Genomic DNA, 55,314 nt, shown 5'->3' on the forward strand with positions numbered 1-55,314 from the left:
GCGTACTGTTAAATCGCTCGTATCGTATGCATCACGATGTATTGGGTTTTATTAGTAGCATGGTGTATCAAGGCCGTCTGGAAGCCGATGATGCCAATAAAAACCAACGTATTGACGTTACTTCTAATGACACTATCAAAAAGAAATCTGGCATCGAATTCCATCCGGTTGAGCACGATGGTAATACCGTGGCCAGCGACGAAGAAGCGGACTACATACAGCAGCTCTATCAGCAGCTGTTGCAGGCGCATTACACCGACAAAAATGACAAACAACAACTTATAACGAGCGACGCTATTTTAATTGTGACACCTTATAATTTACAGGTGCAGCGGCTCAAACAACGCTTGCCGAAAGGCGCACGGGTAGGAACGGTTGACAAGTTTCAGGGGCAGGAAGCGCCGGTGGTTATTTTTAGTTTTTGCTCAAGCTCGCCGGATGAGAGTCCGCGCGGACTCGATTTCTTATTTGATATTCGTCGCATCAATGTCGCGGTTTCTCGCGCGCAGGCGTTGGCGATAGTAGTGGGTTCACCCCGTTTGTTAGATGTCTGTGCGACATCCATCCCGCTGATGAAAAAGGCTTCGTTGGTAGCCGAGTTAGGGCGGGTAGGGCGCTGACCTATCAGTCGTGCGCCTTCGTTAAGCTACCGTGGCTAAAAAACCGATGGCGTTATTATGGCGATGATCAAGGAGCGTTGGCAGTCGTGCCATATCGCCATGCAAGCGGCATTGGCGTAGTGCTTGTATCAGCTGCTGCGGCGTTGCACTGCAATGGCTTGGTAATGCAATAGGGGTTAAGTTGTTGGCTTTAGCAAAGCGGTTGGCGAATGGCTGCAATTGGTGGTGATTCCAGGGCTTAAGCTCGAGCGTGACGTCACAGGCATCGCTCAGCAAACGATAGTTCTGCAAACATTGGCTACTGCTGACGGTCATCACCAGCGGTGGAGCGAAGTTGCGCACGCGCTCTGCGAACCACCGATAAAAGATTTCTGGATTAGTGAGCATGCGCTCTGTCGCTATGAGCACTTGGTCGATTTCATCAAAAACTATCATTTCGTTACGGCGCGCAGCATGTTCGAACATGCTTTCGATCGCTGCGGTAAATTCCATGCCAGGGATACTCATTAAATCAGTCGCATGAAAGAAGCGTGTGCTTTGGTTCCGTTCGAAACAGAGGTAACGAGCCAGTGCGGATTTACCGGTGCCGCTAACACCTTGCAAAAGAACACGGATGTTGCGAGCGTGCTGACACTCGTTAGCAATGTATTCAAGTTTCAACTGACCGCTCGCGTGACAAGAACTCAGGTCAAAGCTACCGAGCTCATTACTATACCAATTCGGTGTAGACGGAAAATATAAATCGAGCATCTTTTCAGTGGTGAGCCCGCTACTTTTGGTACGCTCCGCTAATTTTTTGATTCGCTCAACTTCGGCGGGTGTACTGATGCGTTGCGAAGCGATAGCATGAATTCGTTCGCTACTGACAGCGTGCTCAGCTAGGGCGCTGTTCATCATTTTCACGCGATTACGATAGTCAAGAGAGGGCATTTTCAACACGTAATCGAAACGGCGCAAAAAGGACATATCAAACTCGTGAACTGTATTACATACCCAAAACGTGGTTGTTTTACGCTGCTCTAATGTTTGATTGATCCAGCCTTTACGCTTGTTCTCGTTTTTGCGTTCGTTAAGAACGTCCTCGACCTCATCGAAGAGAATATGACTTGTAGGCAAGCAGGCAAGCATATTGGCTAAGCGCACGTATTCGCCGAGTCGGTAGCTTTGATTATTTTCTTTCTTGGAATCTGGGCAAATTACCGGCACATCGTAAAGTTTTCCACCTACCGATGCCGATAACGCTTTGGCTAACTCGGTTTTACCCGAGCCTGGTGCGCCGACAAATAGTACCGAAAGCGGGTTGCCATCATTCGTGGCACTCTCGATACATGCTTGCAATAACTGCAACTCATCACCGAGGTGCTGATAGTCGGCAATACTCAGTTTTGCTGGCGTACTCTGCACCAGTACTCCCGCCAGCATATCATCGTCAATAGAGCGACACGTCATGATGCAATGTGAAATAGCCTCGTGCATTCGGAAGCGGTCGCAGGGGGAAGTCGCAATTGAGAATACTGACGGTCCGGTTAGGTGCATTTGCACTATTGTCGAATCATCGCCACTAAGTTTATCGAACAGTGAGTGATCGATTCCGATAATCTGCGAGATAATGTCTGCCTGTGACTCGTCGCAAAAGGTACGATCAATGAACTCAAGCATCGCGCTTATCAAGCGTGAGTTTGAACAGAAAAATGCCATCACTATGAGGCGATATTCGTTTTCATCTAAGTCGAGTTGCTTCTGTAATGCCCGCGCACCCAATACTTCAGGGATTCGAGGCGCCCAATTGACCGTACTGTCGTTGCCAAACTCCACGAGCTTGTCAAGTAGGTCCTTCTGAAAACCGTAGAGGCGGACTAAATGCTGCACGCGCATACGCAAAGCCTCTTTAGTTTCGTCGTTACCACTGAGATGAAAGCATCGGGCCAACCAGAAAAAGCTCAGCGGCAACCATTCATGCTCAAAACCGTGACGACGTGCTATTGAAGTATCAATAGGCAGTTCAGGCAGAGCTACAGACAGAGCGAAGCGAGGATAAGTAGACATAGCGTTCCCTTTCATATTGCGATTGGTGCATCCTATACAGCCTGTGTGACACAATACGTCAGGCAAGCTCGTTTCAAGCTGGCTGGGTTTGAAAAAGCTAACGACTTCTGTAAACTTAAACATTGAATCGCATCACAAGAATAATTTTTAAATCAAGACCTTGTGAAGCTCAAACGGAATTTAATAACCACAAAATGGAGTGATTTATGAAGTACTACATGCCTGCTTTTGCGCTTGCCAGTGCACTATTGATGACCGGTTGTGCAACAACCAGTCCTTGGGACGGTGTTCCATACCAAGAGCGCCAAGAATGGAGAACCATTGGTATGGAGCCATACGCAGCAAAGCAATTACGATCGAGCGGGTTCGCTCCTGAGGATGTTCGAGCTTGGGTTCAGTACGGGATCAATTCACCTCAAGTAATTATTAGCTGGTACCGGGCGGGCTTTTCTGCCGAACAAACATCTAAATGGTTGGCGAAAGGTCTTACTCTTCGCGAAGCTATTGAGCTAACTTCTTAAACAAAAATCTAGATTCCGAAAAGATATTCGGATCGCACAAACCGTTAATGCTCCTGACTCAAGAGACGAGCTGGAAGCGTTCAAGCATGTTTTCTCGAAAGTTAATGGCAGGGGTAAACTCTCACCGGCTGCAAAGGAAAGTTTCCCAACCCTATGCGTCACGCTCTGTCGCGTCTATAGTTTATGAATGAGTAAGAGCTTTAACCAGCAACTTCGAAATTCATTGCACTTTTAGCGAAATAAAGCGACGTGAGGGACCTATGAGCGATATTAAGTACACCGACGAGCAACTCGATAATATGTTTGAGCGTTTTAACCGCGCGATGTTTGACGTTGACCCGATGAATACCTGTTGTGGTGAAAACGAGTGCTATGAAGAGTACGCGCGCATCGCCGATGCAGCGGTGAACTATGTGCTTGAGGGCCACACCAGACGTGAGGCGATTGCACAGGCGTTAAAAGACAGCTTTGAGGAGCTGGTTGAGCCGCAGCAGGTCGATGCGGTCATGATGGCGTTAGAAGCAAGATAGCGTACCTCAAGCACGTTGGCTTGAGGTACGTCTGAGACTTACTCGGGTTGTACTTCTTTAGCGGCGTCTTGCGCCACTTTTTGGTAGTAAGCCTGATAGGTCGGGCTGTAAGGGCCTGGCGGTAAAGCAGTGCCGATGCCGTTAAAAACCTGGCCATTGGCGGTGCGCGTCAGCGGCAGGTAATTAGGTGCCAAGCGTTCGACCGCTGCAGTAATTGCCATGGCGATTAGATCAGCAAGCGGGTGGCCGGTGCTGTTTTGCTGTTGCGGTGAGTAGGCCAGTTGTTTACGGGCTTGCCACAGCTGTTGGCCCTGAGCGTTGACAATACGATACTCAAAGTCAACCCGCGTGGTGGTAGCCAGTAAAATATACTCCGACGTCCACTCGTGAATGGTCACGTACAAAATACTGTCGGCACCGAAAAGTGCTGCCAGATTCTCGGCGGGCGCGGCATGAACTTCTGCCGGCTCGTAATAGCCTTCGCTTTCAAGCAGGGTTTTTACGGTGTTCACCGGAAAGGTGTAATAGCCTTTTTCTGCCAGCGCGAAGGGCAGGGTGGCCAACACTGAAGTAGGTGCCTGTACGTCAATCACTTCATTTTTTACCGGCACGATCAGCATCGATTTTAACCGGGCCTGATGCAGCGGCTCCAGATAGCTGGTGTCCGGTTTGCTGGCACACGCACTGACGATAAGGCTGATGAAGAAAACAAAACATAGCTTTTTCATTATTCAGCACCTCCAACGACCTGTGTCTGGCGTGCTTTAATGTTGGTGATTAAAGTTCCCATCAGAATACGACTCTCGGGCCAGGTGGCATATTCCAGTTCATAAAAACGGAGTGCTGCGGTCACATCGCCGCGCTCCAACATGAAGGTGCCGGCCTCAGCAAACAAACCGGGTGCCAGAGGTTTTTTCTTACCTTGAGCTTCATTGACAAACTCAAAGTAATAGCCCAGCATCTCTTCTTTTACTTCAGGCTCATGAAAATACGTAAACAACGTTTCTTCGTAGTTGCCCCACTGGTAAAGGTGATTGTTAGTGGCGCAGCCTGACAGCACCAGCAAGCTGAGCGCGACGGTTAACTTTCTAAATTCCATTTTAAATCTCCAGCGTACGGTGTGTGGCTTCGCTAAAATAGATGCGTTGCGAGTAGATGACCTGGCCATTGCGGCGTACTTCAATTAAATGCTCGCCTGGCACCAGTTCAACAGCCCGCTCCGGGTAGCTGTATTGCTCAAGCGCACCGAAAGAAACTCCGTCGACCCAGAGTTCCAGTCCAGCGCTATTTGCAACTTTAAAGTTTGCGGTAGGTGCGTCATTGACCACTTCGGTCATGCGGGTTGGCTGTTTCGCGCAGGCAATCAGCGTCAGCGCCATTACTGCCGAAATAATTAGCTTGTTCATTCAGTTACCTCAACAACTTCCAAAGCGGCCAATTCGTAGCCAGTTAATGAGCCAGAGGTGACGGTTGCGGCGGCACCTTGATCGGTCTCGGTGGTGCCAAACAAACTTTGCACGCGTATCTCTGCAACTTTTTCACCGGGTAGGGTAATGGTCGCGCCGGTGGTAGATGACTTCACACGCTGGCCCTTGGTCATCACGTTAAAACGCATGCCCGGTTTTACTCCCTGAGCTTCGCCGCCACTTATGTAGACCAGGTTATTTTCAAAGGCCAGAACGTCAGCACTCCACGGACGCTCAAGCAATGCCTGCGTCATCTTTTCGACGGCAGCGTTCACGGCGGCACCAATGGCACGATCATTCAAACTGCCGTCATAGCCTGCGACTGAACCAAAGCCCATGGTGCGAGACTGTTCTAACGACGAGCTGCCAGTGCCGGAAAACGAAGCGATAACTTGCCCGGTGCGCGTATCGACCAGACGCAAATCAACGGTGGCTGTCGCTTCTTGTTTGGCGCTACTCGAGAGAAATCCTCGCTCACCCGTGGTCGCGCGTCCAAATTCAGTCAGTGAACCGATAACCAGGGTATCGACGCCGACCAAATCATTGGTTTGTTGAGTCAGCTGTTGCTCGGCAAGAATGGCGTTCATATCTGGCCGCTCAAAAATCATAAAGTGCTGGGTATTGGCCACCGCCTGGGTAAACATGTCAGAGATTTTCTGATCGTGAATGCCTTGTACGGCTTCGCGTAGCAGGCTACGACCGTAGTTGGTTTCGTTACTGAGACGGCCGACGGCGAGCTTGCGTTTTAACCCGAGTGTGACCGGCTGGCTTTCCAGCATGGTTTGCTGTGCCTGTAGCTGCTCGGCTTTGTTAACCGGAGCGGTTTGCGTTTGCGGTTGTGGCGACTGACTGGCACAACCAGCAAGAACAAGCGCCGCTGCTGTGGCGCTTAACTTCATTATTAGTTTCATTGCAGTTCCTTGTAGTTTGAACTGCGTAAGTTTATCTAAATGTTGATAAAGAATTAATATTTATTTTTCTTTTATTTTCAATGGCCTATTTTGCGTCGCATCAACCGCAGATAAGTGCGCGGAGCAACCCGGTAAAGCAAGCTGGCAAGGTAGGTGAAGCGGTCGGGAAACAGGCGCTGCTGGTCGCGCTTAATGGCACGCAGTATCCGCTGGGTCATCCATTGCGCGGTGTGCACGTTGCCAATGGTGCTGCGTGGGTGCTGGGCCAAGCCACCCTTACCGTTCAGGGCGTTTTGTTCGATAGTGGTGGCAAGAAAGCTCGGATAAACCATGAGCAGGCTGACGTCCTCTAACATTTCCGCGCGCAGTGTTTCAAAGTACTGATGCAGGGCGGCTTTGGCGGCACAGTAACCGGCGCGCTCGGCAACGGGCATCCAGCCCGCCATGGAGCCAATGGTGATGATTTTGCCGTTGCTGCGTTGGAGCAGGGGCAGCAAGGCTTGCGTCAGTTGCACTGGCGCAAGGTAGTCGACCTCCATAACTTTACGTAGCACATCGGGATGGGTCTCGGCGGCGGCAGAGCGGTGCGTAATGCCGGCATTATTAAATAGCAGGTGAAGCGCTGGCAGCTGATTCAGCTCTTCTATGCAGGCCATCAACGCTGCTGTATCGGTCACATCCAGGCAATAAATTTGCACATCAGCGAAGCCACTGCTGCACTCTTTCAGCGCCGCGCCGTCACGATCAAGAAGTATCAGCTGATGCGTTTCACTAAGCGCCCGGGCAAGCTCCAGACCCAGCCCTGACGCAGCGCCGGTAATAAGGGCGGTGGGCTTCATGTCGAGGCCTCTTTGGCTTGTTTTGCCGCGCGCACCACCTCGGGATGATGCTGCAGGTAAAACTCGAACACCTCGCGACTGGTTTTTGCGGGCAGGTAACCGAATTCAAGCTTAAGGGCGGTATTATCAAGTACCGGGCGATAGCGCAAAAAGTCGAGCTGCTCGGCGCTGTACTGGGTGAGACCTAAGCGGTGGCCGACCCGTAGTGCCCAGCGTAGCAACCATGCCGATAGCACCAGCAACGGCTTATTCAGGCGTTGCGCGATGTCAGCAATTGGCATGGCGCCGTCACCCGCCAGATTAAACATACCGATCTTACTGTGGGTAACGCCACGATAAATAATATCAATTACATCCTGGTCCCAAATAAAGACAAAGGGCGAGGGCGCGCCTTTAATTGCCAGCAGGCGTTTGCGCTTAAAAAGGTCGGTGATTTGGTTGTCGGTATGGGCGCCTAAGATGGTACCGGGGCGCAGAACTAATTGCTGCAGTTGAGGATGATACGCGCGGTACTCTGCCAACAACTCCTCGACCTTGCGTTTATGGTAGCTATACGCAAACGCCTTGTTGCCTCGTAAGGTGTCGGTTTCGCGCAGCCACTCAGGGTTGTCGGCATGATACCCGTAGGCGGCGCCGCTACTGGTCACGGTCAGGTGTTGCACACCGGCGTGCAGACAGGCCTGCAATACGTTGCGGGTACCATTCACGTCAATGTCGAAATCGCGCTCACGGTCGCTGCTGGCTTGCAAGACACTGGCAAGGTGCACGACATGGCTCACCCGGTGTTGCTGCAATAACGCAGCGAGGGCAGGGTCGCGGATATCCATTTCATAAAACTTATAGCCCTGCTGCTGCGTGGCAGCGCGGCGGATATCAATGCCAATCACGTCGTGCTCTACGGTTAGCTTACGAACCAGCGCCTGGCCCAGATAGCCTTCACTGCCAGTAATTAAAATGGTCACGACAGGTCTCCTAAGGCTGAGGTGATTGCTGCGCGCCGGTCACGCCACTGCCAGTAGAGCGCCAGGCCAAGACCGGAGATTAAGTGCCAGATCCCCCAGGCAGCGGCAATGACTGCCATGGCCATCTGCTCAGAGAAATAGGTAAAGATAATTCCCAGTCCCAGCCCTGAGTTTTGCAGTCCGACTTCCAGCGTAATGGCACGGCGCTCAGGTCGGGCGACGCCCAGCAATCGCGCCGCGCCCCAGCCCAAACCTAATGCCAGGGTGTTGTGCACAATAACGGCCAGTAAAAAGACGCTAGCGCCGGCAATAAAAGCTTGCCAGTTCAGGGCCAGAGCAATCACGACAAAGCCTATCAGTGCCAGCAGCGAAACCAGCCGGAAAAAGTCTTCACTATGCCGGGCAAAGCGCGGAAACTTTTGTGCGCAGATAAGCCCCAGTATTAGCGGTAGCGCCAGTACCAGTAGCACAATGGTCAGCATATCAGTCGCCGAGACAGAAATTTGTTGCAAAAGCGCGTCGGTATGCGGATTTAAGCTGGCGTAAAACATAAAGTTAAACGGCGTGAGCAGGGTTGCCATTAAGCTCGCAATGCCGGTCATACTCACCGACATCGCAGCGTTACCATTGCCCAGAAAGGTCATAATATTTGAGAAACTACCACCGGGGCAGCAACTGACTAAAAGCAGACCCAGCGCGACTTCGGCGGGCATGGGGATGAGCGTAATCGCAATAAAGGTAAAAAATGGCAGCAGCACGAACTGCGCGGCCAGGCCAATCAGCGGCGCTTTTGGCTGGGTCAGTACCCGTTTGAAGTCAGCTGCGGTGAGGCTCAGCGCGATGCCAAACATCATAAACGCCAGAATGCTGTTTAAGATAAGCAACGCGGTCGCCGACATTAAGAGCCTCGCCCGAGTTGCTGCATTTCTTTTGCCAGAGCCTTGAGGTAGGTATCTTTGTGTACGTAATAAGCCATGCGTTCCAGTTCCAGATAATCCATGCCACCGTCAAGGCGCTGGCCCGCCTGTTGTGCTACTTTGGCCTGGAATCTTCGCGCCGCGTTTGGGTTGTCCTGTTGCTGGCGTATGACCTTAGCGACCAGTTGTGCCTGATCATCACGGCCCTGCCAGCCTAAACCGGCAGCCTCAACCATTCCCATGACAAACAGCGTGGGCTGTGAGGGGCTGAAAATATTCAGGTACAGCTGTGGCGCATGCCCATTCCAGTTCAAATGTGCTTTATCTATAAAAGGGTAGTGCAGTTTGTAGCCGGTTGCCTGCAAAATCATGTCGTAACTGGCGCTGGTACCGTCGACAAAGGTCGCACCGTGTTCGTTTAAGCTATCAATGGCCGGTCGCACCTTAATGTCGCCATGTCCGATGTGATGCAGGAACAGGGAGTTAATGACCGGGTGCGACTCGTACATGCGATAGTCCGGGTCCGGCAGACCGTAACTGCTTGGCTTACCCGAGATAAGACGCACCAGTAGCCCATCCACAAATTGCTTAATGCGTAAGGGCAGTTTAATTTTGCCGCCCAGGGTGTCGGTGGCACGCCCGCCAATGAACTTGGGCAGGAAGTAGTAGCCACGGCGCACGGCCATATCGACGCTTTTGGCGCGATGCACCGCGTCGACCGCAATGTCACAGCCGCTGTTCCCGCAGCCGACAATGAGAACGCGTTTGTCGGCAAAAATATCAGCGCTGCGATAGTCACAGCTGTGCAACATCTCGCCCTGAAACGTACCGCGAAACGTGGCGCGATTGGGATGATGCAGCGTACCGTTGGCGAGCAGTACAGCGCTGGCGTGTAACTCTTCTGTCGTACCTGACGCGGTGCGATAGCGTACCAGCCAGCCTGATTCAGAGGATGAGTCCGAAGCTGGTTCAATACGCTCTACATAACTGTTGAAACGATAATGGCGCTTTAGATCAAAATGCTTGGCGTAGTTCTGAAAGTAGCGCTTTAACTCGTCATGGCGCGGATAGGTGGCGACCTCATCCGCCATAGGAAAGTCGGCAAACTCAGTCATTCGCTTTGATGAAATCAGATGCGCTGATTCGTACATGGTGCTGGTGGGGCTGTCGATATCCCAAAGACCACCCACGTCACCGTGGGCTTCCAGACCAATTACGTTCAGGCCCTGCTCCAGCAGGCGACGCACCGTACACAGACCCATCGGCCCGGCACCAATGACGACACATGGGTTCATATCAGTCTCTCGATGAATGCAATGTTCTGATAATAACAATTGATTTAGATCAAACCATGGCTAAGATAGGACAATTAACTGGTTAATTCGGGTCACTCAAGATGACAACCACTCTAAAACCCAGTGTCACGCAAAGTTTTACCCAGGCGATCATGCAACAGCTTGAGCATCTGGGGGTAAGCATCGACGCTGGGCTCAAACAGCAAGTTGCCGAGCACCGAGGGCACGCACGACTGCCGCTGGCGCTTCAGGACGCGTTATGGCAAAGCCTGGAAAAACAGAATTGCCCGGAATTAGGGCTGCGTATTGGTCTGGCATTACAGCCCCAACATTTTGATACGATTGGCTTTTTGTTACTCAGCTCGCCGTCGCTTGGGGTAGCGACCGAAAGCCTGGTGAATTACTCAGCGCTCATCGGCGAGGGAGGAACCTTCACCACCGAAGCCACGTCCGATGGCTATAAAATTATCTACAACGACCAGTTCGATGTGGCGGTAGCGCTACGCATTGAAGCGATCTTTGCCAGTATCGCCACCGGCGCTAATTGGGTGGCAGGCAAGCCGCTGGCGCCGCTGCGCGTTACGTTTAAACACTCGCAGCAAGCACCCGATGCGCTCTATCAACAGGCGTTTCAACATGCTGCTCTTACGTTTGACCAAGACGAGAATGCCATCACGTTCAGCGCGCAGGACTGGCATTTTCGTCAGCGCGAGGTAAACCCGCAGCTACAGAGCCAGATGCTACAACTGGCGCAGCAGCAACTCGCGCAATTACATCCGCAGTCATTTGCGGCAAGGGTAGAGGCATTGCTGCAACGTCAGCCGTGGTTAAGCCGCGCCCAGCTTGCCGCCAGTCTGGCCATCACCGAGCGAACATTATCGCGACGTCTCGCTGCTGAAGGCACGAGCTTTCATGTCATTTCTCAGCAAATGAAAAAGCAACACGCCTTCGAGCAATTGCAGAGTTCTGAGTCAGTCACGCAGGCAAGGCTGGCGGAGTTTCTTGGCTACAGTGACGAGCAGGCCTTTGCCAAGGCCTTTCGTCGCTGGACCGGACAGAGCTTTTCTGCGTATCGGCGGCGTTCTGTGTTTTAGGAGCGTAGATCGCCGTGCAGGAATTTACAGACAAAAACGACTTTGCCGTACTTTTCAAAAGACCATTTAATGCAACCCTGAATGGCTGCCATGACGTCGTCGTAGTCGCCAAATACCTGCGTACTGAGCGAGTTAGTAATAACGTGCACGTTGTCGTAACTATTAAGTTGGTCGATAAACTCTTTGATGGGATCAATGTAATTGTCGGCCAACGGATATTTGCTGATTTCTACGGTTAGTTTCATGTTTGCGTACTCCTTTTAATGCTGAACAGGCGCCATGTTTGGCCATCGCGCCCCAAGCTTCAGATGCGACCGCAATCATAAAGTGCTCAGCAGTCGCGATCCATGTCTTTATTGATGATCTTTAACGAAGTGGATATTTGCTGCTCAATCTCATTATAGCGTTGTTGCTCTTCCGCGCTGAACATAGTGGCAAATTCGGGCTGATTTTCCGGCGCCAGATGCTCGTATTTATCAAAGACCGCGATCACCTCTGAAACACAGATAGTTTCCTGACCCGCCATCTGCTTAAGATCCGTTTCAAACTGGGCAAAGTCGGTCAGGTAATTTTCGCCGTCTGATGCGCTTTGGCTGGCATCACTGCAGGCGAGTAAAGCGAGACACGTGAGCAGAGCAATACTGAGTTGTTTCATATCCATTCCTTTGTCTGGTTCGTTTAATAAAAGCTGTTACGATAGTTCAAAGCTGCAAAACTGAGTTTGCTGGTTTTGCTAAACCCTTGCTAGCATTTAAATTAGTTGTTTAAAAGGCTATTGTCCAAGAAACGGTTCTAAAAAGGTGAGCAAATGGCATCCTCAGCAGCGTGTTGTGATTTGATACTGTTTGGCAGTTGCGGTGATCTGGCACGGCGCAAACTACTACCTGCTCTTTATCAGTTGGAAAAAGCGGGCTTGTTGCATAGTGACACGCGCATTATCGGCGTTGCCCGGGAGTCATTGTCGCTTGCTGAATATCGGGCGAAGGTCGGCGAAGATTTGCGCCAGTTACTGACCCGCGAAACTTTGGATGAGAGCGTCTGGCAGCGCTTTGAAAAAAAGCTTTCCTACTGTGAAATCGAACTTTCCGATCTAGACCAATATGAAGCGTTAACAGAGTGGGTGGACACCAGCGGCGCCAGTGAGCATGAGCGTACGCCGATTTGCTATTTTGCCACGCCCCCACATTTGTTTGCGACTCTCTGTAAGGGGCTTCACAGTGTGGGGCTGACACGAGAGCCCACCCGGGTTGTGCTGGAAAAGCCCTTGGGGCAGGATTTAGCGTCGTCGCAAAAAATTAACCGCCAGGTAGCGGAGTACTTTCACGAGTCGCAGGTCTACCGTATCGATCATTATTTAGGCAAAGAGACTGTACTAAACCTATTAGCACTGCGTTTTGCCAACTCTATTTTTTCTGACCAGTGGAGTCACAGCACCATTGATCATATTCAGATCACCGCTGCCGAGCAGGTGGGTGTAGAAGGGCGCTGGAGCTATTACGATGACGCCGGACAGCTACGGGACATGGTGCAAAACCATTTGTTGCAGGTACTTTCGCTGATAGCCATGGAGCCGCCGACGCGGTTAGACACTGAAAGTATCCGTGAAGAGAAACTTAAAGTATTACGCTCGTTACGGCCTATTGATCGCGACAATGTTCACGATGACACAGTACGGGGCCAATACACCGCAGGGTTTGTTGGCGATCATAAGGTGCCGGGTTATCTCGAGGAAGAGGGTGCGGCCACGGACAGTACCACTGAAACCTTTGTTGCGCTGAAAACCCATATCGATAACTGGCGCTGGTCCGGTGTGCCGTTTTATTTACGCACCGGTAAGCGTATGCCGCACAAGCGTACTGAGGTTGTTATTACCTTCAAGCGCCAGCCCCATAATATTTTTTATGAAACCCAGAGCCAGTTGCCACCCAATCGCTTAATCATCCGTTTGCAGCCTGACGAGGGCGTCGAGATTCAGATGATGAATAAGGTACCTGGTCTGGGCAAGCAAATGCAGCTAAAGCCCACCACTTTAGATTTAAGTTTTTATGAAACCTTTGAAAATAAACGTATTGCGGATGCCTATGAGCGTCTACTATTAGAAGCAATGCAGGGGAATCAGTACCTGTTCGTCGCCCGTGAAGAAGTGGAACACGCCTGGCGCTGGATCGACGGTATCCGTGCCGCCTGGCAACAACTACCAGAGGGGCCGAAAACCTACCAGGCGGGAACCTGGGGTCCTACGGCCGCGGTGACGCTGATGGCCCAGGATGGTCGCGAATGGGATGACGAAGACTGAGATTGAGATAACACATACATAGCGAAGCAGCGTCGGGGGAAGAGATAACTGATGTCATTATCGATTCACAAGTTCAAACACGACAGTGATCTTGTCGATGAGTTTTCACGTCGCATTTGCCAATTGCTGGAACAAGCGGTGACAGAGCGGGAGCACGCTTATCTGGTGGTCTCAGGCGGCCGTACGCCGGTGGCCTTGTTCGAGCGTTTGAGTAAACAGGTACTGCCCTGGCCGCAGATCACCATTTTACTGGCCGATGAGCGGTGGTTATCTGCTAATGACGCGAATAGTAACGAGCGCCTGGTGCGTCAGCACCTGTTACAGCATCAGGCTGCCGCAGCCAATTTTATCAGTCTGCTGACTGACGCCGATGATGCGCATGAAGCTCTCGATGAGCTCAATCAACGTGTTGCGGTAATTCCATGTTTTGATGTCGTTTTACTGGGTATGGGTGAAGATGGTCATACGGCGTCGCTATTTCCCGATAGCCCCGAAGCAGAGCTTGAGCATGCGCTGAATACCAGCGATCCGGTGGCGGCGATAACGCCGCGAGCAGCGCCTTATCAGCGGGTCACCTTAACCCGTTCGCGCCTGATGCACAGCCGTATTATTTTCTTTCAGTTGTCAGGTACGGCCAAGCAGAAAGTCCTTGAACAAGCCGTTGTGCCAGCCGCCGGGCTGCCGGTCAGTCGCTTTTTACAACAACAGGAAGTGCCTGTTGAAGTCATGCTGGCCACGCCAGAGGAGTAAGTTATGCATCCTGTCATTGAACGAGTCACTCAGCGCATTGAAGAACGCAGCGCAGCAGACCGGCTGCATTATCTTGAACAAATGGCAGCCGCGCGTCGCCGCGGACCGCATCGCGGTGCTTTGTCATGCGGAAATCTGGCACATGGTTTTGCGGCGTGCGGCAAGGGCGAAAAAGGTGAATTGCGCAGTTTGATCAAAGCCAATATTGGTATTGTCACCGCCTACAACGACATGCTCTCAGCGCATCAGCCGTACCATGATTACCCGCAAAAGCTTAAGCAGGCCATTCGTGAGGTGGGTAGTGTGGCGCAGGTCGCAGGCGGCGTACCAGCCATGTGTGACGGAGTTACCCAAGGACAACCAGGGATGGAACTCAGTCTCATTAGTCGTGACGTGATTGCCATGGCCACCGCGGTAAGTTTATCGCATAACATGTTTGACGGTGGCTTGATGCTGGGTATCTGCGACAAAATTGTACCCGGATTGTTATTGGCGGCGTTGCGCTTTGGCCATTTACCTTTTGTGTTTGTACCGGCAGGTCCCATGCCTTCGGGTATCAGTAATAAAGAAAAAGCGCGGGTACGTGAGCTTTACGCCGAAGGCAAAGTAAGTAAGGACGATCTGCTTGAAGCGGAGGCTGCTTCGTATCATAGCCCCGGCACCTGCACCTTTTACGGGACCGCGAATTCAAACCAGCTGGTGATTGAAATGATGGGTCTGCAGTTGCCAGGTTCTTCTTTTGTAAACCCGGGTAGCGGGTTGCGCGAAGAGTTGACACGTGTGGCGGCGCAGCAGGTCACGCGCATTACTGATTTAGGCACTGATTACACGCCCATCAGTGACATCGTTACCGCCAAAAGCATCGTCAACGGTCTGGTGGGTTTGCTTGCCACCGCAGGCTCAACCAATCACACCATGCACCTTGTCGCTGTAGCGCGCGCCGCCGGTTATCGTGTGAACTGGGATGATTTTGCGGAGCTTTCCAGCGCGACGCCGTTGGTGACACGTCTTTATCCCAATGGTGAAGCCGATATCAACGCTTTTCAGCGTGCCGGAGGCATGGCCTTCCTGATCCGGACCTTGCTTGACGCTGGCTTGCTGCACGAAGATGTGAAAACAGTTGCTGGGCCGGGATTACATCGTTATACGCAAAAGCCGGAATTGGAGGAGGGTAAAGTTGTCTGGCGTGAGGGACCGACAGAATCGCTTGATACCAGTGTGTTACGAAGTGCACAAAAGCCATTTTCCGACCATGGCGGCTTAACTGTATTAAAAGGAAATCTCGGTCGCGCGGTAATGAAAACGTCCGCGATACCCGAAGACCGGGAAATCATTACGGCACCAGCTGTTGTTCTGACCAGCCAGCATGAATTGCACCAGCGCTTTGAAGCCGGAGAGCTTGATCGTGATTGTGTAGTGGTCGTACGTTTTCAGGGTCCGAAAGCGATAGGTATGCCTGAATTACATAAATTAACACCGCCGTTAAGCGTGCTGCAAAAACGCGGCTATAAGGTAGCACTGGTGACCGATGGCAGAATGTCGGGTGCCTCAGGCGACGTGCCTGCAGCGATTCACGTCACGCCTGAAGCAGTTGCCGGAGGCCTGATCGGCAAAATTCAGGATGGTGATCTGGTGCGGCTCGATGCACTTGGCGGCACGCTCGACGTGCTGGTTGAGAGTGATGAATTGGCGCAGCGGCCACAAGCAACGTTCGATTTAAGTGACAGCCATCAGGGCATGGGGCGTGAGATGTTTGGCGCTTTTCGCGCGAATTTTAGTGGTGCTGAAGAGGGCGCCTGTGTTTTATTTACGGACCAATAGCCGAGCATGCTAATACAAAAACGGAGCCCCCAATGAGCTTTTCCCATTGGCAACTGGCGCCTGCCGACCTATTTAAGTTAACCCCAGTGATCCCGGTCATGGTGATCGAACGGCTGGAAGACGCGTTGCCCATGGGTGAGGCATTACTGGCCGCGGGCATTCCCATGTTGGAAGTCACGCTGCGCACACCCGTTGCGCTGGCGGCGATTGAACGGTTACGCGAGCGCTTGCCACAGGCGATCGTCGGTGCGGGCACGGTAACCAATGAAAAGGAATTGATAGCGGCGAAGGCCGCTGGTGCGCAATTCGCGATTAGTCCGGGTATTACCACGCAGCTGCTGGAAGCCGGGCGACGCTCCGATGTACCTTTGATACCTGGGGTTGCGACGGTCTCTGAGCTAATGCTGGCAAAAGAGATGGGGTACACGCACCTGAAGTTCTTCCCCGCAGAAGCTGCCGGCGGCACAGCCATGTTAAAAAGTATGGCGGGACCCTTTGCCGAAATTCGTTTTTGTCCGACCGGTGGCATAGGCCCAGATAACTTCCGCGACTACCTGGCATTGCCGAATGTCATGTGCGTCGGTGGTTCCTGGATTTTGCCAAAAGCAGCGGTTGAAGCGGGTGACTGGGCGAAAGTGCAAGAAATTGCCGCAGCCGCGGTCAGCGCGGCAAAGTGACAGAATAGCCAATAAAAAAGGGAGTAAAGCCTGAGCCTTACTCCCTTTTCTTAATCGTTTACGCGATTAGAGCGCGACGATATTTTCTGCTTGTGGGCCTTTTTGACCTTGCGTAATCGTGAACGATACGCGTTGGCCTTCAGCCAGAGTTTTGAAGCCATTACCGGCAATCGCGCTGAAGTGTGCGAATACGTCCGCGCCACCTTGCTGCTCGATAAAGCCAAAACCTTTTGCTTCGTTAAACCACTTCACAACGCCAGTTACTGTATTAGACATAATCTATATTCCTGAAAAAAATTTTGAAATTTCCGCCACAGCTTAGGCCATGCACGGGGTCTTGCGGGGTAAAAATGGAAATTTAAAACTACAGGACGAAGATTAACTGCTAATAACGCGACGTAGAGGAGGTTTAACTATCAAATTCTTATCCAACGCCGCGTACAATACGCTGATTCCTACCGAAGTCAAACATTATTTTCGTGCCGCAAAAACTTTGCCAATAATCTGATAGAGGCTTTGCTGCGTGAAGTCGTAGTCGCCTTCGGTGGCTACACGGTGCACAAACACAAAATCCGATGCCGGATAAACACCCAACATGTGAATACCTACGCCAGTGTGGAAAAAAGCTTTTGTCGGGCGCTCTGCGTTGGCATTAATGACATTCCAAAGCAATCCATAGCCGAAGTCCATGTAGCGGTTCGTGACCGAGTACGAGGTGGTACTTTGCGCGATCCACTCTTCAGATAGAATACGTTGCCCGTTCCATACGCCGTTATTCTCGTAAAGTTGGCCATAAAGCGCCATATCGTAGGCCGACATCCGAAAATGATATGCCGGGAACTGAGATTTATCCCGCTCATACTGATAAAAACCGTCGACTTCCAGGGTTGAAATATCGGTGTCGTCAGTGATGGTGGTATAGGTACCGGTGAAGCTGCGCATGCCGAGTGGTTTGGCAATTTCACGGGCGAAAGCGGTATAGATGCTTTCGCCGCTGAGCTGCTCGAAGATAGCGCCGGCAACATTGAAATCCCAGTTATTGTAGACATACATACTGCCAGGAGACTGGCTCTGACGCTCGGGGAAGCTGAGCCAGCATGCCTGCCGACGTAGCAGCAGCCGGATGATAAATACCCGAACGCGACTGCAGTAACTGACGCACGGTTGCGGTTTTCTCTAATTCGCTTAATGGCGATAGGTCGTCAATGCCAAGCTCCGCAAGAGTTGCGTCGAGATCAATCACGCCGCGTTCCACATAAATTCCATAAAGCGAGTTCAGCATTGCTTTGCGGAAGGAGTGAATGGTGTGTGCTTCGTGAATGTCGCCATACTCAAAAACAATTTTGCTGTCGCTCATCAGCACCATCGATGAGGTGCCGGTGGTCGCAACAAAATCTGACAGCGCTGACAGTTGCTCCGGGTCGAATCCATGCGCTTGTGGCTGCGCGCGGCACACCGGATCTTTGAGTGTTGCTACGATATGCGGCAGGGCATGTTCCTGCGCGGAGCGATTAGCTTTTGCATTGCCGCCTAACACCAGTGTTTGCCCGCTGGGTAATTCAACTTCCGACAGATTCACCGGTGTTCCCGGGGCAATGACATGGCCAGCGCCGGCATAGGTTAAGACCGTGATACGGCTTTGCTCATTCGCGTCTGCGAACTGCTGCAGCAATGTTTCGGCCATCTCGGCTGCGGGCCATAGCTGGTCGTCTTCGCCAGCGACCAGGACGACCTCTCCAGTTATCTTAGTCGCATCAATTTCAGCCTGTGCCGCATCGCTATGTTGTAAATCTTCGACAAAATAAGGACGCCCGATAAAACGGTCGACCTCATAGTCTGGCTGCGAATGCCGTTGCAGATAGGCAAGGGGCCGGCCTGCATAAGTCCAGGCTGCTTTGCTGCTATCGCCGATCGCGCCCCAACTATGCGAACTCGGTGCAATACCCACCACCGGAGCGAAGTCACTGTTGTGGCTGCCTAACAGTAGCGCAAGTTCAGCACCACGGGAGCTACCTACCACGCCGACTTGCTGGCACTGGTTTCGCTGTAGTTGCGGTGACGCGTCAATGTAATCAACGGCCGCCGAGAAATATTCGAGAGGAATTTCACTGAGTTGTGCGGGCAGACGCGGCATACCGAAGTAGCCCACGGCGAGCGCCGCCAGCCCTTGGTCTGCAAGCACCTGCGCGGTTGCGACTGCGCTTTGCACACCGCCATCAGAACCGCCAACAACAATCACCGTGGTCAGCGGCGCTTCAGTTTTAGGAGTAACAAGTACACCTTGCAGACCCTCGTGGTCGACCTTGCTTACCTGCAAGTGCTCGGGGTAACCCGGTTCGTTACAGCCGCTCAGGGCTAGGGCAGCAAGCAGGCTTGCCAAAATTTTTGCTTTCATTTGCATTGATTTTTCTCATATTTTTTTTAGCCATTAAACGGATTTGCAGCTATTTTGACAAGTAACAAATGTAAGCGAGTATGAGCAGACGAAACAACTTCAGACAAGGGCAGGAGTGCATGACGAAGCAGTCGGGTAAGTTGAGACGTAATATCCATTTTCCGATGTTGGTGTTGTATGGGGTAGGGACCATGGTCGGTGCGGGGTTTTATGCACTGGCCGGTAAAGTGGCTGGCGTCGCTGGACTGTTTGCGCCTATCGCCTTTGGTCTGGCCGGTCTGCTTGCCTTGTTTAGTGCACTTGCTTTTGCTGAGCTATCGTCGCGGCTGCCACATGCTGGCGGTTCAGCGCGCTACGTTGAGGCCGCTTTCGCGAGGCGCTGGCTGTCCGCTGTGGTGGGGTGGCTGATCATCACCACCGGCGTTGTATCTTCAGCCACGCTAACGGTGGCGACGGTGCGCTTTATTGAAGACTTTATTAGTGTACCGCAAGCGGTGGCGATTATTGTCGTGGCTTTATTCCTCGGCGGTGTTGCCGTGTGGGGCGTACGTCAGGCGGTAAGCGTTGTGGTCGGAATTTGTCTGTTACAAATAGCCACCTTGCTCTATGTTGCCTACGCGGCAACAACCCTGCCTGACCCAACTTCCGTTACCTGGTCGCAATTAGTGCCACCGCTGGAGGGTGGCGCATGGATAGCTATTCTGAGCGCGTCTTTTCTGGCCTTTTATGCCTTTATTGGCTTTGAGGACATGGTCACCATGGCGGAGGAGGTTGAGGATGTCAGAAGCGACATGCCGTGGGCACTGATTCTTAGCCTTGTGATAACCGCAATCCTTTACATGCTGGTCAGTACCTCTTTGGTCACAGCGGTGTCGCCGCAAACGCTCTCAGAGGCCAAAACGCCCTTAGCAGAAGCTGTTCGACACCACGGTACACTGGCGGTTGGATTGATTGGCGTCATTAGTATTTTATCGGCGTTAAATAGCGCCCTGGTGCAACTTATGATGGTCGCGCGAGTGGCCTACGGTATGGCCGATCGCAATTACGCCCCGCAAGCGCTTGGTAAAGTGAGCCAACGTACCCAAACCCCATGGCTTGCGACGGTCCTTGCTACTGCAGCCATCATGGTACTGGCGCTATCGCTGGAAATGACAACATTGGCGAATGCCACCAGTGTTGTATTACTCGGCGTCTTTACCATGGTGAACATTGCCCTGTGGTGGCTCAAAGGTCAGGACGGCAAAGGGCACGCTAAATACTTTAATTTGCCGCGCTGGGTGCCTTTGTTGGGCGCCACAGTCTCGCTTGCAGCGCTGACGTTCAAGCTTATCCAGTGGTAAATCGGTAATTTAGTCTGGCAGTTTAAAACCGAAGCGTTCACCTTCGTCCCAGGCATTGCGGTTATTGCCATAATTAGGGATGCCCTGATTTGCTTTGAGTATTCTTGCCAGATGAATACAGTTCCAGGTCATGATGGTGGTGTTGCGTTGGGTAAATTCATTATCGAAGCCAGCGCGCGTTCCGTCTTCTAATGTATCGCCAAATGAAGGGCCGGGTCCGGCTTCGCCAATCCAGCCACAATCGGCCTGTGGAGGAATAGTGTAACCGAGATGGTTCAGAGCAAAACCCAGCGTCATCGCGGTATGCTTAATACCATCCTCATTGCCGGTAATCACGCAGCCGCCAACTTTGCCGTAGTAGATTGACTGGCCTTTGTCATTTAATTCTGCCGACATTGCATACAAGCGCTCAATAAGAATGCGGCAAAGCGAACTCTCTTCACCCAGCCAAAGCGGTGTGCCAATAATCAATATGTCGGCTGCTTTTATCTCGCTCCAGATAAATGGCCAGTCGTCTTTGTCCCAGCCGTGTTCCGTCATATCAGGATAGATGCCGGGAGGGCATTCATAGTCAGCAAAATGGATATGTTCGACCACGACATTTGCGGTTCTCATGATGGCAGCGGAAGCATCAAGCAGCGTTCGGGTGTGGCTTTGACTGGCATCTTTCTTTAATGAGGTATTAACGTACAGCGCCGTTAAGTTATCAGTGTCGCTCATGATGCTTCTCCCTACGCTTTTTCAAGTAAGGATAGTGCAGCGATTCAGGGTATTCCAATAAGGTAAAACTTGGCGAACTGCGAGAGAAGTGGTGCGTCCGAGTAGACTCGAACTACCGACCCCCACCATGTCAAGGTGGTGCTCTAACCAACTGAGCTACGGACGCACATTTTGACAAGCTTGTTCACGTTGCGTGAACGGCCGCTATATTAGTCATTCTATGGTATGCGTGCAAGCCATTTTTGCGAAAAATCGCTGTTGGCCGGGCTGTTTGTCTAACATTTCAACAGATCGCAGTGTAACCTGTTTAATATAGCAAACTTGCGGCAACTGATGAGCCTACCGATGCAGCAGCATGTCATTCAAATTAAGTTAGAACGAATTGAGCAGCTTTTTAACTCGTTTGACCCGACACCATTTGTTGGTCGTGATCTTGATCCGGCAGCGGATGATTTTATTGCGGGCTGGGCAGATGAGTTTCCGCGCGAGGGGGCCTTCAAAATTGTATTGCAGCTTTCGGAGTCTCGAGATTTAGTAAAAGCACAGAGTAGGGCACAAGATGCGGTGCGCAACTACTATTCAGCACGTGCTGCAGTGCAACAACACAAGCTCCATCGCTTGTTTCGCAATGGTCGTATGAGTCTTGTGGTCGGTCTTTCGTTCCTCGTTGCTTGTCATATTATGAGCGAGTTCTTAGAGCAACGTTTCGCAGCAGAAACCTTGCCGAGTTTGATTGCACATGGGCTGATTATTGCTGGGTGGGTGGCAATGTGGCGGCCTCTTGAGATTTTCCTTTATGACTGGTGGCCGCTGCGTCGGCGTTTGCATTTGCTGCGTAGGCTCGCTACTGCACAAGTAGAAGTGTCTAGCGGAGTACCTGACCAAGCTGATTCTGTGCGATCAGCCGAACCACGTAAGAAACCTTAAGAAACGGGGGCAGTTGCAGCAGATTTTTTAAACACCGTAACCTTCCGTTAATCTGGAGTCTAGTGAAGAATGTTTGCCGTTGGCTTCTGAATCGAACGAGGCTTTCAATGGAGGCTTTTGCTAAGTAAAGCGAAGTGGACTAATCAAGCTTTATTGCCTCCAAATGGTTAATGTTAAGCAGTCTCAACTAATTTTGCCAGAGCAGTGAGGCAAATTATATCCTCATAATCATTGTGGTCGTCCCAGTTCAGATAGATAGTCGCGGCGAGTTGTTTTTTTAAGAGTTGGCAAGTTGTTGACAGCAAGTTGTAAAGTATTTTTTTCGTTGTTACGGTTTGCTTTGCGTTTAGGGATAGGGATATTAAAATGGAACAAACTTATTTAAAGATGTTGTTACTTCTTGCTGCCGTTTTGGGCTTCCTGGAAACAGCTAATGCGCGGGAAACAATTGATATTTATGTTTGTGACAATTGCGATAGCTATTCAGCGATGGAAGCAATTGCGTATGGTGAGGCCTTTCCAGTTGAGTGTTTTGAGGGTCCCATGTTGGAGGGCGGAGTGTCTCCCAGCACTGATTCTGGATCAACGAGTACGACCGCTCAATGTTTCGCTCCTCCTCGATTATTAATTGTTGCTAGTCCACATAACGAGATAGCGCGAAAGTTTGTTGTGCAAGCTCCAAATCCATTTACGGGGCATCCCGGGTTAGCGAGTACTCAGTTTATCAATGTAGATGAACAAGCAGTACTAGATAAGCTTTATGACCTCGAAAAAGTGGTGCGTGAAGCGTTATCAGCAATTAACAATGGAACAGCGTTGACACTACCTTCGTTGGCGCAAGTCCAACATTCATCATCGGTAAGCACGCAGACAACAGATGGCAATGTTGATGAATCCTGTTTGACTTCGGCTGCCGCTCATGTTTTTAGCTCTGACGAAAATAAAAGGGAACTGGAACGTCAGATGGCGACTGCCTTGATGGATGAAATAGGAGCGCGTAGCTGGAATGAATTTACTTCGACTCTGCAACTTTCAGGAACCAGCTCGTCAAATGGTTTGACGATTTCAGTTGGAACCGATACTAGCGTAAGTGCAGGTGTAGAGGGTACCGTGCATTACGAACATAGAACGAGTCGAGTTACGTTAATTCCTGTTGGCGGAGAGAGCTGCGTGATTGGTTCTTTTCTCTGTGACGGCCCAGACCCTGAGAATGTGATCATTTACGACGTTATTTACAGTGGTAATATAAATTCAGGTAGCATTAACGAGCTGAACTTCAGCTTCGTGATGAACCTCAACACCTCCAATATTGATGGTGTAGATGTTGGTATGATATTAGACCGCGGCGTACACCGAGCGGAAAACGATCCTGATAGTTGCTTATCGCAGTTTGTCGCAGCTATTGACGAAACCTCCCCAATATTCATAGATGAAGAGACGCTAAGCGGGCCGCAACAGATAGCTACGGATGAGGGTGAAATTACCGCCTGTTTGAGTACTAAATCGGTAAGAGCTTGCGTAACTCGTGATGATGATAATGCACAACGATGTTCATCGGTTGTCATGTTTTACTATAAATTGTGCGAAGTAAATTAGTAAGCCGGTCAATGTTTATTTTGAATTGATGGGGGCAGGCGCAGCAGATTTTCGTAACAACGTCGTAATCGCTGCGCTGATGCCATCGAGGGTCATGGGGTACATGCGAGCACCCATGAGTTCATGCATCATGTCGATTGAGTGATGCCACTTCCAGTGTTCCAGTGGTTGCGGATTGAGCCATACCGCGTTGTCAAAATGATTCAATAAGCGCCGCATCCATACTTGACCAGGTTCTTCGTTCCAGTGCTCAACGCTGCCGCCGGGGTAGGCGATCTCATAGGGCCCCATGGTGGCGTCGCCAACGAAAATCAGCTTGTAATCACGCCCATATTTATTGATGAGTTCGCGAGTCGGTGTTTTTTCGCTGAAACGGCGCTCGTTCGATTGCCAAACTTCTTCGTAGACACAGTTGTGAAAGTAATAGAACTCGAGGTGTTTGAATTCACTGCGGGCCGCAGCAAAGAGTTGCTGGCACTCGTAAATGAAATCATCCATCGAACCGCCTACGTCAAACAAAAGCAAGACTTTGACCGCATTGTGGCGTTCCGGACGCCATTTCAAGTCGAGTAAGCCAGCCTTTTGTGAAGTGGCACGAATGGTTTCATCTAAGTCGAGTTCTTCGGCGCTGCCGGTGCGAGCGAACTTACGTAGTTTACGCAAAGCAAGCTGCATGGTGCGGTTGTTCAGTTCGCCTTCGGTGTCGAGGTCACGAAACTCGCGCTTGTCCCAGACTTTCACCGCACGGCGGGCATTGGAGCCTTCCTGTCCAATACGAATCCCTTCCGGGTGATAACCGTAAGCGCCAAAAGGTGACGTACCGCCAGTACCAATCCATTTATTGCCACCAGCATGGCGCTTTTGCTGCTCTTTCATGCGCTCTTGGAAGGCTTTCAAAAGCTCATCGAGCCCGCCCATGCTTTGTAGCTTGGCTTTGTCTTCTTCGCTGAGTTGGCGTTGCAGCGAGCGCCGCAACCAGTCCTCAGGAATCGCGCTGGCAAGGTCCACCTGCTCGACGCCTTCGAAATACTCAGCAAACGCACGGTCAAACCGATCAAACTGGCTTTCGTCTTTCACCAGGGTCAGCCGCGCCAGGTAATAAAACGCCTCGACCTCAGCAAACACCACCCGCTTTTCAAGCGCGGCCAGCAAATCCATTAATTCGGTAATGCTGGTTTTTAAACCGTGCTTGCGCAGGCAAAAGAAAAACTCAATGAGCATTAGCTTTCCCGGCGGCGTGACATGAACGCCAGTTTTTCCACCAGTTGTACGTCTTGCTCATTTTTCAGCAAGGCACCGAACATCGGCATCAGGCCGTTGCTTTCGCTCAGTTCAGCCGCGCTAATGTCTTCAACTAATAAAAGCTTCAGCCAGTCAATCAGCTCAGAAGTGGAAGGTTTCTTTTTCAGGTTCGGCAGTTTGCGCACCTCAAAGAATACTTCTAATGCAGTTTGCAAAAGCTCGCGCTGAATATCGGGGTGATGCACCGCTACGATTTGTGCCAGCGTCTGCGCATCAGGAAAATTGATGTAATGAAAGAAGCAGCGCCGCAAAAATGCATCGGGCAACTCTTTTTCATTATTTGAGGTAATGACCACAATCGGGCGGTGACGCGCGGTGATCTGCTCACCTGTTTCGTAAACATGAAACTCCATCTGATCCAGTTCATGCAACAGATCATTGGGAAATTCAATATCAGCTTTATCGATTTCGTCGATCAGCAGGACAGGGCGCTCGTCTGCTGTGAACGCCTGCCATAACTTGCCGGGTTTGATGTAGTTTGCAATATCGTGAACTTTATCGCTGCCTAGCTGACTATCGCGCAACCGCGACACCGCATCGTATTCATACAGACCTTGCTGAGCTTTGGTGGTCGACTTGATCTGCCAGCGCAACAGCGGCACGCCCAGACTATTGGCCAGCTCCTCAGCGAGGCGTGTTTTCCCGGTTCCAGGCTCACCTTTCAATAACAAAGGCTTTTCCAGAGTGACGGCCGCATTCACTGCAAGCGCAAGCTCATCGGCAACGATATAACTCGAAGTACTGCTAAACTGCATAGTCTTCCTTATTTTTTAACGATTTTTGCCGTGGTATCGAGGTAGGTTTTACCCTGATTCTTCACGGTATCATAATCCATGCTCTCGGACGCCAGGTGAACCTCTTCGAGAACCACCTGCAATTCATCCACTTCTTCATCGAGACGCTGTAATGCGTTTTCAAGGGTGTAGCTTAGCTGGTGGATGGTGGCCATATCGCTTGGTGAAAGCTCATCTTTCGCCAGAATTTCTGCCAGTTTGGCATTAAAGTTGGCAAGATTGAACAGGGCCTGGTCGAGGTTTTTCGCAGGCTGGCCTTTGAAATGCTCATAACGCTGATCTTCATCGGCCTGCACAACGGGTGCTTGCACCAAAAAGACAGTAGCAAGAGCAAACAATGAGGCTTTAAGTTTCATAAATGACTCCCTTGGGTCGGAAAAAACAGATCGTTGATAATGCTTCTTAATGAGAATTATTATCAATAATAACCCAAGCGAGTCTATACACCAAGAGGGGTAACTATCAGGTTACCCCGTCGCCAAGAGAAAAGTTGCAGGCCGAGAAAAACTCCTGCCATGGTTCGACGTGTGCTTTACTGGCAGCATTGAGCTGGTCGGTAAGATCCATCAGTGCGCGCAGGTACTCACGCATCTGCGGTTGCTCACTGAGCTGATAGAGCTCTTCGAGCGCATCGTTGGCAATGTAGCCTTGCTGCGTGAACTTGGCCATATGCGGCTGGGCTTCACCAATGAAGTACTTCAGAAAAATGGTATGCAACACGTTTGCGCGCTCAGGGCGGCCTTTACTGGTACAGCCCGAAGCGCTGGCCAGGTTCACGGTCAGTGGCTCAAGCTGATGTAAATAGGTATTTAACTCGTGCAAGCTGCGCCAAAGTTGCGGCAGATAATCGTATTGATAGAGATCTTCAAGGGCCTGCTCCACCGCGTCTTCTGTCGGAGGTTGCTGGTCTAGATCGGCCTGCAACGCGGCAATAATGGTTTCCAGCGAGGAAATAGAGGCTGCGAACAAGTCGTCGTCAGCGACGGCCAGGGTCGAGCCGCCCACCCGCAGTGCATTGCGTAGCGCCGGGTCGGTGCCAAGGGCGTGCTGACGCTCGGCCGCGAGCGTTTCTTGCTTAGCCTCCAGGGCTTCCTGCAAACGCGCGGCCAGTGCATCACCATTGGCCTCTAATTGGCGCACACAGTCCTCAATGGCCAGCGATAGTTGCACATCTTTTACATAGCGGGTAACACCACGCTCAAGGGTGCCCAGTGCGCTGTTGCGTTCTGCAATCAGTTGCCCTGCGGCACATTTATTGACGCGCCATGAGTCCAGCAACGAAATGCTCACCCGCGGCACTTCGATGCGTAGCTCTCGCGCCTGCGGTAGCAGCGGGTAACTCTTACGATGATAACTGATAGGCTCACGCTCAAGCGTGTTTGCCACCCGTGTTTGATAGTCATGCAGTGGTGTCAGGGCGGAAGGTACGTCACTGCAGCCGAGCAAAAGAAGCGCACAACAAGCGTAGCCAAGGTGGCGTAGAACTTTTACAATGTGTGTCATTGGCATTGATTCAGGACCCTCTCTCATCATGTTTACCGGTATTGTTCAAACTCAGGCAGAAGTTATCGCGGTTACCCAGCGCGAGAATTTTCGACAGCTAACCTTGCAGGTTGCACCACAGTTTCTTGAGCGTCTGGCCGTGGGCGCGAGCATTGCGATTAACGGCTGTTGTCTGACCGTGGTTGAATTTGGCGCCGATACGGTGCGTTTCGATGTCATCGATGAAACGCTGCGACTGACCAACCTTGGCGAGCTGCAACAAGGCTCTGTGGTTAACCTGGAGCGGTCGCTGAAACTTGGTGATGAAATTGGTGGCCATCACGTCTCTGGCCATATTCATACCGTAGGGACGGTGGAAACGATCACCTCGACCGATGATAACGTGGCGATGTGGATCGCGTTTGCGCCAGAGTTCAAACCCTATGTGTTTGCCAAAGGCTTTATCAGCGTGAACGGTGCGAGTCTGACGATTGGTCAAGTGCATGATAGTCAGTTCTCCTTGCATTTAATTCCGGAAACTTTGCGACTGACAAATCTGGCCGATGTTGCGCCCGGCAGCAAAGTGAATCTGGAGTTTGACCAACAGACGATCACTATTGTTGACACCGTCGAGCGCGTTCTGGCGCAGCGTGGAATCACTCATCTCTGAGAACTTTCACCACAATTTTATCGTGGATGTGATCGAGTGTGACGTCAAGGTGCACATCGCTGCCACAGGCCGGGCATTCATCCTGGTAGTCCTGGCCGCCTTGCGTGGTGTCAATTGTGACGTGAATTTGATGGCCGCAATGTGGACAGCGCACTGCAGCATCATGAAGTTTGTCCTCATTCATAGCTATCCTCATCCAGTAGATTGTCGATAAGGTGAGTATGGTGCATAGAATCCATTAACGCCAAAACAGTAGCGCGATACCCAGTGCAGCAAGCAGTGCACCGCCGATGCTGCGTGGGCTGGGCGGTTCACCACGGGCCCACTGAATAGGAATCAGCCAAAGTGGCGCGGTCGCTAACAGGGTCTGTGCCAGGCCTGGATGCAAATAAGCGATAGCGGTCTGCTGTAGCCAGATGGCCAGAAAGGTTCCCATAACAATGGCCAGCAGCAACCAGGGCAAGGAGGTATGGCGCAGTGCCGCTTTTGTCTGTACTAGCATTTTGGGTTTTAGCAACAGTAAAGCGACCGTCAATGCCGCGGTGCCAGCCGCGAGGCGTACAAATGCAGCTTGTAACGGATTCACCGCAAAGCTGGCTAAGGCTTCAAATGCCATGACCAGACCAATCGCCTGACACAGCGCAGCGCCTGTGGCTGCCGACATACCAGCCCAATTCAGTTGATTCGCGGTGCGGCGATGATCGCGCTCGGTGACAATGGTCATAATGCCCGCCAGCACTACTAAAGCGGCAAGCAGCTCGCGGCTGGTCATGGCTTCGCGTAACCACCACCACGCCACTAGTGCGGCAAAAGGCGGCGCCAGATATTCAAACAGCATGGTATACCACGGGCCGATGCGCCGCAGCGCGGTAAAATAAAGGGTGTCACCCAGAGTGATGCCGATAACGCCACTAGCTAACAGCAGCCAGGCTGCGGCACTGCCATCAAATTGCACTAACTGCTGGGTGATAAGCCCCACCAGAAACAGTAAAGGTACGGCAACGAAGCCTTTTACCAGATTTAACTGGCTGGCAGACAAATAGCTGCCCGCCTGACTGTAAAGCAGGGTGGCAAGGGCCCAGAAAAGCGCGGCAAGTAGGGCGGCCATTGGGCCGATGATAAGTTCCATAGCCGGCTATGATAACGGCAGCCGGCTTGCAGGCCAAGCCTTGCGTTGCGTGCGCTTGAGCAGTGCGGTATAGTTGCGGTTTCGTTGAATCACAAGTGACACTTGGTAGGTGCCACCACTGTTAAAGGAACACAAAGAATGCCTGTAGTAACGCTGCCTGATGGAAGTCAACGCACTTTCGAAAACCCTGTCTCCATTCTTGAAGTCGCCCAGGATATTGGTCCCGGTCTGGCCAAAGCCACCGTCGCCGGCAAAATTGATGGTGAATTGGTGGATGCCTGTGAGCTGATTACCGAAGACGCGACGGTGCACATTATTACGCCAAAAGATGACGATGGTTTACATATTATTCGTCACTCCTGTGCCCACTTGTTAGGCCATGCGTTAAAGCAGTTGTTCCCACAGGCGAAAATGGCGATTGGTCCGGTTATTGATAATGGCTTTTACTACGATGTTGATCTTGATAAGCCATTGAGCCAGGACGACCTCGAAGCGCTGGAGAAGCGCATGAAAGAGCTCGCCAAGACCGAATATGAAGTAGTGAAAAAGAAGGTCAGCTGGCAAGAAGCCCGTGAAACTTTCGTCGGTCGTCACGAACCTTACAAAGTTGAAATTTTAGATGATGACATTAGTCAGGACGACCGTCCGGGGCTGTATCATCACGAAGAATACATCGACATGTGCCGTGGTCCGCACGTACCGAACATGCGTTTTTGTCAGCACTTTAAAGTAATGAAAGTCGCCGGCGCCTACTGGCGTGGCAGCTCTGACAATAAAATGCTGCAACGCATTTACGGCACTGCATGGGCCGATAAAAAGCAGCTGAAAGCTTACCTGCAACGTCTTGAAGAAGCCGAAAAACGCGATCACCGTAAAATCGGCAAGTCGCAGGACTTATTCCACTGGCAGGAAGAAGCCCCTGGTATGGTATTCTGGCACCACAACGGCTGGACCGTTTTTCAGGAACTGGAAAAGTACGTGCGTGAGAAACTGCGCGAGTACAACTACCAGGAAGTGAAAGGCCCTTTCATGATGGACCGCGTGCTGTGGGAAAAATCAGGCCACTGGGAAAAATTCTCTGAGCTGATGTTTACCACTGCATCGGAAAACCGCGAGTACGCGATTAAGCCAATGAACTGTCCGGGACATGTGCAGATTTTCAACCAGGGCTTGAAATCGTACCGTGACCTGCCTCTGCGTATGGCCGAGTTTGGCTGCTGTCATCGCAACGAGCCTTCAGGTGCGTTGCACGGGCTGATGCGAGTGCGCGGCTTTACTCAGGACGATGCCCATGTTTTCTGTACTCCAGAGCAAGTTCAGGATGAAGTCAGCAGCTGTATCCGTATGGTTTATGAAACCTACAAAACGTTCGGCTTTGAGGACATCGTGGTAAAACTCTCGACCCGTCCTGAAAAGCGCTTAGGCGATGATGCCACCTGGGATCATGCCGAACAGGCCTTGGCTGAAGCTCTGAAAAATAATGGTATTGAGTTTGAGTATTTGCCGGGCGAGGGCGCATTCTACGGTCCGAAGATCGAATTCACTCTACATGACTGTCTGGGCCGGGCCTGGCAGTGTGGTACCGTACAGCTCGACTTCGCCTTACCAGGTCGCTTAGGTGCGACCTATGTCGGCGAAGATAACGAGCGGCATACGCCGGTGATGATTCACCGTGCCATTCTGGGGTCGCTTGAACGTTTCATGGGAATACTCATCGAAGAGTATGCAGGTTATTTCCCATTATGGCTGGCGCCCACCCAGGTTGTGGTGATGAATATTACCGATAATCAAGCGGATTACGTCAAAAATACCGTAAAAGAGTTGAATAAACTCGGATTTAGGGCGACAGCCGACTTGAGAAATGAGAAAATAGGCTTTAAAATTCGCGAGCACACATTAAAACGTGTTCCATATATGCTGGTTGTCGGTGACAAAGAGATCGAAAACCAAGCGGTTGCGGTACGTACCCGACGTGGCGAAGATCAGGGCGTAAAAGGCCTTGAGCAATTTATTGCTGAGCTACAGGACGAAGTACGTAGTCGCAAAATTAGTTAATTAATTGGAGGAATGACCCATTAAAGGCGGAAAAAGAACTCAGAAAGCTGCAGATAAAAATCGGATCAACGAAGAGATTCGCGTTAATGAAGTACGTTTGATTGGCGTTGAAGGTGATCAGATTGGTGTCGTAAGTATTCAGGAAGCTCTTGCAAAGGCCGAAGAGGCCGGAGTAGATCTGGTGGAAATTAGCCCTAACGCAGAGCCACCAGTATGTCGTCTGATGGATTATGGTAAGTTCCTCTACGAGAAAGCTAAGAGCGCGAAAGAACAAAAGAAAAATCAGAAACAAATTCAGGTGAAGGAAGTTAAATTCCGCCCTGGTACTGATGAAGGCGATTATCAGGTAAAACTGCGCAACCTGACTCGCTTTTTAGAGGGGGGTGACAAAACCAAAGTCACCGTTCGTTTCCGTGGCCGTGAAATGGCGCACCAGGAGCTTGGTATCGAATTGCTGAATCGTATCAAAGACGATTTGCAAGAGATTTCAACTGTTGAGTCGTTCCCAAGACGGGCTGAGGGTCGCCAGATGATTATGGTTCTGGCCCCTGCTAAGAAGTAACTGTGGTCTGCAAGTAGGAAGGTAAACACCGACCTCACCCTGTTACACTTGTTGTTAACAATGCGGAGTAGTTTTCATGCCGAAAATGAAATCGAAAAAGGGCGCTGCAAAGCGCTTCAAAAAAACCGCTTCAGGCGGCTTTAAATGTAAACAGTCTCATTTGCGTCACATCCTGACTAAAAAGAGCTCAAAGCGGAAGCGTCACCTGCGTGCTAAGAGCATGGTGCACGAAGCCGATGTTGGCTTAGTTCAGCGTATGTTACCATTCGCGTAAGGAAAGGAGATAGCAAATGGCACGAGTAAAACGTGGTGTGATCGCGCGTGCGCGTCACAAGAAAGTCCTGAAGCAGGCGAAAGGTTATTATGGTGCTCGTTCACGCGTCTATCGCGTAGCGAAGCAAGCAGTTATCAAAGCGGGTCAATATGCTTATCGTGACCGTCGCGCGAAGAAACGTCAATTCCGTCAATTGTGGATTGTGCGTATCAATGCTGCGGCTCGTCAAAACGGTTTGTCGTACAGCCGCTTCATCAACGGCTTGAAAAAAGCATCGGTAGAAATCGATCGTAAAATTCTGGCAGACATCGCAGTTCACGACCAAAATGGTTTTGCTGCGTTGGTAGAGAAAGCAAAAAGCTCTCTGTAAGCCACGAATTAAGTTGAAAAAGGGAGCATGATTGCTCCCTTTTTTTGTGGTTTTTCGCTATGATAGGCGCTTTAAAAACGCATCACCGGGGAAGGTCATGGAGTTGAATGACATTGTCGCGAAGGCCGAAGCTGCCGTCGCCGCCGCAACCAGTCCGCAGGAGCTAGACGCTGTGCGGGTTGAGTATATGGGCAAAAAAGGTTTATTAACCGAACAACTAAAAAGTTTGGGCAAATTATCAGCAGAAGAACGCCCAGCTGCGGGCCAGGCAATTAACCAGGCGAAGCAACAGGTTCAGCAGGCGATCAACGCGCGCAATGACGAGTTGAAGCAAGCTCAGTTGGCCGAGAAGCTCGCTGCTGAGCGTGTCGATGTCACCCTACCGGGTCGCCAGTCTGCAGTCGGCGGATTGCATCCGGTTACCCAAACCATCCAGCGTATTGAGCGCTTCTTCGGTGATTTAGGTTTTCGTGTGGAGGAAGGCCCGGAAGTTGAAGACGACTTTCATAATTTTGATGCGCTGAATATTCCCGCCAACCATCCGGCGCGGGCAGATCACGATACTTTCTATTTTACTCCAAAGACCATGCTGCGTACCCAGACCTCGGGCGTACAGATCCGCACCATGGAACGCGAGCAGCCGCCGCTGCGCATCATTTCGCCTGGCCGCGTGTATCGTAACGACTACGATCAAACCCATACGCCGATGTTCCACCAGGTCGAAGGGCTGATGGTTGATACCGATGTCAGCTTTACCCAGTTAAAAGGCATTTTGGAAGATTTCCTGGTGAACTTTTTCGAAGAATCGCTGGAAGTGCGCTTCCGTCCGTCTTATTTCCCGTTCACTGAGCCTTCAGCTGAAGTTGATGTGCGTCGTAAAGACGGCCAATGGCTGGAAGTGCTGGGCTGTGGCATGGTGCACCCGAAAGTGCTTGCGGCCGTGGGCATCGACAGTGAAAAGTACACCGGCTTTGCCTTTGGCATGGGCGTCGAGCGTCTGACGATGCTCCGCTACGGTGTGAATGACCTACGTGCGTTCTTTGAAAACGACGTACGCTTCTTGAAACAGTTTAATTAAGTTCGGGTGCAGTGATGAAATTTAGTGAAAAGTGGTTACGCAGTTGGGTCAATCCCGCGCTTGATCAGGTTGCGCTTGCCGAGCAACTGAGCATGGCAGGTCTTGAAGTAGATGATGTGACGCCAGTGGCCGAAACCTTCAGTAAGGTTGTGGTAGGTGAAGTAACGAAATGCTGGCAGCATCCGGACGCCGACAAATTACAGGTAACAGAAGTAAATATTGGTGCAGACGAACCGGCAACGATTGTCTGTGGTGCGCCGAATTGCCGTCAAGGGCTGAAAGTTGCGGTGGCAACCGTTGGCGCAGTCTTACCGGGCGATTTTAAAATTAAAAAAGCGAAGCTGCGTGGCCAGCCCTCGCACGGCATGTTGTGTTCAAGTTCAGAGCTTGGGCTCAATGACGATCACGATGGCATCATTGAACTGCCAGAAGACGCGCCAGTGGGCATGGATTACCGCGAATACCTTGAGCTGAACGATGTCACCTTTGACGTTGACCTGACGCCGAACCGTGCTGACTGTCTTGGTCTGCGCGGTATTGCCCGTGAAGTGGGTGTGCTCAATCGTCTGCCAGTGACAGAGCCTGAGATCAACAACGTGACTGCTGAGCATGAACAGCAACGTGAGATTGTTCTGGACGCTCCACAAGCTTGTCCGCGTTATTTAGGTCGGGTCGTGACCAATGTCAATGTGAAAGCCGAGTCACCGTTATGGCTGACAGAGCGGTTGCGTCGTAGCGGTGTGCGTAGCATTGATCCGGTGGTCGATGTTACCAATTACGTGTTGCTTGAACTGGGTCATCCCATGCATGCCTTTGACAATGACAAGCTTGAAGGCGCTGTTCACGTGCGTATGGCGAAAGCCGATGAAAAGCTGACGTTGCTCGACGGTAACGAGGTTACCCTACAGGACGATATTCTGGTCATTGCTGACGAAAAGAAAGCCCTGGCGATGGCCGGTGTATTTGGTGGCGAAGACAGTGGCGTCACCACCGAAAGTCAGAATATTTTTCTGGAAAGTGCATTTTTTGCGCCGGACGCCATTGCCGGACGGGCTCGCCGTTTTGGACTGCACACTGACGCTTCGCATCGTTATGAGCGTGGTGTCGATCCGGAACTACAGCGCACAGCAATGGAACGTGCTACTCAGCTGATGATTGAGATTTGTGGTGGCGAGCCAGGGCCGGTTGTAGAAGCGAAAGACCAGGGCTATTTACCGCAGCCACAGCAGGTGACACTGCGTAAACAGCGACTGGAAAAAATGCTGGGTATTACCATTGCGGACAGCGATGTGACCGAAATTCTTCAGCGTCTGGGTTTCAGCGTAAACGAAGACGGCGATAGCTGGCATGTCAGCGTTCCGACATTCCGCTTTGATATCAGTATTGAAGAAGACCTGATCGAGGAAGTGGCCCGTATTTATGGCTACCACCGTATTCAGGCTGCGGCACCGGCCGCGCAGTTACGTATGGTTCCGCGTCGTGAAGCATCACTGAGCGCCAGTAAATTCAAAAATCTGTTGGTCGATCGTGGTTTCCAGGAAGCCATTACCTATAGCTTTGTCGATCCGAAACATCAGGCACTTATGTTCGATGATGCCGCAGCGCTCACGTTGCCGTTCCCGATCAGTGTTGAAATGTCATCCATGCGTGTGAGTTTATGGCCTGGTTTGATTGGTGCGGTGGCGCATAATCAGAAACGACAACAGCAAAGTCTGGCGTTCTGCGAAACTGGCCTGCGCTTCTTACCTGACGAAAATGCAGAAAACGGCGTCTTGCAACAGGCTATGATCGCCGGTATCCGTGCAGGTAAAGCGGTCGCCGAGCAATGGAACGAAGCCGAGCGTGCGATTGACTTCTTTGATGTCAAAGGCGATGTCGAAGCTTTGCTAGCTCTCACTGGCGAAGCTGAGAAATATACCTTTGTTGCAGACTCGCATCCGTCGCTACACCCGGGGCAGTCGGCGGCCATCTTTAAAGACGGTAAGCGCGTTGGCTATGTCGGCGCCGTACATCCGCAATTTGAGAAGAAGCTGGGCCTGAACGGCAGGGCGTATGTGTTTGAGCTTGAATTAGCGGCCATTCAGCAACGCCAGTTACCTCAAGCTGAACCCATCTCGCGTTTTCCGTCCATTCGTCGCGATCTGGCGATTGTAGTACCGACCCAGTTGGCAGCAGGCGAAGTGCTCAATGCCATTGAAAATGTTGGCGTAAATCATTTGGTTGGCCTAAACTTATTTGACGTTTATGAAGGGACAGGGGTAGCTGACGGATATCGTAGTTTAGCGATTTCGCTAACGCTGCAACATCCGGAGCGCACTCTTGAAGATCAAGAAATTAACACCGCCGTAAAAACGGTCGTTAATATGCTGACTAATGAATTTGGGGCAACCCTTAGGGAGTAAGCTATGGCGCTGACCAAAGCAGATATGGCTGAACATTTGTTTGAGAAGTTTGGTATTAACAAACGTGATGCGAAACATCTGGTTGAAAACTTCTTTGAGGAAATTCGTCGTACTCTGGAACAAGGTGAGGAAGTAAAGCTCTCAGGTTTTGGTAACTTTGAGTTACGAACCAAAAGTGAGCGTCCAGGCCGCAACCCGAAGACGGGTGAAGATATTCCGATTTCGGCCCGTCGTGTGGTTACCTTCCGCCCTGGTCAGAAGCTAAAGCAACGTGTGAGCAACGCCAAGCCAAAATCATAGGCTTGGCGCTCTTTTACTTGAAAAACAGGCTGCTAAACGGATTGAGCAGCCGGCTCAAGCCTGAAGTGAAATGCATCGGTGCATCAAGCGCTGCCAATGTCAGGCAGTCCTCGTCACGGGTTTCAGGAGTATGTTTCACCGTGCTATCAAGGAAGACAAAATCACCGTCACGGTATTCTGCCGTCTCATCATTAAAGACACCATTGATAACCATTGTTGCTTCACGGCCTTTATGGGTATGCTCCGGCACACGTGTATTTTTATCCATATAAATAAAGGTCAGCACATCATCGCCGCCAACGTCGACCGAGGCGCGCCACATTTTCCCGACAACTTTATGCCAGGCACCAATGCGATGCTGGTTGCGTGCCAAAGTACCAGGTAACTGAAAACGTTTGCCTTCTAAAATAAGTTCGTTCGCTGCCTGCTGTAGACGCGGCGCTTCATGCCGATCAGGAGCTTGCGCCATAATCCGGGCAAGCATCTCGTCGCCATCGAAGCTGGCGTCGCTCAGGGCGAACTCTTCAGGTACCTCTTCCTGACCAAACATCTTATTGGCCAGCAGCTGTTCCATTTCGCGGACCTGTTCCTGACACTGTGAACACATATCCACGTGTGTTCCCACCATCATTAGCATGGCCGGACTCAAGTCGCCGGTCACGTAATGAAATAAATGTTCTTCGCTGGGGTGGAACTTAATCATCGCTATTAATCAACTCTCTAAGTTTTTGCAAAGCTAAACGTGTGCGAGACTTTACGGTACCTAACGGAATACCGAGAGCGTCTGCAACTTCCTGCTGTGACTTGCCTTCGACATAAATGAGCTCAATGACAACGCGCTGCGCCTTGGGAAGCACTTCGCAATAGCCGGCAAGCTGTTGCATCAGTAAATCGTCATCAAGGGCATAATCGTCATCAAGACTGTCGTTTTGCTCGGCAAGTACCGGCCATAATTCGTCAGCACTTAAATCGTGCTGTCGATGTTTGTTCTTCCTGAGGAAATCAAAGCGGATGTTTCGCGCTATGGTAAAAATCCAGGTCGATGCTGAACCACGATCAGGTTTGAATAAATGAGCTTTATTCCACACATTGGTCATGGTTTCTTGTACTAAATCCATTGCCGTTTGTTCATTGCCAAACTGGCGCGTGGCGTAGGTTTTCAAGCGAGGTGCGAAGTAATTAAACAGTTCACTGAACGCGGTTCGTGACTGCTCGGTCGCAACAAGGGCGAGTAAAGCCGCAGCATGGTCTGGATCATCAGGCTGCGCAGAGGACATAGAATTCCGTTTAGTTTTGGTGTTAGTCACTGTCTGCATAGTATTACCTGTGGGAAATTTCCTCAAGTTACTTTGCGATTACGCAAAAACTGCGAGTTAAGATCAAAAGTTAACTTTCACTCTCATGAATTAATCCCGCCAGGTACTCCAAAGCACGCTGACAATCACGTTCACGCAGTAAGTCCTGCTTTACTTCGGCATTCAACGGTAGTAATTCGAGCCAGCGCTGACAGACCCAGTCTGCACGCTGTAAATACTCATCTTGTGGACACTCACCGAGTTCCGGATATTCCTGATAAACCTGATGCAGTCGCTCGGCCAGGTGAGCATAGTCTTCAGGTAGCGAACTAGTCTGCCAGTGATCAATGACGGCAACTTCGCCCAGCCGCAAGCCGTCCTTTTCAACTCGCACATCTTTAACTTCGCAGGTGCTGACGCCCTCGACGGTAATACCTAATAAGCCGTCGTCACGCTGTTCAAAGTCAATGACCCGTGCCAATGTGGCAATGGGGTGAATATGCGTATTGGCTTCAACGGAGCCTTGTTCATTAAACATGCACATACCGATACGTCCAGCTTCGCCCTGCGCACATACCTCGCGTACCATACGCAGATACCGCGGTTCAAAAATACGTAACCGCATAGTGCCGCCAGGCAGAACATGGCCCGAGAGCGGAAAAAGTGGAATGTTGGTCATTACGCGATTCATTACAGCTGCCTCTTGAGATACTGACTTGTCTCACTTGTTGTTCTGTGTTTACGATAGAAACGCACGATAAGATCGAATTGCATGAACTTTTTTTTTGCGTTTTCGTATGAACTGGAACTGTCGTTTTATTTGTTTTCTTTAAGGACTCAGCAGCTCTATATGCAACAAATTAAAGTAGGGATCAGTGCGTGTTTATTAGGTGACGAAGTTCGATTCGATGGTGGCCACAAGCGCTCTGCGTTTTGTACTGACGAACTGGGTCGCCACGTCGAATTTGTCAAACTTTGTCCTGAGGTGGGAATCGGCATGTCGGTACCGCGTCCGACCATACGGTTGGAACAACGGCAGCATGGTGCGCGTGCTGTAGTGCCGAAAACCGGCGAAGACGTGACCGAACGACTGGTTCAGTTTGCCGAGCGGGCGACGCCGCATTTGCAGCAAATAAGCGGTTATGTACTTTGTGCCAAGTCACCCAGCTGTGGCATGGAACGGGTTAAACTTTATAACCCGGATAATGGCCATGCACGGAAAGAGGGGATAGGTATTTTTGCAGCGCAATTACAGCAGCGCTATCCGGCATTACCACTGGAAGAGGACGGGCGCCTGAATGATCCTATGCTGCGTGAAAACTTTGTCATGCGGGTCTTTGTCTATGCCGCCTGGCAGGGGCTATCCAAGCCGCTTAAAAAAGCAGATTTGCTTGCCTTTCATACCAGCTTGAAATTGCTGCTCTTGGCGCATAATCAACAACTGTATCGCGACTTGGGGCGCAAGGTGGCCGAGCAGCAGGAACTGACTGAAGCTTTTACGACAGAATACATTGAATCGGTCATGACAGCGCTGGCAGAGCCCGCGACCCGGGCCAATCACACCAATGTCTTACAGCATATTCAAGGCTACTTTAAGTCACTGCTCAACAGTGATCAGCGCGCCGAATTGACTGAAGCTATTTTAGCTTACCGTGAGGGACTTGAACCTTTATTGGTGCCGCTGACGCTGTTGCGTCACTATTTACGCGAATTCCCCAATGACTATCTGCATGGCCAGCGCTACCTCAACCCTTATCCAAAAGATATGAAGTTGAGGTACGGATTGTAATGGCACAGTTGATCTGGTTTCGCAATGATTTGCGCCTGCGCGACAATCCGGCGGTCGCGCACGCGCTGCAGAACAGCGCCAGTGATGAGAAAATTTACGCGCTTTATCTTTACAGTGAGGCGCAATGGCGCCGCCACGATTGGGCGCCGATTAAAGTCGATCTGCTCTTGCGTCAGTTGCGTGAGCTACAGCAAGAGGCGGCAGAGTGGGGGATTGAGCTGCACCTCAAAGGTTGTCGCAGCTGGCAGACGGTGCCCCGCGTGGTGCGTGACTTTTGCGGACAATTCGATATCAGTGAGGTTGTCTGTAATACCGAATACCCGGTGGATGAACAACGCCGCGACCGTGCCACCCGCAGTTGGCTGGCTGAGCAGGATATCGCTTTTACCAGCTTTCACGGCATGGTGCTGGTACCTCCGGTACTGCGCACACAGGCTGGTGATTACTATAAAAAGTTTACTCCGTACTACCGCTCCTGGCTGGAGCATTTACGTCAGACCGGGTTGCCGCAACCCTACAGCCAGCCAGAGCGCGACGCCGTGACGGCACCGGAATTTCCCAGTGACATCGATTACCCACGGGCGGATAGCGGTGCCTATGCAGTCGGCGAGGAAGCCGTTTATAAGCAGTTGCAAGGCTTTTTAGAGGAGCGCGTGGCCGACTACCACGAAGATCGCGACTTAGCTGCTATTCACGGGACATCAAAATTATCGCCTTACTGGGAGCTGGGGGTGCTGTCACCGGTGACTGCGGCCCGAGGGCTACAGGAACTTTCGCCCGAGTTTCCCGATGGCCTGAATGAAGGCGCGAAAACCTGGTTGAGCGAGCTGGCCTGGCGTGAGTTCTATCAACATCTGATGGACGCCGTACCGCGCTTAAGTTATGGCAAAGCCTTTCAGTCCCATACCGATGCGTTTCCCTGGAGCGACAATGAAGAACACTTTCAGGCGTGGTGTGAAGGGCGTACAGGCTATCCCATTGTCGACGCCGGCATGCGGCAGTTACGTGCCGAGGGCTGGATGCATAACCGGCTACGTATGATTGTCGCTAACTTTCTGGTTAAAGACTTACATATCGACTGGCGCCGCGGTGAGAAATTCTTTATGCAGCACCTGATTGACGGAAGCTTTCCCGCCAACAATGGCGGCTGGCAGTGGAGTGCGTCCACGGGTACGGATGCCGTGCCGTATTTCCGCGTTTTCAATCCTATTTCCCAGAGCAAAAAAGCTGATCCCGATGGCAGCTACATCCGTAAGTATGTCAAAGAGCTGGCCAATTGTCCGATGAAGGCAATTCATGAGCCGGGCGAGTGGGTGAAACTGGCCGGCATCGACTATCCGCAGCCGATGGTTGATCATGCCCAGGCAAGAGAAGAATTCTTAAGAAAGTTCAAAGCCTTGTAGGGAATCGTCTACACTTTAATGAAGCTTGGAAAGGAGGTGATAGACATGGCTGATAAGAAAAAAGAAAACGACGAGCAGATGCGCGAACCAAGAGATCGTACCGAAGAGCTGGCCGCGGAAGAAGACAAGCCTGAGGTGATAAAACGCTTACTGAAATATTACGACGAATTCAGTGAGGTTAAGGTCGACAAGCTTGAAGAGTTATATGACGAGAACGTCACCTTTATTGACCCATTGCATCAGCTCTGCGGTCTGGATGCTCTTAAAAATTACTTTAAGCATACGATGGATGGTGTAGAGCAATGCCATTTTGCGTTCAGTCATTATGCTGAAAACGGTAATCACCTTTTTATTGACTGGCAGATGCGTTTGCAACATCCAAAACTAGCCAACGGACAGGAGATTGTGTTGCCGGGGGTCAGTCATATTGAGTTTAAAGATGACAAAATCATTATGCAGCGTGATTACTATGACCTCGGCGCAATGCTCTACGAACATATAAGTTTGCTTGGTTATGTCATCGGTAAAGTGAAGGACAGAATGGTGCCATCATGAAAATACTTATCACCGGCGGAACCTCTGGTATTGGTAAACAACTGGCGCAGGATTATGCCCGTGCCGGCCACCATGTGGTGGCCTGCGGCCGTAACGAAGACGCGTTAAAGCAATTGGAAGAGACCTATCCGGAGCAGATAGCCGGGCAAAAACTGGATATCACCGACAGTGAGGCAACCTGGCAAAGTTTACGTGCCTACACGGACGTTGATGTTGCGATTTTAAATGCTGGCGTCTGTGAATACCTGGATGTGAATAACTTTGAGGCCGACATGTTTGTCCGGGTATTCAACGTGAACGTCGTGGGTACCATGCGCTGCGTCGAAGCGCTTTTACCAAACCTGCGCGAGGGCTCAAAGCTGGTAATTGTCGGTAGCACTGCGCGCTTATTACCTTTTACCCGCGCCGAAGCCTACGGTGGCTCGAAAGCCGCGATTCATTATATTACCCGCAGCCTGCAGGTCGATTTGGCTGATCGGGGCATCAACGTTTTGCACGTATCACCGGGCTTTGTGGATACGCCGATGACGGAACAAAACGATTTTGATATGCCCATGCAGGTTTCCGTTGAGTTTGCCTCAAAAGCCATTCGTAAGGGAATTGAGAAGAACAAGATTGATATTACCTTCCCGCGCAGTTTTGGCTGGTTTCTTCACTTTGCCTCACGGCTGCCGCAAAGTTGGCAGGTGGCGTTGTCACGCCGTTTAACCTAGGTTGTTCAGCAAGGAACTTAAATGAAAATAGCAGTTGTAGGTAGTGGTATAGCAGGGATGACATGTGCCCATTTGCTAAGTGAACAACATGATGTTGAACTGTTTGAAGTTAATGATTATTTAGGTGGCCACACCTGTACCGTCGATGTCGGGTTGCAGGGTAAGACCTATCAGGTCGACACCGGTTTTATCGTTTTTAATGATCGTACCTATCCGCATTTTCGCGCGTTGATGCGCAAGATAGGGGTCGCATGGCGTGATACCGAAATGAGCTTCAGCGTGCGCGACCCGGCGAGCGGCCTGGAGTACAACGGGCACTCACTGAATACCTTGTTCGCGCAACGTAAGAACCTGTTTAAGCCATCGTTCTACCGGCTGCTTAACGGTATTTTGCAATTCAATAAGCGGGCCAAAGCAGCGCATGCGCAATTGGATACCCGCATGAACCAGACCTTGGGCGAATTCCTGGAAGAGCAGGACTTACCGCAACAGGTCGCCGACTATTACCTGCTACCGATGGTTGCCGCAATTTGGTCAGCTAGTATTGACGATGCGGCGGACTTTCCACTCGACTTTTTCTTACGCTTCTTTGAAAACCACGGTTTGCTGAATGTCGCTGACCGTCCCCAATGGGCGACCATAAAAGGCGGCTCCTCGGCCTATATCGAGCCGTTGGTCGGCCACTTAGGCGACGCCATTCATCTTAATAGCAACATTCGTGCCGTGCACCGCCAGCTGGTTGGCCGTAAAGGCGCGGTAACACTGGAGTTTGCCGACGGTGAGCTGCGTGACTTCGATGAAGTGATTCTTGCCTGTCACAGCGATCAGGCATTAAAGTTGCTGGCGTCGCCTTCAGCGCGCGAGAAGGAGATTCTCGGTGGCATTCCTTACCAGGACAACGAGGTTGTTCTGCATACTGATATACGCTTGTTACCGCGCGAGCGCCGTGCCTGGGCCAGTTGGAATTACCTGTTACACCAGGGCGAGAAAGCCCGGCAACGCCCCAGTTCAGTGACCTATAACATGAATATTCTGCAGGGCATTGAAGCACCAGAAACCTTTTGCGTGACGCTTAACAACACCGATGCGATTCAGCCGGATCGTATTTTACGGCGCTTTACTTACGCGCACCCGGTCTACAGTCTGGCATCGATGCAGTTGCGCGGGCGACGTGCGGAAATCTGCGGCCAGCAGCATACGCATTTTTGTGGCGCGTACTGGTACAACGGTTTTCACGAGGACGGTGTGCGCAGTGCAATAGATGTCATTCGCCGCCTTGGAGTCAGTTGGCATGTTGAGTAGCGCAATATTGCGCGGGCGGGTTTATCATCGCCGCTTGCGCCCCACCCAACACGCTTTTGATTATCCTACCGCGCAGTGGTGGCTGGCCCTCGACGAGTTGCCGAAGATTACAAAGCAAAGCCGCTTGTTGTCGACGCGCGGCTTTGCACCGCTGTGGTTCCGTCGCCAGGATTATTTACGCGGCACTAAGGGCGATCTTGCCACTGCCGTGCGGACAAAAATGAGTGAGCTGGCTGGCCGTGAACTTGCCGGCCGGATTTTCTTTCTTGGTAATCTGCGTACCTTTGGCCTCTATTTCAGTCCTATCAATTGCTATTTTCTAAAACCGGCAGGCGCTGACGATTACAGCTACATGCTGGCCGAAGTAAGTAATACGCCATGGAACGAGCGGCATTATTATTTGCTTGATTTAAACCAGCCAATGGCGCACGACAAAGCATTTCATGTATCGCCATTTAATCCGATGGATATGCGTTATGAATGGCAGATCACGCCGCCGCAGCAACAGGTGGGTCACCACAGCGCCATCCATCTGTCAGCCGGTAAGGGCAAGCGACATTTTACCGCCACCATGAAACTTGAACGTCAGGAATTGAACCGAGCGGCGATTCGGCGCGTATTACTAAGATATCCGGTAAATACGTTAACCACAGTCGCGGCTATTTACTGGCAAGCCTTACGATTGTGGTTAAAACGAACACCGATTTACGATCATCCACAATAAACCAAGAGTTTTGAGGACACGATGAATACAGAATCTGCACTGATGACGATGCAACAGGCTAGCACCACGGAAAAATGGGCTCGCCATGCGGTGCTTCGACTGTTGAAAGAGCTTGAAGAGGGTTATGTAACGCTGCGTGAGCAGGGCGAGGTGGTCGGGCATTTTGGCCACGAACACAGTGATCTGAAAGCCGAAATCGATGTTCTGCATCCCAGCTTTTACCGTCGGCTCTTATTCGGCGGCAGTATTGCCTCAGGCGAAACCTACATTGATAAGTCGTGGGACACGCCTGACTTAACGAAGGTTATTCGGCTTTTTGCGCGTAACCTGCCAGCCCTGGATGCCTTTGAGGCGCGTTTTAGCTGGTTACTGCTGCCCTGGCAGAAGTTTCAGCATTGGCGTCGGCGTAACCATAAGCAGCAGGCAAAAGAGAATATATCGGCCCACTATGATCTGGGCAATGATCTCTACGAGGCGTTTTTGGATCCGGCCATGCAGTACTCGAGCGCTGTGTATCCGAGTCAGGACGCCGACCTAGCCACTGCTCAGTTGTATAAATTGCAGCGGCTGTGTGACAGCCTGGAGCTGAGTGAGCACGACCACTTGCTGGAAATTGGTACCGGTTGGGGCGGACTGGCCATTTATGCGGCGCAGCGCTATGGCTGTCGGGTCACCACGACCACGATTTCGACTGAGCAGTTTAAACACGCTCAGGAAGCGGTGGAAGCCGCAGGACTGAGCGATAAAATTACCGTTCTTAAACAAGATTACCGTGACCTTGAAGGACAGTACGACAAACTTATTTCGGTTGAAATGATTGAGGCCGTGGGGCGTCAGTACATGGCAACTTATTTCAAAACCTGCAGCAAGTTACTGAAACCTGAAGGCAAATTTGCATTACAGGCAATCACCATTGCTGATCAGCGTATGAAAAGCTATGCCAACTCGGTCGATTTCATTCAGCAGCATATTTTTCCGGGTGGATTTTTGCCGTCACTGACCATGATTACCCAAATGTTTACCAAGCATACCGATATGGTGGTGCGCAAGGTCGATGATATCGGCTTTGATTACGCGCGTACGCTTAGTGACTGGCGTCACCGCTTTAACGCGGCACATCCACAACTGCAGAAACACGGCTACGATGAGCGCTTCGGCCGCCTTTGGAACTTCTATCTTTGTTATTGCGAAGGCGGCTTTTTAGAACGCAGTGTTTCAGCAGTGCAACTGGTGGCAACGAAACCGGCATGTCGTTAAGCATTTCGAACTGGTTAGCGAAACAAAACCTGCGCCGCATCATCGGCTTGCTATGGTTTGATCTGGTTTGGTTTTGTACGGTGGCGGGGCGTAACGACTGGCTTTGGCTCGCGGTGCCGATGATTCTGGTACAAATTTATATCAGCAGCAAACGACCGGGCTTTTCCTGGTTGCTTTTTGGCAAGTTGCTGGCCATGGGCCTGGTGCTGGAAAGCTTCGTTGCTGCCAGCGCTATTCTGGATTTTACCGGCGGCTGGTTGCCGCTGTGGCTGATTGGCTTGTGGCTTGGTTTTGCTGCCATGGTCACCACGACCCTCGACTGGTTGGCAGGGCGTTATGTTATTGCGGGCTTAATAGGGCTGGGATCTGGCCCATTGACCTACGCTATTGGCGTGCGTTTGGGTGCGGCCGAACTGCTGGTCAGCGAATGGGTGATGTGGTTGACCTACGGCTTGTTGTGGGCCTCATACATGGCAGTTTTTGCCTGGTTAATGGAGCGCGACAAAGAGGTGCAATATGAACATGCTTAAATTAGTGCTGATAGCAGTGTCACTGCTGGTACCTGCGGTGTATGCGAATTGTTCGCCCAAAGCTGCGGCGGAGCTGGAAAAAGTCGGTGAGACGCGACTCAGTGTTTGGTTCTGGGATGTTTACGACGCCGAGCTTTTTACCGACAGTGGCAATTACGAAAATTACCAACGCCGGGCGCTACGGCTAAGCTACCTGCGCGATATTGAGGCGTCAGAGCTGGTCGAAACAACCCGCGAGGAATGGCAACGCCTTGATATTCGCATGTCGGAGCAGCACGAGCAGTGGCTCAGTGAGCTTAATGAAATGTGGCCCGATGTCAGCAACGGTGATTGTCTGATGTTGGTAGAGACGCCCGAGGGACACAGTGAGTTTTATAATGCAGATAAGAAGCTGGGGGTTATTCCGTCGGCAGAGTTTACCGATGACTTTTTGGCCATTTGGTTAAGCCCCGACTCGCGCTTTCGCGCTGAACGCAACGAACTGATAGGAGCTTCATGATGAAACGATTGCAACTCGTCTTTGTCGCGCTGATCGTCAGCTTTCTGGTGGGCTGCTCAACCTCGCTTGACACCTATAAGAACGTGCAACCACACCTGAAGCTGGAAGAATTTTTTAATGGCGAACTGGTCGCCTATGGCATGGTTCAGGATTACAGTGGTGAGGTGATTCAACGGTTTCGCGCTGAGCTTGTCGGCAGCTGGGACGGCAACGAGGGCGTGCTGGATGAAACCTTTTATTACGCCGACGGACGTACCGAAAAGCGCGTCTGGTATTTAACCAAAACCGGACCCGATCGTTATGAGGGGCGGGCCGATGACGTTGAAGGTGTCGCTGAAGGTAAGGTCGCGGGAAACGTGTTGAACTGGAGCTACGTGCTGAATCTTGAACTTGACGGCGAGCCATTCTCAGTGAAACTCGATGACTGGCTGTACCTGGTTGATGAAGAGAACATGATTAACCGGACTCATATGTATAAATATGGCTTTAATGTCGGCGAGATCACGCTTTATATCGGCAAAAAATAAGCCTGACAGAAAGTTAAAAAAAAAGCAGCTCAGTTGAGCTGCTTTTTTTATGTGGCCAGCACTATGGCTACTGTGATGAGCCGCGTGGCAGGCGAGAAACGGTATTGCCATCTTCCAGTTTCTTGCGCCATAAGTCGCGTGCGGTCAGGCCTTTGCCGGTGCTCGACGTTTTCACCGGAGCTTTCGAGGCCCCCGGTCGTTTCGCCGCGCGGTCACGATTCGACTTGGTCGATTTTGACGGTTGCGTCAGTTCCGCTGCCGGCGCTTTCGTGGTGCCTTTTAAAACTTCGGCTTCTTCAGCAAGTTGTGCCAGGCGCATATTTTTGCCACCATCTACACTATACCAACCGCTTTTCGCATCGATGGTGGGTTTTTTACCGTGAGCCTTTTCATAGGCTGCGGTAAAATCGGCAATGACTTGGTCTTTATCAAGTTTGCTCATGGAATAATCCTTTGCATATTGAGTAAAAGTTCTCCATTTTTATACCGCTTTTTGCGCACTATGTCTAATTTTCGGCGCAAATGCCTAACAATAAGGAGTTAAGGTCGTGAAGAGAGTCGAATTACAGACGTACCTTAATGATTTTCTGGCTGTCGATCGCATAAAAGATTATTGCCCCAACGGTTTACAGGTGGAAGGTCGCGAACATATTCACAAGATTGTCACCGGCGTGACGGCTTGTCAGGAGCTGTTGGAGCGCGCGATTGACAATGAAGCCGATGCCATATTGGTCCACCACGGTTACTTCTGGAAAGGCGAGCCGCAGGTTGTACAAGGCATGAAAAAACGGCGTTTGCAGTTACTTTTACAGCATGATGTCAATTTGTTTGCTTTCCACTTACCGCTTGATGTGCATCGTCGCCTGGGAAACAACGCCCAGCTGGCACGCTTGATGGACTGGCCTGATCCCTCTCCGCTGCTGAGTGTGGAGCCCGAAGGGGTGGTGATGTGCAGTGAGTTGTCGCATTCCGAAAGTGCCAGTGCAATGGCGCAAAGCCTCGAAGCCAAACTGGGGCGTAAACTTTTCTGTGCCATTCACGACGATCAGCCACTACGCAATATCGCCTGGTGCACGGGTGGTGGACAAGGTTTTATTGACGCTGCAGCGGCCGCCGGTTGTGACGCCTTTATTACCGGTGAAGTGTCCGAACAGACCATTCACAGTGCGCGCGAGCAGGGCATTGCCTTCTTTGCCGCCGGGCATCATGCTACCGAACGCTACGGCATTAAAGCGCTCGGTGAGCATCTGGCCGAGCAGTTTGGCGTTGAACATGAATTTATCGATATTGATAATCCAGCGTGAGTGAGTAGCGGTGACGAGCAAAAAGCGCGATCAAAGTTTTACCGGTTTAACGACAAAGTTTGCCAAAAACATCTACGCGACCGGCAAAGGCAAAATTCGCTTGGCGGTTTTGGCCCGCGATCTTGCGCCCTTATTTGAGCGGTCAACTGACCAGTCAACTCATCAGGCAAGGCCCCTGCGAGTGCTGGATGTCGGCGGCGGAATAGGACAGTTCTCCGAGTTTTTTGCCCGCAACGGGCATCAGGTGACGCATACCGATATCGCCCCCGATATGGTAGCTGCGGCGCAGCAGCGGCATCAGCAGCAAGGACTGGCAGCGAATTATCGCTACCTAACTGCTGCGTTACAGGAGCTACCAGAGCACCTCGACGGGCAACAATTCGATGTGGTGCTCTGTCATGCCGTACTTGAGTGGCTGGCCGAGCCTGAAGATGCCTTGCCATTGCTGAAGCAGTTCTTGGCACCACAGGGCACCTTGTCGCTGATGTTTTATAACCGCGACGCTAAATTAATGGCGAACATGGTATTTGGTAATTTTGATTACGTGGAAGCCGATCTGAAAGTTAAAAAACGGGTGCGGATGAGCCCGCAACAGCCCATCGCTCCAGCGGCGATGGAAAAGTGGCTGAAGCAGCATCAATTGCAGGTCTGCCAGCGTACCGGGGTGCGCTGTTTTCATGATTATCTGCGTAACCCCGAAGATGGCGAGGCGCATTTTGAGCAACTGCTGCGGCTGGAGCTGCAATACAACCAGCAAGCGCCGTTCGCCGCCCTCGGACGTTATCAGCACTGGCAGATCAAGCATGCAGACTAAATCGGTGGCGCTATACGTCAGCACACTTGCTGAGGACTTTGCGCAACGTCGCGATGCCTACCACGCGTTTTTTCAGCAGCAGTCAGTTGCTGCATTAACGGTCATTGAAAGCACTTCAGAACGGCATCTTGACGAAGCGCGACTGGCGAGCTGGGCTGATGCTTTGCAAGCAGACACTGAGGCTGAGCTGGTGGTCATTGGCGGCGACGGCAGTATCAGTATTGCTGCGCAAGTTTGTGTGACGCGTAAGATTGCCATCACTGCCGTGCCAAGTGGCACAGGCAACGACTTTGCTCGCGCACTTGGCATCAGTGACTGGCGCTGGCGTTTGCAGCACCCTCAGGGCATGCGCATGTTGTGCCGCTCCGTCGGCACCGTTTCAGGCCGTTATTTTATTAATCACGCCGGTTGCGGCATCAGTGTTGCCATGCAACGGCTACAAAGCAAGCGTTCGCGGCGCTATTTAGCGCGCTATTCTTATCTGTGGGCTTTGCTACGTTATTTGCTGGTGCGTCCGGCAAAGCGCTGCCGGATTATCGACGACAAGGGTCAGCACTGGGAGTTTCAGGTTGCCGCGGTCAACAGCGATATTGGCGGCGGCATTAAGGTCTATCCAAAGGCACAGCTGGACACCGAAGTACTGGGCATTTTGCAGGTGCCGCGCATCTCTCGCTTCCGGCAATTAGGCGCACTGTTCTGGATGCTTCGCAAACAGCCACAGCGCAGCCGCAAACTTGCGTTTCATGAAGCACCGAGTTTTACTTTAGGTGACAGTCAGAATCTTATAGAGCTTGATGGCGATACCACAGGCCACTATGGTCCGGCGGAAGTAACCGTCGTTCCGCAGGGACTGCGTGTTTATTGTCCTGAAAATTAAAAATTAATAACAACTAGAAAGCAGCAAGCAGCGACAGGAGTTCTTTTATGAAATGTGCATTTATTGGACTTGGCGTCATGGGCTATCCCATGGCAGGACATCTGCAGGCCAAAGGCTACGCCACCACCGTTTACAACCGCACCCAGGAAAAAGCAGAGCAGTGGGTGGAAGAACACGGTGGTAAGCTCGCGGAAACGCCACGTGAGGTAGCTGCTGGCGCCGACGTGGTATTGGTTTGTGTCGGTAATGATGACGACGTGCGTAGTGTCTTTTATGGTGACGACGGTTTACTGGCGAGCATTGCGGAAAACACCATTGTGATTGACCATACTACCGCCTCGGCCGAGCTTGCGCGCGAGCTTGCTGAGGAAGTGCATAACCGCATTGCGGTATTTCTCGATGCACCTGTGTCGGGTGGCCAGCAAGGCGCACAAAACGGTGTTTTGACCGCCATGATAGGTGGTGATGAAGAAGCGTTTAATGATGCCCAGGACGTTCTCGCCTGCTACTGCAAAACCCGCGAGTACATGGGTCCGGCCGGACATGGTCAACTGGCGAAAATGGTGAATCAGATCTGTATTGCCGGCGTGGTGCAAGGCCTGGCAGAAGGGTTACAGCTGGCCCGTAAAGTGGGTCTAGACGCGGATACCCTGATCCGTGCCATCAGTCAGGGCGCGGCGGGCTCATGGCAAATGCAGAACCGTTATCAAACCATGTGGCAAGGTCATTATGAACATGGCTTCGCAGTTGACTGGATGCGTAAAGATCTGAAATTTGCGCTGGCAGAAGCCGACCGTAACGGCTTAAGCATGCCGCTGACAGCGCTGGTCGATCAGTTTTACGCTGAAGTTCAGCAAATGGGCGGCGGCCGCTGGGACACCTCAAGCCTGCTCGCCCGCCTGGAAAAGAAGTAACCCCCCAAAAAGCGATATGTGGCAATACCGAGCAGTGAAGCAATTGATCGGTTGCCTACATTAATTGTATGGCAGATGGTGCAGTCGATAGGACTGACTCGGGTCTGCCATGGCTCTCATCTTTCGGGTATGCCCGCATACCCGAAACCGTAGTCCTGCCGGTTTGAATAATAATTTAAACAAGTGCAACATTAAGTCTATACAAACGATGTATGGCGTAGTAACGTGGAATACACATGCCATCTGACGCAAATTCAATCTAAAAAAATCATAGGGACAGTATGTTTAACAAGGAAGTCAGGCTTGCGCGCAGCAAGAATCTTTTTTCGACGTTTCAACGTGTTAAAAGCGTTTATTTTTTTCTAACCGTCCTGATATTCTTGCCTTTTCAGGGCGTGGCTTTTGCCATGCAATCCATGGAGCCTATATCGCCAGATCCTGGCGATGGCAGTAGTACCGAGAACTACTTACCGCCCAAAACGTTTACGTACAACTTTAACGAAATTCATAATGTTCAAACGAATGTTCCCTCGCTCACCACTGAGTTAATGGGGGATCAAACCGATCCTGCGACAGGCGCTACTTCCTGGACGCAAACGGATGTAAGTCTTCCCGGTAACTTTGGTTTAGAAGTTGCCGTAAAGCGTGAGTTGCTTGACGCCGGCAGTTGGCCGCGGGCGACCCGCGAGTTAGGTAACTGGAGTTTGGCCATTCCACATATTCGTTCACGGTATGTCACGAATATGGACGGTAGCTTTTCTCATACTCAAGGTTCGTTGCCGCCAGCGTGGGTGCGTGGCGAAGCTTGCTCAGCACCGCTCAACAGCAATCCGGATTTTTATAAATACATTGATGGCGCTGGTTTTGAGCTGAAAAAAGAAGACTACTGGCAAGGTGACACCATCTCTGTTCCTGGCGTTGGCAGTGAACAGATCCTGCAGGACGGTACTACCAAAAAGACGGTGAATCAATGGAAAATCGATTGCCTTGATATAAACGGTGTCGATGCCTTTCAAGTAACGTTGCCTGACGGTACGGCCTATATCTTTTCTGAATTAAAAACCATCGAGTCGTTCAAAAAAACGTATTTAGCTTCCGAAGAGATCCCCTGCTCGCAACAATGTTCCTATCCTGAGCTTGGTGATAATACACCTGATCTAAAGCTGGCGATGTCAGTGGTGAACGTTTTTATGCAAGTCACCGAAGTGAAAGACAGGTTCGGTAACTGGGTGAAATACGACTACGATACGTACGGCAATTTAATCAGGATTTATGCCTCTGATGGCCGGGAGATTACGATCCAGTACAGCGGTACGGGTGAGAGATGGATCAGTAGCGTTAGGGCAAATAACCGGACGTGGACCTACAGCTACCAGTCACCCAACACCTCCAGCGAATCTGACATGTACCTCTTAACAGGAGTCACATTACCCGACAGCCGCCAATGGCTGTTCGACTACCCCGACAATGGCACAACGACCCGATTCTGGCATTCATTGTTTATTGGACGTCACGCACAAATTACTCCCTTCCAACCGGCCGAGTGTGACCCTGGAGGTAGCGGTGATTACGTGAGCATGACCCATCCAGGTGGTGCGTCTGCAGCGTTTGCAGTAGAAGGGCGTTGTGTGGGACAGGCTGCAGTACCGAAGCTGCAAAACTTTAATCGTTTCGGTCAGGGAGGTCCGTATCAAACGTACGCGTTACCGAAGACCCATCAGCAGTATTCGCTCTCACACAAGCGCCTCGGCTTACCTGATGGAGCACTGTACGAGTGGGACTATTCCTATAACCAAAATTTAGGCTACTACTATGGTGAATCGTCACCGTACGATATTAGCTTTAACCTCCCCGGATTGCCGGCTGAGGCGGATTTAAGCTTCATCAGTGAAGACTTGGTCGATGTGAGTGCAACACTTATCACAAACCCGGACGGCAACTATCAGTTGTCTGTTGCCGACCGTCGCTATGGCTACCAAAACGGTAAACAGCTGTACGCGGCAACCTATGACGCTAACTTTAACCTGGTGAGCTACACCCGGTACAACTATAGCGTGAGCCCGATTGATTATGGCAGTACACGCCAATGGGTGCATGGTATTGAAGAGTATATTGTCTACCCGTTGCCGCCGGAATTTGACGGCCAGATTTATTTTGACCAGGCGGTCTCTGCAAGTAAGCACATGCGGCTACTGGATAAGGAGCTCGTGTTAGTCGACGGGGCCACGCCCACGTCTTACAAAGAAGCATTCAGTCAGTTTAATAACTATGAAAAAGCTCAGCAGATAAGCCAGTATGGGCCCGGTGGTACCCGGCAAATTCAGCTTGGCTTTTCGCATCATAGTGGCGCGTGGGTGCTGAACCAGCCCACGACAGTGGATGTGAGTCTCAACGGTGGGGCATATCAACGCTTGTCAGAAAACGTCTATTACGATGCCTTGCACAGCAATACGGCGTACCGTTTTCAGCTTAAAGAGGAAAAGTATTTCGGCACGATACGCAAGTCGTATCCGAGTTACCAGAGCGTGACCGGCGCCCGCGGGCAAATCAAAGATGTGGATTTGCATTTGGACACATCGGGCAGCAAGCGGCGTGTCAGTTTTAATAACTATAAGCGCGGTCACGCACAAACGGTCACTGTGCCACAGCGGTATTTAAGCGGCACCATGTCGATGACCAAAGAGGTCGATGACAATGGCTGGGTGGTCGCGACCACGGATTTTAATGGTGTGCGCACCGAGTATGCCTATAACCCTATGGGCTTGGTGCGTGCGGTCAATCTGGCACACGATACCGACTATACCTACGGTAACTGGAACGATACTTTGTTTACCTATAGCTATCCGAGTCCAGGTGGACTGGTAAGAACGGCACAAAAGTGCGTTCTGAACAGCACCATGACCGGCTGCAGCGGTGTGACATCCCTGACTACCACTGAAACCTATGATGCGCTTTATCGCTTAGTAAAGCGTCAGCTAAGTGGGGACGGCGAAAGCCGCTATCAGTTGTTTACCTATGATGCGAATAATCAAACTACATTTGAATCATTTGTCAGCGCGAACAGCAATGAAAATCGCGGCACCCATTCCACCTATGGGCCGCTAAAACGCAAAACGTCGGTTACTACCTCGGGCTTAGGCACCACTTACCTCAATTACCTTGCAGGAAATAAAGTTCAACAGGTGAATCCCAGAGGCTTTGCAACAGTCACCACTTACCGGGCGTTTGCGGCGCCTTTATATCAATACCCGACACGCATCGAATCGCCAGAGGGCGTCGTGACCGAGCAGGTGTACGACACCTTTGCCAATGTAACAGCCATTACCCAGCATGGCGGTGGCCTGTCACAAACCGAGTCACGGGTGTATGACAGCCATAACAACCTGTGTTTTGTGGGGCGTAATGACACTGGCAATGTGCAGTTTAAGTACAATTTAGTAGGTGAGCTGCAATGGCAAGCGCAGGGCAATGTCAGCAGTTGTAGTGGCGCAAAACCCGCTCATGCCGTTGACAGAGCCTACGACAACCTTGGTAGCTTAAAGACGGTCAACTACCCCGATAGTACGCCGGATGTTACCTATGCGCTGGATAACGTGGGGAACTTGGTGCAACTGGCCGCAGGCAGTGTGGTGCAAAATTATGTGTATAACAACCAACGGGTATTAGAAAGCGAAACTCTGACCGTGCCAGGACGCAGCGGGTCGTTAACGATTGATTACCGTTATAACAGTGACCTTGCGCCAAGCGCGGTGGTGTATCCGGCTACACAGCATATAGTGCAGCTCTCACCCAACGCGTTTGGTGAGCCGACTCAGGTCGCAAGAAGCGGTCAGAGCTATGCCAGTGGCATTGACTTTCATCCATCGGGTGGCGTGAAAAGCTTTATCTATGGTAATGGTGTGACGCATCAAAGCGTACTCGATAGTGCAACCAACTTACCGGTGCACCTATCCGATATGAAAGGCAACAATCGAATAGCATGGTTTGATTATGCGTACGATAACCATGCCAACATCACGCAGATATTAGATGGCACCGACAGCGGCTATCATCTGAACGCGTTAAGCTATGACGGTCTGGACCGGCTCACCGGTATCTCCGGCAATAGTAAGGCGGGAAATGCTTCGGTTGACTATGATGCGCTGGGTAACATCACGCAGCTGGTGACGCACAACCGCAAGCTTAATTACAACTACAACATTACGCTGAACCGTTTAACCAGCGTCAGCTCCTCAGGCGCTGCGGCAAAAAGTTATGGCTATTTTAATTACGACGCGCGGGGCAATATCACCCACAACAGCCATGTTGGCATGAGTTACAACCTGGCCAACCAGATGACCTCAGCGCTTGGCAATAGCTACACCTACGACGGCCACAACCGCCGCGTAAAGGTGGCGGGCAACGGTGACAGCCGTTACTATCTTTACAGCCAGTCAGGGCAACTGCTGTTTAGTGAAGAAAACGGCGTGCAAACGAACTACATTTACCTTGGCAGCAAACTCATTGCCGAGGACAGTCAGGGCGTGACCACCTTTGTCCATTCGGATATGCTGGGCAGTCCGGTGGCCAGAACCAACGGCACAGGCACAGTGCAAAGTCGCCGCCACTATAAGCCTTTTGGCGACACTTACGAGACGCCAAGCTACGACATCGGCTATACCGGCCATAAG

59 protein-coding genes and 1 tRNA gene (2 of these 60 running past the window's edge) are annotated in these 55,314 nt (G+C 51.3%); 34 read left to right on the forward strand and 26 right to left on the reverse strand.

From position 1 onward, the window contains the following. Positions 1–620, forward strand: partial view of a TM0106 family RecB-like putative nuclease gene (locus CWI71_RS05035; protein WP_126754179.1) — the final stretch only. It extends 2,773 nt beyond the left edge of the window; only the last 620 of its 3,393 coding nucleotides appear in the window; the start codon falls outside the window, past its left edge; its stop codon occupies positions 618–620. A 21-nt stretch (positions 621–641) separates the two neighbouring features. Here the strand turns inward: CWI71_RS05035 and CWI71_RS05040 are convergent, their stop codons facing one another. Then, positions 642–2,789 carry an AAA family ATPase gene (locus CWI71_RS05040; RefSeq protein ID WP_126754180.1) on the reverse strand — a complete coding sequence of 716 codons (2,148 nt, stop codon included), beginning with the start codon at positions 2,787–2,789 and terminating at the stop codon, positions 642–644. A gap of 83 nt (positions 2,790–2,872) precedes the next feature. Between CWI71_RS05040 and CWI71_RS05045 the strand changes: the two genes are divergently transcribed. Together CWI71_RS05045 and CWI71_RS05050 are read left to right on the forward strand one after the other, a co-directional pair. After that, entirely contained in the window at positions 2,873–3,187 is a 315-nt protein-coding gene (locus CWI71_RS05045) for a hypothetical protein (RefSeq protein WP_126754181.1), read from the forward strand. A gap of 260 nt (positions 3,188–3,447) precedes the next feature. Next, positions 3,448–3,717, forward strand: a complete 270-nt coding sequence (locus CWI71_RS05050; protein ID WP_126754182.1) for a hypothetical protein — start codon at positions 3,448–3,450, stop codon at positions 3,715–3,717. A gap of 38 nt (positions 3,718–3,755) precedes the next feature. Here CWI71_RS05050 and CWI71_RS05055 read toward each other — a convergent pair whose 3' ends face one another. The 8 genes from CWI71_RS05055 to CWI71_RS05090 form a co-directional block, all read right to left on the reverse strand. Then, positions 3,756–4,445, reverse strand: a complete 690-nt coding sequence (locus tag CWI71_RS05055) for a DUF799 domain-containing protein (RefSeq protein WP_126754183.1) — start codon at positions 4,443–4,445, stop codon at positions 3,756–3,758. Continuing rightward, entirely contained in the window at positions 4,445–4,816 is a 372-nt protein-coding gene (locus tag CWI71_RS05060) for a DUF4810 domain-containing protein (protein ID WP_157981063.1), read from the reverse strand. Before CWI71_RS05060 ends, CWI71_RS05055 begins: the two co-directional genes overlap by 1 nt. A 1-nt stretch (position 4,817) precedes the next feature. Beyond that, a complete protein-coding gene (locus CWI71_RS05065) occupies positions 4,818–5,123 on the reverse strand; it encodes a hypothetical protein (protein ID WP_126754185.1) in 306 nt (101 codons plus the stop codon). Continuing rightward, positions 5,120–6,094 (reverse strand): CsgG/HfaB family protein, encoded by a 975-nt coding sequence (locus CWI71_RS05070; protein ID WP_241967628.1) that lies wholly within the window; start codon positions 6,092–6,094, stop codon positions 5,120–5,122. Before CWI71_RS05070 ends, CWI71_RS05065 begins: the two co-directional genes overlap by 4 nt. Positions 6,095–6,171: 77 nt before the next feature. Continuing rightward, positions 6,172–6,933: an SDR family NAD(P)-dependent oxidoreductase gene (locus CWI71_RS05075; RefSeq protein WP_126754186.1), complete on the reverse strand. Its 762-nt coding sequence runs from the start codon at positions 6,931–6,933 to the stop codon at positions 6,172–6,174. Beyond that, complete coding sequence (locus tag CWI71_RS05080; protein ID WP_126754187.1) at positions 6,930–7,895, reverse strand: SDR family oxidoreductase; 966 nt, start codon at positions 7,893–7,895, stop codon at positions 6,930–6,932. Before CWI71_RS05080 ends, CWI71_RS05075 begins: the two co-directional genes overlap by 4 nt. Next, the gene (locus CWI71_RS05085) at positions 7,892–8,794 is read right to left on the reverse strand and encodes a bile acid:sodium symporter family protein (RefSeq protein WP_126754188.1); all 903 of its coding nucleotides are present in this window, start codon (positions 8,792–8,794) and stop codon (positions 7,892–7,894) included. Before CWI71_RS05085 ends, CWI71_RS05080 begins: the two co-directional genes overlap by 4 nt. After that, complete coding sequence (locus CWI71_RS05090; RefSeq protein ID WP_126754189.1) at positions 8,794–10,107, reverse strand: flavin-containing monooxygenase; 1,314 nt, start codon at positions 10,105–10,107, stop codon at positions 8,794–8,796. Before CWI71_RS05090 ends, CWI71_RS05085 begins: the two co-directional genes overlap by 1 nt. Positions 10,108–10,208: 101 nt before the next feature. Between CWI71_RS05090 and CWI71_RS05095 the strand changes: the two genes are divergently transcribed. Continuing rightward, positions 10,209–11,201, forward strand: a complete 993-nt coding sequence (locus CWI71_RS05095; protein ID WP_126754190.1) for an AraC family transcriptional regulator — start codon at positions 10,209–10,211, stop codon at positions 11,199–11,201. Here the strand turns inward: CWI71_RS05095 and CWI71_RS05100 are convergent. After that, complete coding sequence (locus tag CWI71_RS05100) at positions 11,198–11,446, reverse strand: YkoF family thiamine/hydroxymethylpyrimidine-binding protein (protein ID WP_126754191.1); 249 nt, start codon at positions 11,444–11,446, stop codon at positions 11,198–11,200. The genes CWI71_RS05095 and CWI71_RS05100 overlap by 4 nt on opposite strands. An 86-nt stretch (positions 11,447–11,532) precedes the next feature. After that, positions 11,533–11,856 carry a hypothetical protein gene (locus tag CWI71_RS05105; protein ID WP_126754192.1) on the reverse strand — a complete coding sequence of 108 codons (324 nt, stop codon included), beginning with the start codon at positions 11,854–11,856 and terminating at the stop codon, positions 11,533–11,535. Positions 11,857–12,009: 153 nt separating this feature from the next. Between CWI71_RS05105 and zwf the strand changes: the two genes are divergently transcribed. Genes zwf through CWI71_RS05125 form a run of 4 tightly spaced genes read left to right on the forward strand, consistent with a single transcriptional unit; the run spans position 12,010 to position 16,745 of the window. Then, positions 12,010–13,497 carry a glucose-6-phosphate dehydrogenase gene (gene zwf, locus CWI71_RS05110; protein WP_126754193.1) on the forward strand — a complete coding sequence of 496 codons (1,488 nt, stop codon included), beginning with the start codon at positions 12,010–12,012 and terminating at the stop codon, positions 13,495–13,497. A gap of 51 nt (positions 13,498–13,548) precedes the next feature. Continuing rightward, complete coding sequence (gene pgl / locus CWI71_RS05115) at positions 13,549–14,247, forward strand: 6-phosphogluconolactonase (protein ID WP_126754194.1); 699 nt, start codon at positions 13,549–13,551, stop codon at positions 14,245–14,247. 3 nt (positions 14,248–14,250) lie between these two features. Continuing rightward, positions 14,251–16,068 carry a phosphogluconate dehydratase gene (edd, locus tag CWI71_RS05120; protein ID WP_126754195.1) on the forward strand — a complete coding sequence of 606 codons (1,818 nt, stop codon included), beginning with the start codon at positions 14,251–14,253 and terminating at the stop codon, positions 16,066–16,068. A gap of 32 nt (positions 16,069–16,100) precedes the next feature. Beyond that, on the forward strand, positions 16,101–16,745 hold the full coding sequence (locus CWI71_RS05125) for a bifunctional 4-hydroxy-2-oxoglutarate aldolase/2-dehydro-3-deoxy-phosphogluconate aldolase (protein ID WP_126754196.1): 645 nt from the start codon (positions 16,101–16,103) through the stop codon (positions 16,743–16,745). A 66-nt stretch (positions 16,746–16,811) separates the two neighbouring features. Here the strand turns inward: CWI71_RS05125 and CWI71_RS05130 are convergent, their stop codons facing one another. From CWI71_RS05130 to CWI71_RS05140, 3 genes are all read right to left on the reverse strand, one after another. Then, positions 16,812–17,021 carry a cold-shock protein gene (locus CWI71_RS05130; RefSeq protein ID WP_126754197.1) on the reverse strand — a complete coding sequence of 70 codons (210 nt, stop codon included), beginning with the start codon at positions 17,019–17,021 and terminating at the stop codon, positions 16,812–16,814. A 195-nt stretch (positions 17,022–17,216) separates the two neighbouring features. Continuing rightward, entirely contained in the window at positions 17,217–17,798 is a 582-nt protein-coding gene (locus tag CWI71_RS05135; protein WP_126754198.1) for a serine hydrolase domain-containing protein, read from the reverse strand. Further along, on the reverse strand, positions 17,782–19,140 hold the full coding sequence (locus CWI71_RS05140; protein WP_157981064.1) for an acyl-CoA thioester hydrolase/BAAT C-terminal domain-containing protein: 1,359 nt from the start codon (positions 19,138–19,140) through the stop codon (positions 17,782–17,784). Before CWI71_RS05140 ends, CWI71_RS05135 begins: the two co-directional genes overlap by 17 nt. 119 nt (positions 19,141–19,259) lie before the next feature. Here CWI71_RS05140 and CWI71_RS05145 point away from each other — a divergent pair, with 119 nt between their 5' ends. Then, complete coding sequence (locus CWI71_RS05145) at positions 19,260–20,480, forward strand: APC family permease (RefSeq protein WP_157981065.1); 1,221 nt, start codon at positions 19,260–19,262, stop codon at positions 20,478–20,480. 9 nt (positions 20,481–20,489) lie between these two features. Here the strand turns inward: CWI71_RS05145 and CWI71_RS05150 are convergent, their stop codons facing one another. Both CWI71_RS05150 and CWI71_RS05155 read right to left on the reverse strand, forming a co-directional pair. Further along, on the reverse strand, positions 20,490–21,200 hold the full coding sequence (locus CWI71_RS05150; RefSeq protein WP_126754201.1) for a flavodoxin family protein: 711 nt from the start codon (positions 21,198–21,200) through the stop codon (positions 20,490–20,492). Between the two features lie 89 nt (positions 21,201–21,289). Further along, positions 21,290–21,366, reverse strand: a tRNA-Val gene (locus CWI71_RS05155). Between the two features lie 179 nt (positions 21,367–21,545). Between CWI71_RS05155 and CWI71_RS05160 the strand changes: the two genes are divergently transcribed. Together CWI71_RS05160 and CWI71_RS05165 are read left to right on the forward strand one after the other, a co-directional pair. Continuing rightward, positions 21,546–22,127, forward strand: coding sequence for a hypothetical protein (locus CWI71_RS05160; protein WP_126754202.1), 582 nt, complete (start codon positions 21,546–21,548; stop codon positions 22,125–22,127). A 366-nt stretch (positions 22,128–22,493) separates the two neighbouring features. Then, positions 22,494–23,723 carry a hypothetical protein gene (locus tag CWI71_RS05165; protein ID WP_126754203.1) on the forward strand — a complete coding sequence of 410 codons (1,230 nt, stop codon included), beginning with the start codon at positions 22,494–22,496 and terminating at the stop codon, positions 23,721–23,723. Positions 23,724–23,738: 15 nt separating this feature from the next. On the opposite strand, the gene CWI71_RS05170 is transcribed toward CWI71_RS05165, so the two are convergent. From CWI71_RS05170 to CWI71_RS05185, 4 genes are all read right to left on the reverse strand, one after another. After that, positions 23,739–24,944: a vWA domain-containing protein gene (locus tag CWI71_RS05170; RefSeq protein WP_126754204.1), complete on the reverse strand. Its 1,206-nt coding sequence runs from the start codon at positions 24,942–24,944 to the stop codon at positions 23,739–23,741. Continuing rightward, positions 24,944–25,780, reverse strand: a complete 837-nt coding sequence (locus CWI71_RS05175; RefSeq protein WP_126754205.1) for an AAA family ATPase — start codon at positions 25,778–25,780, stop codon at positions 24,944–24,946. The genes CWI71_RS05170 and CWI71_RS05175 overlap by 1 nt, the downstream gene beginning before the upstream one ends. An 8-nt stretch (positions 25,781–25,788) precedes the next feature. Further along, the gene (locus CWI71_RS05180; protein ID WP_126754206.1) at positions 25,789–26,175 is read right to left on the reverse strand and encodes a DUF6746 family protein; all 387 of its coding nucleotides are present in this window, start codon (positions 26,173–26,175) and stop codon (positions 25,789–25,791) included. 106 nt (positions 26,176–26,281) lie between these two features. Next, positions 26,282–27,322 carry a DUF3080 family protein gene (locus CWI71_RS05185; RefSeq protein ID WP_198678730.1) on the reverse strand — a complete coding sequence of 347 codons (1,041 nt, stop codon included), beginning with the start codon at positions 27,320–27,322 and terminating at the stop codon, positions 26,282–26,284. Positions 27,323–27,350: 28 nt separating this feature from the next. Between CWI71_RS05185 and CWI71_RS05190 the strand changes: the two genes are divergently transcribed. After that, positions 27,351–27,971, forward strand: coding sequence for a riboflavin synthase subunit alpha (locus CWI71_RS05190; RefSeq protein WP_126754208.1), 621 nt, complete (start codon positions 27,351–27,353; stop codon positions 27,969–27,971). Here the strand turns inward: CWI71_RS05190 and CWI71_RS05195 are convergent. After that, on the reverse strand, positions 27,958–28,155 hold the full coding sequence (locus tag CWI71_RS05195; protein ID WP_126754209.1) for a zinc ribbon domain-containing protein: 198 nt from the start codon (positions 28,153–28,155) through the stop codon (positions 27,958–27,960). The genes CWI71_RS05190 and CWI71_RS05195 overlap by 14 nt on opposite strands. 54 nt (positions 28,156–28,209) lie before the next feature. After that, the gene (locus tag CWI71_RS05200; RefSeq protein WP_126754210.1) at positions 28,210–29,100 is read right to left on the reverse strand and encodes a DMT family transporter; all 891 of its coding nucleotides are present in this window, start codon (positions 29,098–29,100) and stop codon (positions 28,210–28,212) included. A 138-nt stretch (positions 29,101–29,238) separates the two neighbouring features. Between CWI71_RS05200 and thrS the strand changes: the two genes are divergently transcribed. The 7 genes from thrS to CWI71_RS05235 all read left to right on the forward strand — a co-directional run bounded on the left by thrS (position 29,239) and on the right by CWI71_RS05235 (position 36,141). Then, positions 29,239–31,155 (forward strand): threonine--tRNA ligase, encoded by a 1,917-nt coding sequence (thrS, locus tag CWI71_RS05205; protein WP_126754211.1) that lies wholly within the window; start codon positions 29,239–29,241, stop codon positions 31,153–31,155. Positions 31,156–31,174: 19 nt separating this feature from the next. Continuing rightward, complete coding sequence (infC, locus tag CWI71_RS05210; protein WP_126754212.1) at positions 31,175–31,717, forward strand: translation initiation factor IF-3; 543 nt, start codon at positions 31,175–31,177, stop codon at positions 31,715–31,717. 76 nt (positions 31,718–31,793) lie between these two features. Continuing rightward, a complete protein-coding gene (gene rpmI / locus CWI71_RS05215) occupies positions 31,794–31,991 on the forward strand; it encodes a 50S ribosomal protein L35 (RefSeq protein ID WP_126754213.1) in 198 nt (65 codons plus the stop codon). A gap of 16 nt (positions 31,992–32,007) precedes the next feature. Then, complete coding sequence (gene rplT / locus CWI71_RS05220) at positions 32,008–32,361, forward strand: 50S ribosomal protein L20 (RefSeq protein ID WP_126754214.1); 354 nt, start codon at positions 32,008–32,010, stop codon at positions 32,359–32,361. 97 nt (positions 32,362–32,458) lie between these two features. Further along, positions 32,459–33,439, forward strand: coding sequence for a phenylalanine--tRNA ligase subunit alpha (pheS, locus tag CWI71_RS05225; protein WP_126754215.1), 981 nt, complete (start codon positions 32,459–32,461; stop codon positions 33,437–33,439). 14 nt (positions 33,440–33,453) lie between these two features. After that, entirely contained in the window at positions 33,454–35,841 is a 2,388-nt protein-coding gene (gene pheT / locus CWI71_RS05230; RefSeq protein WP_126754216.1) for a phenylalanine--tRNA ligase subunit beta, read from the forward strand. A 3-nt stretch (positions 35,842–35,844) separates the two neighbouring features. After that, complete coding sequence (locus CWI71_RS05235) at positions 35,845–36,141, forward strand: integration host factor subunit alpha (protein ID WP_126754217.1); 297 nt, start codon at positions 35,845–35,847, stop codon at positions 36,139–36,141. Positions 36,142–36,154: 13 nt separating this feature from the next. Here CWI71_RS05235 and CWI71_RS05240 read toward each other — a convergent pair whose 3' ends face one another. The 3 genes from CWI71_RS05240 to CWI71_RS05250 all read right to left on the reverse strand — a co-directional run bounded on the left by CWI71_RS05240 (position 36,155) and on the right by CWI71_RS05250 (position 38,127). Beyond that, positions 36,155–36,844 carry a ChrR family anti-sigma-E factor gene (locus CWI71_RS05240; RefSeq protein WP_126754218.1) on the reverse strand — a complete coding sequence of 230 codons (690 nt, stop codon included), beginning with the start codon at positions 36,842–36,844 and terminating at the stop codon, positions 36,155–36,157. Next, positions 36,837–37,418 carry a sigma-70 family RNA polymerase sigma factor gene (locus tag CWI71_RS05245; protein WP_241967629.1) on the reverse strand — a complete coding sequence of 194 codons (582 nt, stop codon included), beginning with the start codon at positions 37,416–37,418 and terminating at the stop codon, positions 36,837–36,839. Before CWI71_RS05245 ends, CWI71_RS05240 begins: the two co-directional genes overlap by 8 nt. Before the next feature lie 109 nt (positions 37,419–37,527). Continuing rightward, entirely contained in the window at positions 37,528–38,127 is a 600-nt protein-coding gene (locus CWI71_RS05250; protein ID WP_126754220.1) for an LON peptidase substrate-binding domain-containing protein, read from the reverse strand. Positions 38,128–38,286: 159 nt separating this feature from the next. Here CWI71_RS05250 and CWI71_RS05255 point away from each other — a divergent pair, with 159 nt between their 5' ends. The 10 genes from CWI71_RS05255 to CWI71_RS05300 are packed head-to-tail and all read left to right on the forward strand — an operon-like array spanning position 38,287 to position 46,735. Next, on the forward strand, positions 38,287–39,225 hold the full coding sequence (locus tag CWI71_RS05255) for a YbgA family protein (RefSeq protein WP_126754221.1): 939 nt from the start codon (positions 38,287–38,289) through the stop codon (positions 39,223–39,225). Continuing rightward, a complete protein-coding gene (phrB, locus tag CWI71_RS05260; protein WP_126754222.1) occupies positions 39,225–40,628 on the forward strand; it encodes a deoxyribodipyrimidine photo-lyase in 1,404 nt (467 codons plus the stop codon). The genes CWI71_RS05255 and phrB overlap by 1 nt, the downstream gene beginning before the upstream one ends. 45 nt (positions 40,629–40,673) lie before the next feature. Further along, positions 40,674–41,183, forward strand: coding sequence for a nuclear transport factor 2 family protein (locus tag CWI71_RS05265; protein ID WP_241967630.1), 510 nt, complete (start codon positions 40,674–40,676; stop codon positions 41,181–41,183). Continuing rightward, positions 41,180–41,896 (forward strand): SDR family NAD(P)-dependent oxidoreductase, encoded by a 717-nt coding sequence (locus CWI71_RS05270; RefSeq protein WP_126754223.1) that lies wholly within the window; start codon positions 41,180–41,182, stop codon positions 41,894–41,896. The genes CWI71_RS05265 and CWI71_RS05270 overlap by 4 nt, the downstream gene beginning before the upstream one ends. A gap of 21 nt (positions 41,897–41,917) precedes the next feature. Then, a complete protein-coding gene (locus CWI71_RS05275) occupies positions 41,918–43,198 on the forward strand; it encodes an NAD(P)/FAD-dependent oxidoreductase (protein WP_126754224.1) in 1,281 nt (426 codons plus the stop codon). Continuing rightward, the gene (locus CWI71_RS05280; protein WP_241967631.1) at positions 43,188–43,922 is read left to right on the forward strand and encodes a DUF1365 domain-containing protein; all 735 of its coding nucleotides are present in this window, start codon (positions 43,188–43,190) and stop codon (positions 43,920–43,922) included. Before CWI71_RS05275 ends, CWI71_RS05280 begins: the two co-directional genes overlap by 11 nt. Before the next feature lie 21 nt (positions 43,923–43,943). Further along, on the forward strand, positions 43,944–45,179 hold the full coding sequence (locus CWI71_RS05285) for an SAM-dependent methyltransferase (protein WP_126754225.1): 1,236 nt from the start codon (positions 43,944–43,946) through the stop codon (positions 45,177–45,179). Continuing rightward, the gene (locus CWI71_RS05290; RefSeq protein ID WP_126754226.1) at positions 45,170–45,709 is read left to right on the forward strand and encodes a DUF2878 domain-containing protein; all 540 of its coding nucleotides are present in this window, start codon (positions 45,170–45,172) and stop codon (positions 45,707–45,709) included. Before CWI71_RS05285 ends, CWI71_RS05290 begins: the two co-directional genes overlap by 10 nt. After that, positions 45,696–46,208: a chalcone isomerase family protein gene (locus tag CWI71_RS05295; protein WP_241967632.1), complete on the forward strand. Its 513-nt coding sequence runs from the start codon at positions 45,696–45,698 to the stop codon at positions 46,206–46,208. The genes CWI71_RS05290 and CWI71_RS05295 overlap by 14 nt, the downstream gene beginning before the upstream one ends. Next, positions 46,205–46,735 carry a DUF3833 domain-containing protein gene (locus tag CWI71_RS05300; protein ID WP_241967633.1) on the forward strand — a complete coding sequence of 177 codons (531 nt, stop codon included), beginning with the start codon at positions 46,205–46,207 and terminating at the stop codon, positions 46,733–46,735. The genes CWI71_RS05295 and CWI71_RS05300 overlap by 4 nt, the downstream gene beginning before the upstream one ends. Positions 46,736–46,802: 67 nt before the next feature. Here the strand turns inward: CWI71_RS05300 and CWI71_RS05305 are convergent, their stop codons facing one another. After that, positions 46,803–47,177 carry a hypothetical protein gene (locus CWI71_RS05305; protein ID WP_126754227.1) on the reverse strand — a complete coding sequence of 125 codons (375 nt, stop codon included), beginning with the start codon at positions 47,175–47,177 and terminating at the stop codon, positions 46,803–46,805. Positions 47,178–47,283: 106 nt separating this feature from the next. Between CWI71_RS05305 and CWI71_RS05310 the strand changes: the two genes are divergently transcribed. From CWI71_RS05310 to CWI71_RS05330, 5 genes are all read left to right on the forward strand, one after another. Then, complete coding sequence (locus CWI71_RS05310) at positions 47,284–48,039, forward strand: Nif3-like dinuclear metal center hexameric protein (protein WP_126754228.1); 756 nt, start codon at positions 47,284–47,286, stop codon at positions 48,037–48,039. Between the two features lie 10 nt (positions 48,040–48,049). Continuing rightward, positions 48,050–48,853, forward strand: a complete 804-nt coding sequence (locus tag CWI71_RS05315) for a methyltransferase domain-containing protein (RefSeq protein ID WP_126754229.1) — start codon at positions 48,050–48,052, stop codon at positions 48,851–48,853. Next, entirely contained in the window at positions 48,843–49,730 is an 888-nt protein-coding gene (locus tag CWI71_RS05320) for a diacylglycerol/lipid kinase family protein (RefSeq protein WP_157981067.1), read from the forward strand. The genes CWI71_RS05315 and CWI71_RS05320 overlap by 11 nt, the downstream gene beginning before the upstream one ends. A gap of 47 nt (positions 49,731–49,777) precedes the next feature. Continuing rightward, positions 49,778–50,644 carry an NAD(P)-dependent oxidoreductase gene (locus CWI71_RS05325; protein ID WP_126754231.1) on the forward strand — a complete coding sequence of 289 codons (867 nt, stop codon included), beginning with the start codon at positions 49,778–49,780 and terminating at the stop codon, positions 50,642–50,644. A 548-nt stretch (positions 50,645–51,192) separates the two neighbouring features. Continuing rightward, positions 51,193–55,314, forward strand: partial view of an RHS repeat domain-containing protein gene (locus CWI71_RS05330; RefSeq protein WP_198678731.1) — the 5' portion only. It continues 642 nt past the right edge of the window; 4,122 of the gene's 4,764 nt are visible here — the first part of the coding sequence; the start codon lies at positions 51,193–51,195; its stop codon lies off the right edge, out of view.

The sequence above is a fragment of the Pseudidiomarina insulisalsae genome, assembly GCF_003987065.1.
Classification (GTDB): Bacteria; Pseudomonadota; Gammaproteobacteria; order Enterobacterales; family Alteromonadaceae; genus Pseudidiomarina; species Pseudidiomarina insulisalsae.

What these genes read in the sequence shown, in the direction of transcription:
- CWI71_RS05165 (WP_126754203.1), top strand. Translation starts at nt 22,494, where the DNA reads ATGGAACAAACTTATTTAAAGATGTTGTTACTTCTTGCTGCCGTTTTG.
- CWI71_RS05180 (WP_126754206.1), bottom strand. Translation starts at nt 26,175, where the DNA reads ATGAAACTTAAAGCCTCATTGTTTGCTCTTGCTACTGTCTTTTTGGTG.
- pgl (WP_126754194.1), top strand. Translation starts at nt 13,549, where the DNA reads ATGTCATTATCGATTCACAAGTTCAAACACGACAGTGATCTTGTCGAT.
- CWI71_RS05100 (WP_126754191.1), bottom strand. Translation starts at nt 11,446, where the DNA reads ATGAAACTAACCGTAGAAATCAGCAAATATCCGTTGGCCGACAATTAC.
- CWI71_RS05320 (WP_157981067.1), top strand. Translation starts at nt 48,843, where the DNA reads ATGCAGACTAAATCGGTGGCGCTATACGTCAGCACACTTGCTGAGGAC.
- CWI71_RS05235 (WP_126754217.1), top strand. Translation starts at nt 35,845, where the DNA reads ATGGCGCTGACCAAAGCAGATATGGCTGAACATTTGTTTGAGAAGTTT.
- CWI71_RS05050 (WP_126754182.1), top strand. Translation starts at nt 3,448, where the DNA reads ATGAGCGATATTAAGTACACCGACGAGCAACTCGATAATATGTTTGAG.
- CWI71_RS05250 (WP_126754220.1), bottom strand. Translation starts at nt 38,127, where the DNA reads ATGAATCGCGTAATGACCAACATTCCACTTTTTCCGCTCTCGGGCCAT.
- CWI71_RS05270 (WP_126754223.1), top strand. Translation starts at nt 41,180, where the DNA reads ATGAAAATACTTATCACCGGCGGAACCTCTGGTATTGGTAAACAACTG.
- CWI71_RS05285 (WP_126754225.1), top strand. Translation starts at nt 43,944, where the DNA reads ATGAATACAGAATCTGCACTGATGACGATGCAACAGGCTAGCACCACG.
- CWI71_RS05190 (WP_126754208.1), top strand. Translation starts at nt 27,351, where the DNA reads ATGTTTACCGGTATTGTTCAAACTCAGGCAGAAGTTATCGCGGTTACC.
- CWI71_RS05265 (WP_241967630.1), top strand. Translation starts at nt 40,674, where the DNA reads ATGGCTGATAAGAAAAAAGAAAACGACGAGCAGATGCGCGAACCAAGA.
- CWI71_RS05145 (WP_157981065.1), top strand. Translation starts at nt 19,260, where the DNA reads ATGACGAAGCAGTCGGGTAAGTTGAGACGTAATATCCATTTTCCGATG.
- CWI71_RS05075 (WP_126754186.1), bottom strand. Translation starts at nt 6,933, where the DNA reads ATGAAGCCCACCGCCCTTATTACCGGCGCTGCGTCAGGGCTGGGTCTG.
- CWI71_RS05255 (WP_126754221.1), top strand. Translation starts at nt 38,287, where the DNA reads ATGCAACAAATTAAAGTAGGGATCAGTGCGTGTTTATTAGGTGACGAA.
- CWI71_RS05200 (WP_126754210.1), bottom strand. Translation starts at nt 29,100, where the DNA reads ATGGAACTTATCATCGGCCCAATGGCCGCCCTACTTGCCGCGCTTTTC.
- pheT (WP_126754216.1), top strand. Translation starts at nt 33,454, where the DNA reads ATGAAATTTAGTGAAAAGTGGTTACGCAGTTGGGTCAATCCCGCGCTT.
- CWI71_RS05305 (WP_126754227.1), bottom strand. Translation starts at nt 47,177, where the DNA reads ATGAGCAAACTTGATAAAGACCAAGTCATTGCCGATTTTACCGCAGCC.
- CWI71_RS05275 (WP_126754224.1), top strand. Translation starts at nt 41,918, where the DNA reads ATGAAAATAGCAGTTGTAGGTAGTGGTATAGCAGGGATGACATGTGCC.
- CWI71_RS05135 (WP_126754198.1), bottom strand. Translation starts at nt 17,798, where the DNA reads ATGTATGTCTACAATAACTGGGATTTCAATGTTGCCGGCGCTATCTTC.
- thrS (WP_126754211.1), top strand. Translation starts at nt 29,239, where the DNA reads ATGCCTGTAGTAACGCTGCCTGATGGAAGTCAACGCACTTTCGAAAAC.
- CWI71_RS05065 (WP_126754185.1), bottom strand. Translation starts at nt 5,123, where the DNA reads ATGAACAAGCTAATTATTTCGGCAGTAATGGCGCTGACGCTGATTGCC.
- CWI71_RS05300 (WP_241967633.1), top strand. Translation starts at nt 46,205, where the DNA reads ATGATGAAACGATTGCAACTCGTCTTTGTCGCGCTGATCGTCAGCTTT.
- CWI71_RS05070 (WP_241967628.1), bottom strand. Translation starts at nt 6,094, where the DNA reads ATGAAACTAATAATGAAGTTAAGCGCCACAGCAGCGGCGCTTGTTCTT.
- CWI71_RS05295 (WP_241967632.1), top strand. Translation starts at nt 45,696, where the DNA reads ATGAACATGCTTAAATTAGTGCTGATAGCAGTGTCACTGCTGGTACCT.
- CWI71_RS05105 (WP_126754192.1), bottom strand. Translation starts at nt 11,856, where the DNA reads ATGAAACAACTCAGTATTGCTCTGCTCACGTGTCTCGCTTTACTCGCC.
- CWI71_RS05160 (WP_126754202.1), top strand. Translation starts at nt 21,546, where the DNA reads ATGCAGCAGCATGTCATTCAAATTAAGTTAGAACGAATTGAGCAGCTT.
- CWI71_RS05090 (WP_126754189.1), bottom strand. Translation starts at nt 10,107, where the DNA reads ATGAACCCATGTGTCGTCATTGGTGCCGGGCCGATGGGTCTGTGTACG.
- CWI71_RS05125 (WP_126754196.1), top strand. Translation starts at nt 16,101, where the DNA reads ATGAGCTTTTCCCATTGGCAACTGGCGCCTGCCGACCTATTTAAGTTA.
- rplT (WP_126754214.1), top strand. Translation starts at nt 32,008, where the DNA reads ATGGCACGAGTAAAACGTGGTGTGATCGCGCGTGCGCGTCACAAGAAA.
- CWI71_RS05045 (WP_126754181.1), top strand. Translation starts at nt 2,873, where the DNA reads ATGAAGTACTACATGCCTGCTTTTGCGCTTGCCAGTGCACTATTGATG.
- CWI71_RS05245 (WP_241967629.1), bottom strand. Translation starts at nt 37,418, where the DNA reads ATGTCCTCTGCGCAGCCTGATGATCCAGACCATGCTGCGGCTTTACTC.
- CWI71_RS05150 (WP_126754201.1), bottom strand. Translation starts at nt 21,200, where the DNA reads ATGAGCGACACTGATAACTTAACGGCGCTGTACGTTAATACCTCATTA.
- CWI71_RS05085 (WP_126754188.1), bottom strand. Translation starts at nt 8,794, where the DNA reads ATGTCGGCGACCGCGTTGCTTATCTTAAACAGCATTCTGGCGTTTATG.
- phrB (WP_126754222.1), top strand. Translation starts at nt 39,225, where the DNA reads ATGGCACAGTTGATCTGGTTTCGCAATGATTTGCGCCTGCGCGACAAT.
- CWI71_RS05195 (WP_126754209.1), bottom strand. Translation starts at nt 28,155, where the DNA reads ATGAATGAGGACAAACTTCATGATGCTGCAGTGCGCTGTCCACATTGC.
- CWI71_RS05130 (WP_126754197.1), bottom strand. Translation starts at nt 17,021, where the DNA reads ATGTCTAATACAGTAACTGGCGTTGTGAAGTGGTTTAACGAAGCAAAA.
- CWI71_RS05060 (WP_157981063.1), bottom strand. Translation starts at nt 4,816, where the DNA reads ATGGAATTTAGAAAGTTAACCGTCGCGCTCAGCTTGCTGGTGCTGTCA.
- edd (WP_126754195.1), top strand. Translation starts at nt 14,251, where the DNA reads ATGCATCCTGTCATTGAACGAGTCACTCAGCGCATTGAAGAACGCAGC.
- CWI71_RS05095 (WP_126754190.1), top strand. Translation starts at nt 10,209, where the DNA reads ATGACAACCACTCTAAAACCCAGTGTCACGCAAAGTTTTACCCAGGCG.
- CWI71_RS05040 (WP_126754180.1), bottom strand. Translation starts at nt 2,789, where the DNA reads ATGTTTAAGTTTACAGAAGTCGTTAGCTTTTTCAAACCCAGCCAGCTT.
- pheS (WP_126754215.1), top strand. Translation starts at nt 32,459, where the DNA reads ATGGAGTTGAATGACATTGTCGCGAAGGCCGAAGCTGCCGTCGCCGCC.
- rpmI (WP_126754213.1), top strand. Translation starts at nt 31,794, where the DNA reads ATGCCGAAAATGAAATCGAAAAAGGGCGCTGCAAAGCGCTTCAAAAAA.
- CWI71_RS05240 (WP_126754218.1), bottom strand. Translation starts at nt 36,844, where the DNA reads ATGATTAAGTTCCACCCCAGCGAAGAACATTTATTTCATTACGTGACC.
- CWI71_RS05280 (WP_241967631.1), top strand. Translation starts at nt 43,188, where the DNA reads ATGTTGAGTAGCGCAATATTGCGCGGGCGGGTTTATCATCGCCGCTTG.
- CWI71_RS05325 (WP_126754231.1), top strand. Translation starts at nt 49,778, where the DNA reads ATGAAATGTGCATTTATTGGACTTGGCGTCATGGGCTATCCCATGGCA.
- CWI71_RS05170 (WP_126754204.1), bottom strand. Translation starts at nt 24,944, where the DNA reads ATGCTCATTGAGTTTTTCTTTTGCCTGCGCAAGCACGGTTTAAAAACC.
- CWI71_RS05140 (WP_157981064.1), bottom strand. Translation starts at nt 19,140, where the DNA reads ATGAAAGCAAAAATTTTGGCAAGCCTGCTTGCTGCCCTAGCCCTGAGC.
- zwf (WP_126754193.1), top strand. Translation starts at nt 12,010, where the DNA reads ATGGCATCCTCAGCAGCGTGTTGTGATTTGATACTGTTTGGCAGTTGC.
- CWI71_RS05175 (WP_126754205.1), bottom strand. Translation starts at nt 25,780, where the DNA reads ATGCAGTTTAGCAGTACTTCGAGTTATATCGTTGCCGATGAGCTTGCG.
- CWI71_RS05290 (WP_126754226.1), top strand. Translation starts at nt 45,170, where the DNA reads ATGTCGTTAAGCATTTCGAACTGGTTAGCGAAACAAAACCTGCGCCGC.
- CWI71_RS05185 (WP_198678730.1), bottom strand. Translation starts at nt 27,322, where the DNA reads ATGACACACATTGTAAAAGTTCTACGCCACCTTGGCTACGCTTGTTGT.
- CWI71_RS05055 (WP_126754183.1), bottom strand. Translation starts at nt 4,445, where the DNA reads ATGAAAAAGCTATGTTTTGTTTTCTTCATCAGCCTTATCGTCAGTGCG.